Annotated in this window: 53 protein-coding genes; 23 read left to right on the forward strand and 30 right to left on the reverse strand. The window is 71.6% G+C overall.

The window, feature by feature from the left end:
- Positions 1-96 precede the first annotated feature (96 nt).
- Positions 97-378 (reverse strand): hypothetical protein, encoded by a 282-nt coding sequence (locus tag IG86_RS0134890; protein ID WP_030902277.1) that lies wholly within the window; start codon positions 376-378, stop codon positions 97-99.
- Between the two features lie 122 nt (positions 379-500).
- On the reverse strand, positions 501-1343 hold the full coding sequence (locus tag IG86_RS44850) for a phosphotransferase family protein (protein WP_030902278.1): 843 nt from the start codon (positions 1341-1343) through the stop codon (positions 501-503).
- Positions 1344-1494: 151 nt separating this feature from the next.
- Between IG86_RS44850 and IG86_RS0134900 the strand changes: the two genes are divergently transcribed.
- The gene (locus tag IG86_RS0134900) at positions 1495-1965 is read left to right on the forward strand and encodes a lamin tail domain-containing protein (protein WP_030902280.1); all 471 of its coding nucleotides are present in this window, start codon (positions 1495-1497) and stop codon (positions 1963-1965) included.
- A gap of 230 nt (positions 1966-2195) precedes the next feature.
- Here the strand turns inward: IG86_RS0134900 and IG86_RS0134905 are convergent, their stop codons facing one another.
- From IG86_RS0134905 to IG86_RS40670, 3 genes are all read right to left on the reverse strand, one after another.
- On the reverse strand, positions 2196-2801 hold the full coding sequence (locus tag IG86_RS0134905) for a hypothetical protein (RefSeq protein WP_030902287.1): 606 nt from the start codon (positions 2799-2801) through the stop codon (positions 2196-2198).
- 71 nt (positions 2802-2872) lie between these two features.
- On the reverse strand, positions 2873-3004 hold the full coding sequence (locus IG86_RS45215) for a hypothetical protein (RefSeq protein ID WP_276329205.1): 132 nt from the start codon (positions 3002-3004) through the stop codon (positions 2873-2875).
- A gap of 133 nt (positions 3005-3137) precedes the next feature.
- The gene (locus IG86_RS40670; RefSeq protein ID WP_244306237.1) at positions 3138-3992 is read right to left on the reverse strand and encodes a S8 family serine peptidase; all 855 of its coding nucleotides are present in this window, start codon (positions 3990-3992) and stop codon (positions 3138-3140) included.
- 39 nt (positions 3993-4031) lie between these two features.
- Between IG86_RS40670 and IG86_RS44855 the strand changes: the two genes are divergently transcribed.
- Positions 4032-4379 (forward strand): hypothetical protein, encoded by a 348-nt coding sequence (locus IG86_RS44855; RefSeq protein WP_037943564.1) that lies wholly within the window; start codon positions 4032-4034, stop codon positions 4377-4379.
- 62 nt (positions 4380-4441) lie between these two features.
- Positions 4442-7441: an nSTAND1 domain-containing NTPase gene (locus IG86_RS39410; RefSeq protein WP_244306239.1), complete on the forward strand. Its 3000-nt coding sequence runs from the start codon at positions 4442-4444 to the stop codon at positions 7439-7441.
- Positions 7442-8529: 1088 nt separating this feature from the next.
- On the opposite strand, the gene IG86_RS0134920 is transcribed toward IG86_RS39410, so the two are convergent.
- From IG86_RS0134920 to IG86_RS0134935, 4 genes are read right to left on the reverse strand one after another with little or no spacing between them, the layout of a single operon-like run.
- Complete coding sequence (locus IG86_RS0134920) at positions 8530-8940, reverse strand: hypothetical protein (RefSeq protein WP_157854968.1); 411 nt, start codon at positions 8938-8940, stop codon at positions 8530-8532.
- Positions 8937-13673, reverse strand: coding sequence for a putative T7SS-secreted protein (locus IG86_RS0134925; protein WP_051785581.1), 4737 nt, complete (start codon positions 13671-13673; stop codon positions 8937-8939). The genes IG86_RS0134920 and IG86_RS0134925 overlap by 4 nt, the downstream gene beginning before the upstream one ends.
- Positions 13673-14230 carry a hypothetical protein gene (locus tag IG86_RS0134930; protein ID WP_030902293.1) on the reverse strand — a complete coding sequence of 186 codons (558 nt, stop codon included), beginning with the start codon at positions 14228-14230 and terminating at the stop codon, positions 13673-13675. The genes IG86_RS0134925 and IG86_RS0134930 overlap by 1 nt, the downstream gene beginning before the upstream one ends.
- Entirely contained in the window at positions 14230-14637 is a 408-nt protein-coding gene (locus IG86_RS0134935) for a hypothetical protein (RefSeq protein ID WP_030902294.1), read from the reverse strand. The genes IG86_RS0134930 and IG86_RS0134935 overlap by 1 nt, the downstream gene beginning before the upstream one ends.
- A gap of 503 nt (positions 14638-15140) precedes the next feature.
- Here IG86_RS0134935 and IG86_RS0134945 point away from each other — a divergent pair.
- Positions 15141-15434: a hypothetical protein gene (locus IG86_RS0134945; protein WP_030902295.1), complete on the forward strand. Its 294-nt coding sequence runs from the start codon at positions 15141-15143 to the stop codon at positions 15432-15434.
- Between the two features lie 309 nt (positions 15435-15743).
- Here the strand turns inward: IG86_RS0134945 and IG86_RS0134950 are convergent, their stop codons facing one another.
- Both IG86_RS0134950 and IG86_RS0134955 read right to left on the reverse strand, forming a co-directional pair.
- Entirely contained in the window at positions 15744-16001 is a 258-nt protein-coding gene (locus IG86_RS0134950; protein WP_030902296.1) for a hypothetical protein, read from the reverse strand.
- An 88-nt stretch (positions 16002-16089) separates the two neighbouring features.
- Positions 16090-16854, reverse strand: a complete 765-nt coding sequence (locus tag IG86_RS0134955) for a hypothetical protein (protein WP_030902298.1) — start codon at positions 16852-16854, stop codon at positions 16090-16092.
- A gap of 253 nt (positions 16855-17107) precedes the next feature.
- Here IG86_RS0134955 and IG86_RS43335 point away from each other — a divergent pair, with 253 nt between their 5' ends.
- The 6 genes from IG86_RS43335 to IG86_RS43340 all read left to right on the forward strand — a co-directional run bounded on the left by IG86_RS43335 (position 17108) and on the right by IG86_RS43340 (position 22491).
- Entirely contained in the window at positions 17108-17287 is a 180-nt protein-coding gene (locus IG86_RS43335) for a hypothetical protein (protein WP_157854969.1), read from the forward strand.
- A gap of 481 nt (positions 17288-17768) precedes the next feature.
- The gene (locus IG86_RS0134965) at positions 17769-18098 is read left to right on the forward strand and encodes a hypothetical protein (protein WP_030902300.1); all 330 of its coding nucleotides are present in this window, start codon (positions 17769-17771) and stop codon (positions 18096-18098) included.
- A 327-nt stretch (positions 18099-18425) separates the two neighbouring features.
- Positions 18426-19625, forward strand: coding sequence for an SMI1/KNR4 family protein (locus IG86_RS0134970; RefSeq protein ID WP_030902302.1), 1200 nt, complete (start codon positions 18426-18428; stop codon positions 19623-19625).
- A gap of 1031 nt (positions 19626-20656) precedes the next feature.
- Positions 20657-21124: a hypothetical protein gene (locus IG86_RS0134985; RefSeq protein ID WP_157854970.1), complete on the forward strand. Its 468-nt coding sequence runs from the start codon at positions 20657-20659 to the stop codon at positions 21122-21124.
- Positions 21121-22089 (forward strand): hypothetical protein, encoded by a 969-nt coding sequence (locus IG86_RS44860; RefSeq protein ID WP_030902306.1) that lies wholly within the window; start codon positions 21121-21123, stop codon positions 22087-22089. The genes IG86_RS0134985 and IG86_RS44860 overlap by 4 nt, the downstream gene beginning before the upstream one ends.
- Positions 22090-22179: 90 nt before the next feature.
- Entirely contained in the window at positions 22180-22491 is a 312-nt protein-coding gene (locus IG86_RS43340; protein ID WP_051785582.1) for a hypothetical protein, read from the forward strand.
- A 146-nt stretch (positions 22492-22637) separates the two neighbouring features.
- Here the strand turns inward: IG86_RS43340 and IG86_RS0135000 are convergent, their stop codons facing one another.
- On the reverse strand, positions 22638-22940 hold the full coding sequence (locus IG86_RS0135000) for a hypothetical protein (protein WP_037943577.1): 303 nt from the start codon (positions 22938-22940) through the stop codon (positions 22638-22640).
- Between the two features lie 224 nt (positions 22941-23164).
- On the opposite strand from IG86_RS0135000, the gene IG86_RS40365 reads away from it, so the two are divergent.
- Entirely contained in the window at positions 23165-24850 is a 1686-nt protein-coding gene (locus tag IG86_RS40365; protein ID WP_157854971.1) for a hypothetical protein, read from the forward strand.
- 605 nt (positions 24851-25455) lie between these two features.
- Here IG86_RS40365 and IG86_RS0135010 read toward each other — a convergent pair.
- Positions 25456-27297 (reverse strand): SMI1/KNR4 family protein, encoded by a 1842-nt coding sequence (locus IG86_RS0135010; protein WP_030902310.1) that lies wholly within the window; start codon positions 27295-27297, stop codon positions 25456-25458.
- 992 nt (positions 27298-28289) lie between these two features.
- On the opposite strand from IG86_RS0135010, the gene IG86_RS0135015 reads away from it, so the two are divergent.
- From IG86_RS0135015 to IG86_RS0135040, 6 genes are all read left to right on the forward strand, one after another.
- Complete coding sequence (locus tag IG86_RS0135015; RefSeq protein WP_030902311.1) at positions 28290-29681, forward strand: MFS transporter; 1392 nt, start codon at positions 28290-28292, stop codon at positions 29679-29681.
- A gap of 55 nt (positions 29682-29736) precedes the next feature.
- Positions 29737-31689 carry a helix-turn-helix domain-containing protein gene (locus tag IG86_RS0135020; protein WP_030902312.1) on the forward strand — a complete coding sequence of 651 codons (1953 nt, stop codon included), beginning with the start codon at positions 29737-29739 and terminating at the stop codon, positions 31687-31689.
- A 64-nt stretch (positions 31690-31753) separates the two neighbouring features.
- Complete coding sequence (locus IG86_RS0135025; RefSeq protein WP_030833180.1) at positions 31754-32506, forward strand: SOS response-associated peptidase; 753 nt, start codon at positions 31754-31756, stop codon at positions 32504-32506.
- Positions 32507-32580: 74 nt separating this feature from the next.
- Positions 32581-33009 (forward strand): hypothetical protein, encoded by a 429-nt coding sequence (locus tag IG86_RS0135030; protein ID WP_030833183.1) that lies wholly within the window; start codon positions 32581-32583, stop codon positions 33007-33009.
- On the forward strand, positions 33003-33242 hold the full coding sequence (locus IG86_RS0135035; RefSeq protein ID WP_030833185.1) for a helix-turn-helix transcriptional regulator: 240 nt from the start codon (positions 33003-33005) through the stop codon (positions 33240-33242). The genes IG86_RS0135030 and IG86_RS0135035 overlap by 7 nt, the downstream gene beginning before the upstream one ends.
- Positions 33239-34210, forward strand: coding sequence for an NAD(P)-dependent alcohol dehydrogenase (locus IG86_RS0135040; RefSeq protein WP_030902314.1), 972 nt, complete (start codon positions 33239-33241; stop codon positions 34208-34210). Before IG86_RS0135035 ends, IG86_RS0135040 begins: the two co-directional genes overlap by 4 nt.
- Here the strand turns inward: IG86_RS0135040 and IG86_RS0135045 are convergent.
- Complete coding sequence (locus IG86_RS0135045; protein WP_107056316.1) at positions 34205-35245, reverse strand: endonuclease/exonuclease/phosphatase family protein; 1041 nt, start codon at positions 35243-35245, stop codon at positions 34205-34207. The genes IG86_RS0135040 and IG86_RS0135045 overlap by 6 nt on opposite strands.
- 141 nt (positions 35246-35386) lie before the next feature.
- Between IG86_RS0135045 and IG86_RS0135050 the strand changes: the two genes are divergently transcribed.
- Entirely contained in the window at positions 35387-36271 is an 885-nt protein-coding gene (locus tag IG86_RS0135050; RefSeq protein WP_030902317.1) for an ATP-grasp domain-containing protein, read from the forward strand.
- Between the two features lie 24 nt (positions 36272-36295).
- Here the strand turns inward: IG86_RS0135050 and IG86_RS0135055 are convergent, their stop codons facing one another.
- The 8 genes from IG86_RS0135055 to fusA form a co-directional block, all read right to left on the reverse strand.
- Complete coding sequence (locus tag IG86_RS0135055) at positions 36296-36955, reverse strand: hypothetical protein (protein WP_030833198.1); 660 nt, start codon at positions 36953-36955, stop codon at positions 36296-36298.
- 145 nt (positions 36956-37100) lie between these two features.
- Entirely contained in the window at positions 37101-39104 is a 2004-nt protein-coding gene (locus tag IG86_RS39420; RefSeq protein WP_037943566.1) for an RICIN domain-containing protein, read from the reverse strand.
- 475 nt (positions 39105-39579) lie between these two features.
- Positions 39580-40464: a sigma-70 family RNA polymerase sigma factor gene (locus IG86_RS0135065; protein WP_078906141.1), complete on the reverse strand. Its 885-nt coding sequence runs from the start codon at positions 40462-40464 to the stop codon at positions 39580-39582.
- Positions 40465-40611: 147 nt separating this feature from the next.
- Positions 40612-41160 carry a GNAT family N-acetyltransferase gene (locus tag IG86_RS0135070; RefSeq protein WP_030833204.1) on the reverse strand — a complete coding sequence of 183 codons (549 nt, stop codon included), beginning with the start codon at positions 41158-41160 and terminating at the stop codon, positions 40612-40614.
- Positions 41161-41232: 72 nt separating this feature from the next.
- Positions 41233-41691, reverse strand: coding sequence for a DUF6069 family protein (locus IG86_RS0135075; RefSeq protein WP_051785584.1), 459 nt, complete (start codon positions 41689-41691; stop codon positions 41233-41235).
- 142 nt (positions 41692-41833) lie between these two features.
- Entirely contained in the window at positions 41834-42580 is a 747-nt protein-coding gene (locus IG86_RS0135080; RefSeq protein ID WP_030833209.1) for a polysaccharide deacetylase family protein, read from the reverse strand.
- 109 nt (positions 42581-42689) lie between these two features.
- The gene (locus IG86_RS0135085) at positions 42690-43232 is read right to left on the reverse strand and encodes a nitrobindin family protein (RefSeq protein WP_030833211.1); all 543 of its coding nucleotides are present in this window, start codon (positions 43230-43232) and stop codon (positions 42690-42692) included.
- A 114-nt stretch (positions 43233-43346) separates the two neighbouring features.
- Positions 43347-45419, reverse strand: coding sequence for an elongation factor G (fusA, locus tag IG86_RS0135090; RefSeq protein WP_030902319.1), 2073 nt, complete (start codon positions 45417-45419; stop codon positions 43347-43349).
- A 454-nt stretch (positions 45420-45873) separates the two neighbouring features.
- On the opposite strand from fusA, the gene IG86_RS0135095 reads away from it, so the two are divergent.
- Entirely contained in the window at positions 45874-46773 is a 900-nt protein-coding gene (locus IG86_RS0135095) for a hypothetical protein (RefSeq protein ID WP_030833217.1), read from the forward strand.
- Positions 46774-46784: 11 nt separating this feature from the next.
- Positions 46785-47069 carry a hypothetical protein gene (locus tag IG86_RS0135100; RefSeq protein ID WP_030833220.1) on the forward strand — a complete coding sequence of 95 codons (285 nt, stop codon included), beginning with the start codon at positions 46785-46787 and terminating at the stop codon, positions 47067-47069.
- Here the strand turns inward: IG86_RS0135100 and IG86_RS0135105 are convergent.
- From IG86_RS0135105 to IG86_RS0135125, 4 genes are all read right to left on the reverse strand, one after another.
- Positions 47013-47708 (reverse strand): GNAT family N-acetyltransferase, encoded by a 696-nt coding sequence (locus IG86_RS0135105; protein WP_078906142.1) that lies wholly within the window; start codon positions 47706-47708, stop codon positions 47013-47015. The two genes, IG86_RS0135100 and IG86_RS0135105, sit on opposite strands and share 57 nt — an antisense overlap.
- Before the next feature lie 286 nt (positions 47709-47994).
- Entirely contained in the window at positions 47995-48222 is a 228-nt protein-coding gene (locus tag IG86_RS0135115) for a hypothetical protein (protein ID WP_030833226.1), read from the reverse strand.
- A 16-nt stretch (positions 48223-48238) separates the two neighbouring features.
- Positions 48239-49651, reverse strand: a complete 1413-nt coding sequence (locus IG86_RS0135120) for a sensor histidine kinase (protein ID WP_045937482.1) — start codon at positions 49649-49651, stop codon at positions 48239-48241.
- A 76-nt stretch (positions 49652-49727) separates the two neighbouring features.
- Positions 49728-50405 carry a response regulator transcription factor gene (locus IG86_RS0135125; RefSeq protein WP_030655173.1) on the reverse strand — a complete coding sequence of 226 codons (678 nt, stop codon included), beginning with the start codon at positions 50403-50405 and terminating at the stop codon, positions 49728-49730.
- A gap of 135 nt (positions 50406-50540) precedes the next feature.
- Between IG86_RS0135125 and IG86_RS0135130 the strand changes: the two genes are divergently transcribed.
- The gene (locus IG86_RS0135130) at positions 50541-51179 is read left to right on the forward strand and encodes a hypothetical protein (protein WP_030833233.1); all 639 of its coding nucleotides are present in this window, start codon (positions 50541-50543) and stop codon (positions 51177-51179) included.
- A gap of 87 nt (positions 51180-51266) precedes the next feature.
- Here the strand turns inward: IG86_RS0135130 and IG86_RS0135135 are convergent, their stop codons facing one another.
- Positions 51267-52502 (reverse strand): FAD-dependent monooxygenase, encoded by a 1236-nt coding sequence (locus IG86_RS0135135; RefSeq protein ID WP_030833236.1) that lies wholly within the window; start codon positions 52500-52502, stop codon positions 51267-51269.
- 536 nt (positions 52503-53038) lie between these two features.
- Between IG86_RS0135135 and IG86_RS0135140 the strand changes: the two genes are divergently transcribed.
- Positions 53039-53617, forward strand: a complete 579-nt coding sequence (locus IG86_RS0135140; protein ID WP_234308832.1) for an RNA polymerase sigma factor — start codon at positions 53039-53041, stop codon at positions 53615-53617.
- 869 nt (positions 53618-54486) lie between these two features.
- Complete coding sequence (locus IG86_RS43345; protein ID WP_045937481.1) at positions 54487-55317, forward strand: IclR family transcriptional regulator domain-containing protein; 831 nt, start codon at positions 54487-54489, stop codon at positions 55315-55317.
- A gap of 68 nt (positions 55318-55385) precedes the next feature.
- Here IG86_RS43345 and IG86_RS0135150 read toward each other — a convergent pair whose 3' ends face one another.
- From IG86_RS0135150 to IG86_RS0135160, 3 genes are all read right to left on the reverse strand, one after another.
- Positions 55386-55883, reverse strand: coding sequence for a DUF1877 family protein (locus IG86_RS0135150; protein WP_030833242.1), 498 nt, complete (start codon positions 55881-55883; stop codon positions 55386-55388).
- Positions 55884-55929: 46 nt separating this feature from the next.
- Positions 55930-56760: an ammonia-dependent NAD(+) synthetase gene (gene nadE, locus IG86_RS0135155; protein WP_030833245.1), complete on the reverse strand. Its 831-nt coding sequence runs from the start codon at positions 56758-56760 to the stop codon at positions 55930-55932.
- A 160-nt stretch (positions 56761-56920) separates the two neighbouring features.
- Positions 56921-57571: an HAD family hydrolase gene (locus IG86_RS0135160; protein WP_030833248.1), complete on the reverse strand. Its 651-nt coding sequence runs from the start codon at positions 57569-57571 to the stop codon at positions 56921-56923.
- Between the last annotated feature and the right edge of the window lie 100 nt (positions 57572-57671).

Genomic DNA, 57671 nt, shown 5'->3' on the forward strand with positions numbered 1-57671 from the left:
GCCGGATACGGCCGAGCCAAACTCGACCTCCTGCGAACCCGGATCCTCCTCAGAACCTGACCACCAGCCGATCACAAGATCAGCGACAGAGTCCGTTCATCCGTACCTTGCTGAGCACCTCAATGAGTACGCGGACACGAGCGCAAGTTCAGAGAAGCCTGCATCCGCTGCCCGGTCCTCCAGATGGACCCCCGGCAGAAGCCCCGCCTCATCGAGATCATCCAAAATCTTCGCGAACGCATCAGCGATGCCCGCGCCAACGGCTGGCTCGGCGAGGTTGAGGGACTCCAGGTCAGCTTCGACGCCGCGATGGCCAAGCTCAAGTGCCTCAAGGACATCCCCATCGACGGCCGGCCCCAACTGGTCGACCTTCGGCATGCCCGTCTTCACCAACGACGCAGCACCGCCTCAACCGGATGCAGGAGAGCCCGGACCACAAGGCTGATCACCTGCATCACCGCAGCAACCGATTGGCCCCGCGCCACGCGGGGCCAATCTGATCAGCCCTGGACAGCCCGCAGATCCCGATCGAGAAGCCTGGACAGCCGGACGGCTTGCCGCTCAGCCGTCCCAGGCGGGTTGCGCGGACGCTGAGGGTCGTCGAACGACAGGAGGAACAACCACACGAGGGCCAGTAGCCGACGACACGCCAGCAGTCGCGCTCGTTCCGCGGCGCTCAGATCGAACTGATCCAGAAACGTCTCGACATCTAGCGGCTGCTCAACCCAGCTGGCTACGTGTTCCGTGATCTCTGCCAGTTCGAAAGGCCGGTCGCTGACACCGGACTCCTCGAAATCAACGATCCGCACGCGAAAGCCGTCCCACAGATAGTTGGCGAGGTTCCCGTCACCTGGCCCAAAGACCCGTGGGACGTCCGGCGAAGCGACTTGGTCGAAGCCTGAGCGAGCCAACCAGTCCAGGCCGCAATCCATGGCTTTCCCCACCTCAGTGCTGACGCGGGGGCGAGCCCGTGGTGTCCAAGCTCGGATCTTGGCAATGAGTTCATGCTGCTGGCCGGGCCGGTCCGGGACCTTCGCCAGTGCCTCTGCCGGCACCGCCGCATATATCTCGCTTGTTGCCGCTGCCAACGCCTTGAGCTGCTGCTCGCTGAGCACCTGACCGCGAAGCGGTTTACCTGGGAGCCGTGACATCACCACGACCGGCTCCTCGGCCGCAAGGTCTGCACTCTGCGGAGCAGGAGCCAAGCCCGGTGCATACGCGGAGAGCAGGGTCAGCGCTCGCCACTCCCGTTCGCACTCCTCGCGGCTCCCACGTCTAAACCTCTTGATCACACTGTGGGGCTTGAGCTCGATGCAGTGAGTACTCCAGGTGGCGGAAGTCATGAAACATGATCCTCCCAGCAGCTCCACAGGCACCAAAGTCTTAGTCCGGAAAGGTCGAGAGTGTGGCCCTCGGCTCATCCGGGCCGAATCCGCAAAGGCCTTCACCACCCTGTTTCGGCTGGTGGGGTGCTGTTCTTGAGGGGCGCCACGCATGTCTTCTGCTTCTTCCTCCGTACGCCGTATCGCCGCCACCGTCCTGGCGGCCGGTGCGATCGTCTCCGCTGCGGCGCTGCCGGCGGCTGCGCACGACGGGGATCGTCACGAGCAGCGGCACCCGCGGGTGGAGATCAGCCGGGTCCAGGCCGACAGCCCTGGACGCGACAACCGCTCCAACCGCTCCCTGAACGCCGAGTGGGTGGAGATCACCAACACCACCCGCGACGCCATCAACCTGCGGGGCTGGACCCTGCGTGACAACGACGGCAACCGCTACCGCTTCGACAACGTCCGCGTCGCCGGCCGCGCGACGATCCGTATCCACACCGGGAACGGCCGTGACACCCGTACCGACCTCTTCCAGGACCGCCGCGACTACGTCTGGGACAACCGCTCCGACACCGCCACCCTGCGCGACGACCGCGGCCGCACCGTCGACACCGAGACCTGGGGCCGCCGCCGCTAACCCCCTTCCTGCGCAGGCCCTGCACGATCCCGGGGTCCTGCGTGACGGAACCGTTCGGGCCGTCGCCTCACCAGGCGACGGCCCGTACGGCTGCGCGCAAAGGTGGATGACCGTGAGCCGTGAGCCGTGAGCCGTCAGCCGAGCAGCCGGTGGTTGTCGGGGCGTAGGAGGTCGATGACGTGGGCGAGCTCCGCTGAGCTGGCTCCCTGCGCGTGGGCCGCGCCGTGTGGTCAGTGGACCATGAGGCCGGTGGTGGTGATGTGAACGGTTTCGTTGTAGCCGATTGGTTCCTTGCCCTGTGAGACCTTCTCGCACTTGTAGTCGGTTTTGCCGAAGGGGACGAGCACGGCCTTGGGGATGTCGTTGCACAGGGCGTGGTCGAGGGTGGAGTTGTTGCCGAACATGAGGCGTGCGACGCCGTCGCGGGTCACCAGGCCCTGGCGGGGGAAGGCCGTGTACTCCACGACGTTCTGGGACCAGCCCTTCTCGCCGATGGTCACGTTCCAGGCGACCTGTACGCCTTCGTAGGTGATGGTGCAGGTGACCGTCGTGCCGGGCTTGGACTCCATGTCCTTCGGGCACTCGCCGCTCATTGTGCCGGGGGCGTTGGCCATCGTGAGGGTCTTGCGCTGCAGTTCGTAGATCACGTTCTCGGCGAAGGTGGCGTCGGCGGCCGGCGAGGCCGTCGGTTCGAGGCTCCCCATCTCCGGCTTGGTCAGTTTCTGCGGCAGTAGCGGACCTATCGGTTCCTGCTTCGCGGCGGTGCCGGTACCGCCGCCGCATCCGGTGGCCAGCAGGCACAGGGCACCGAGCGCCGTGATGATCTTTATTCTCAAGGTCGTCCTCTTAACAGCTTTCGCGATCGAGCAGTGCGTACGTCGCCGACTGGGTGGCGGGCCCGGAGAGGTCAGCGGCGACGGCGTTTGAGGGTCACCGTGATGCCGAGGCCGAGTGTCACGGCCAGGGCGGCGCCGAGCGCCGGCCACTTCCAGGAGAGGCTGGCTTCGGTGGCCGCGGCTTCCGCTTGGGGTGGCACCACAGCTGCCGGGTCGGCGCTCGGGGGGTGGGGCTGGGGGGTGGGGCTGGCTAGGGGGTCGATGTCGGGTGCCCCTGGGTCTCCCTGGCGGTCGAGGATCACCTTGCTGGGGCGGATGGCTCCGTTGCCGACCCAGTCATTGCGCTTGTCGCCGGAATGGGGGGGTGCCGACGGTCTGGAGGAGGACGCGGGTCACCTGGTTCGCGGTCCAGTCGGGGTGGGCCGACCAGACGAGCGCGGCGGAGGCGGAGGCGATACTTGTGGCGTACGAGGTCCCTCCGTCCTGCATGCACCAGGCGGTGTTCTTCTTGCAGCGGATCGGGACTTTGCCACCGAAGGCGGCGAAGTCTGTTGCCGGTCCGTCGGAGGACGAAGGCAGGGGCTCGCCGTCGATGTCGACGGCTCCCACGCCGAAGGCTCCCGGCAGGGCGGCGATGGGGTTGCTCATCTTGCTGCCGTCGTTTCCCATGCCGACGAAGACCAGTACGCCCTTGCTCTGGGCGTACTCGATAGCCGGTCCGATCCTGTCCAGCGACCACCACCCGCCGATGGACAGGTTGATGATCTTGGCGCCGTTGTCGGCCGCGTACCGAACTCCCTTGCCGGCTTCACCGATCGCGCCGAAAGCCATGGGCGAGCCGATACTGGTGCGGATGGGCATCACCTTGGCGCCGGGAGCGAGACCGTGCGGGCCGCCCCCCGAGCCGTCGCCGACGATCGCCGCGATCATGCTGGTCCCGTGCCCCTCGAAATCATCGTGGACCGGGTACTTCTCCTCCGGGCGGCTGACCGGCGGCTCCATGAACGAGACGCCGGGAAGGACTCTCCCTTCCAGCTCCGGGAGGTCCTTGACTCCACTGTCGATGACGGCCACTGTGATGCCGGTGCCGTCCGCGACCTTCCACATCTGCGGAGCTCGCATCTTCGTGAGGTACTCCGGCAGATCGGTGTCGGCAGCTGCCGGCATCGCCGTGCCCGCGCTGACCGTCACAACCGCGACGAGACAGCGGCCGCACCTGCCGAAAGCCCGGTGGACCCGGAACTCGTCCTGGACGTGGTACTGCTCAAAGTGTGCGACCGCGTTGACGAACGCCCGTCGCTCGCCTTGCTGCTCACGGCGGTCGAACGGAGCTGGCAGGACGCCCTTGCCGAGCGGCTGGACCACGACGCGTTCGTCGCAGCGCGGACGCTCGTCGAACTGGCGGGACGGGGGCTGCTGCCCGGGCCGCAGCCCGGGGCGCTCCCCCTGCCCGCGGTGGCCGAGATCGATGCCCGGGCGGCCTCCCGACGCGCGGAGCTGCGTGAAAGGCACCGGGACCGGTCGCCGAACTACACCGCGCCCAGGCCGACGGCGCCGTCACCGATGACCAGGACCTGAGACTGCAGGAGCTCCTCGCCGACGCCGTCCGGCGGCTCGACGACTCCGACACGTACGACCTCGTGGACGTACGGCGCGCCCTCGACACCGTACGGGACTCCCTTCCCGAATTTCGGAAGCAGGCCGCCGACCGGATCCGCGCTCGCCTCGACGCCCTGGGCCCCGGCGAGGAGCTGCGCGCACAGGTCCTCAGGCACCTGGACACCGGGGGCCTGGCCACGGCAGCGGACCTCGTCTACTTCCTGGAGATCGGCGAGGAAGTCCCGGAGATCGACGCTGGCGAGTCCCACCTGACCGACTTCTTCCCGACCGTGCCCGACGGTCTACCTAAGGGCATCGACCAGGCTCTCGTCGACCTCGTCCGGTCCGGCGGTATGCACCCGGAGATTTCCGTCCTGGACTACAGCGCTCTCTCCACCGACGAGGCGGCCTTGGCGGCAGATGCCCTTCAGGAGTGGCGGGCGCTGGGCGTCACCGAGCCGAAGGACCGGCTGGAGGTATCCGCCCGGAGGCAGCTGCTCCCGGCCCTGAAGCTCCTCGGCTACGACGCCAAGAGTGCCAAGCCGCTGGACGAGAGGTCTCACCGCCGGCGTGAGTACCGTCTGTTCGAAGCGACGGAGGTCGAGATCAACGGCAGGGCGAAGGCGCCCGCGTTCGGCTCGCAGATCCGCGAACAGGGGGGCACCCTCCGCGTGCTGCTGGTCTGGGGCCGCCCGCCCGCCAAGGTCGTCATGAGCCTGGCCGAAAGCGACACGAGCGGTACGAGCCTCCTCGTCGCCTACTTCGGCACGCTGAGCCGCGGGGCGCGCATCGAACTCGCCGCCGGCTCCAGCCGGCTGCAGCCGATGCTGGTCGTGGACGACGCCGCCCTGGCCTACCTCGCGGCGCGCGGCAACCGCCAGGTCAGCACCGCCACGCAGACCCTGCTGCCGTTCTCCGGCGTCAACCCCTACATCAGGGAGAAATGCGGCCGCATCGGCGGCGAGATGTTCTACGGCCGCGACGCCGAACGCAAGAGCGTTCTGGACCCGCTTGGCACGCAGGTCATCTTCGGCGGCCGCGGGCTCGGCAAGTCCGCCCTCCTCAGCGATGCGGGGGAGCGGTTCGAAGGGCAGCGCCCCGGCTACCAGCTGGCGGTGTACGTGAACGTGGACCAGGAGAACATCGGCAAGGGCAGCTCCCTGGGGCTTGAAGCGCTGTGGAGTGTCCTCGACCGGGAGCTCAGGAAGGCCGAGGTCCTGGTCGGGCAGCAGGGCCGCAAGTCCGTCAAGGACATCTCCGAACGGGTGCGCGCCGGCATCGGCGCCTGGCTCGACGGGGACTCCCGTCGCCGTCTGCTGATCCTGCTCGACGAGTGCGACCAGTTCTTCGAAGCCGACGCCCCCCGCTTCGACCAGACCAAGAAGCTCAAGGGCCTCGGAACCGACACCAAGGACCGCGCCAAGGTCGTTTTCGCCGGCCTGCACTCCGTGCAGCGCTTCACGAAGCTCGCCAGCAACGGGCCGTTCAGCCATCTCGCACAGACCCCGAAGGTGATCGGCCCGCTCGCGCCCCAATCCGCCGCCGAACTGCTCGTCGACCCGATGCGGGCGCTCGGCTTCGAGTTCCAGGACATGGACCTCGTCAACCGCGTGCTCGGCTACTGCTCCTACCAGCCGTTCCTGCTCCAGATGTTCGGCCACCGGCTGGTGGAGCTTATGCACCGCAAGCGGATGCGACGCGGGACCGAAGGACCCCCGTACGCGGTGGAGATCGGCGACATCGAGGTCGTGGAGTCAGACACCGGGCTGCGGGACAGCATCTCGGCCGCCTTCAAGGACACCCTGAGCCTCGACCACCGCTACGACGTGATCGCCAACGTCCTGGCCTACCACGCCCGCCAGAGGGGCCTGGAGGTACGGCTGAGCGATGCCGAGCTGCGCGATGAGTGTGAGACGTTCTGGCCCAAGGGCTTCGATCAGCTCGACACCGAGGGTTTCCGCGCCTACCTCTCCGAAATGGTGGGCCTCGGCGTCCTCGCGCCCAACCACGACGGCCAGGGCTGGCACCTGCGCGGCCCGAACGCCCTGCGCATGATCGGCACCTCCCACGAGGTGGAGGCCCGCCTACTCAGGGCTGCTCAGGACTGCCAGCTCCAGGAAAGTATCGTCCAGGAGAGCCGTCCGGACCTGCCCGACGGCCGGTCGGGGCCGCTCACCATCACCCAGCTGGACTACCTCCTGGGCGGGAGGTCGAACCAGACGAGAGTGGTCCTCGGCACCACCGCGACCGGTGTCAGGGACGTTGGCGACACCCTCCGTACGTTCGCCGGGCGTATCCCCGACTGGACCCTGCCGCCCGTCGGCAAGCCCAGTGCCTACAGGCAGGAGCTGACGGGCGGCCGCCCCCGGGAGCGGCGGGTCGTCATCAGCGACTTCGCCCGCTACCCGGACGCCCGCCCCGAGGCTCCTCGGCAGGCGGTCGACCAGGCCGAGACAATGCTGCCCACCACATCCGGCGTGACACGCGCCGTGGTTGTCGTGACCGACCCCAACCAGCTCGGACTGTGGCGCCCCCTGCTGACGGGCACCGAACCCACCTCGGCCGCTCCCGTCGTTTTGCGCCGGCACGACCGCGGCAGCCTGCGCGGCTGGGCCCAGCGCGTCGAAGAGTTCCACACGGAGGACCGCCTGGACCGACTCCACGAGCTCACCGGAGGCTGGCCGGTCCTGGTCGATAGGGCGCACCGTCTCCACGGCGAACTCAGCGACCCGGACGCGGCCCTGCACAGCCTGGCCGGCCTGCGTCGGGACCGGGTCGCCGCCAGGTCCTTCGTCGAGGCGACCGGGGTGTTCGCGGACCCTGTGCTCGCGACCGGCTACCGGGCCCTCGATGAAGAGTTCAAAGAGACCCTGTTCGACCTGGAGAGCGCGGTGGCCGCCGTAGCCTTCCGGATCGAGGACGAGGACGAGGCCCGCTGGGTCGTCACCTGCCTCGACGCCCTCCAGGTCCTTGGTCGGGAGCAGAATCACCTGCTGCGCTTGGAACCCCTGCTCCGGGAGTGTGTGGCGCTGCTCGACTGACACCGGTGCACGGCCTCGCCCCCCGGCCGCTCGGGGGGTGAGGTCCGGCCTCGGGATTGGTGGGCTCGCCGTTGAAGCGTCGCGTATCCGCTCGCACGACACCGGCGCGTGAGGATCACCGTGGCTACGGAAGGCCTATTTCCGGTGACCGACTGCCAGCGCAGCTCGCACAAGCCGAGTCGGGGCCTGTTCGGCCGATCGAAATTCCGTTTCCGCTGTCGGTCTCCTCTGGGATTTTTGTGACATGGTGAGAAGCGCTGACGCACGGGGCACGGCCTCAGACTGTGGACGATCGCGTATACGCGATCGTCCACACCGTCCGCCACATCGACGCCGACCCCCGCGCCGACCCCGTCGGCTCCCTGTACCAAACGCCACGGCTCACGCAGCTCACCGCCGAAACGCCGGATGGGCGCGGGCCGGCCGCAGCCGACCCGCCGTCGCCCACGCATCCTTGCGCGGGCGACGCCCCTGCGAGCGCCGGCACTCTGTTGCCGGCCGGGGTGACTCCGGTGCGTGGGCGGGCGTTGTTGGCTGCATGGACGAGATGTTGGACGTGCTGCTCGACAGCCTGGCGCCCCAACCCTGCCGAGGCTAGCCCCGCGCCTCTCGGGCTCGCCTGATCAGGTCAACGCGGGCCTGGCTGTCGGTAGCGGGGGCTCTAGCGCGGTGTTCCCGGGCCTGCCGGTCCGTGTTCCTGACAGGCGCGGTGGACGGGCCCGGTCCTGCTTCGGCCCTGTACCGCCCGGGCCCGATGGGCATGAACTCGCACACCAACTACGCCCTGCGCAAGAACAAGCAGCGGCCACCCCATCAGCATCTGCCAGCGCTTCGAAGGCGTCACCAAGGGCGAACCGAAGCCCATCGGCAGCGGCCCGGACACCTCACACTGCCTCTACACCCCGGCCGACATCACACACCGTTCGTGACCTGGTGAGCCCGCGCCCAGGCGCCGCTTTGCCTGCCGCGTCCGCTGCCCCTGCGCACGACCACGTCCAGATGCCGGCGACGACTCCGGTCCTCGGACAGGCAGCACTCGGGTGGGGACCGGCACCGGCTCGGGGGACGCAAGGGTATGGATCAGGTACTCAGCGCCAGGCGTTGGTGTCTACGATCTCGCCGGTCTCCACGTCGATGCGGCCCTGGAAGTCACCTGCGTTGCGCGTGACCATGATCACGAGCGGTCGGCCGTCCTGTGGGAAAGCGGTGTAGAAGCCGTGGACGTCGTTCGGGTCCCTCAGTAGGTCGTGTGGGGGCTGCAGCCTGAACAGTTCCGAGCCGTCGGCTCGGTAGACCACCGCGTTGTCCGACGGGGTGAACGGTGCGCTGTTGATGGCTTCCACCACCAGCACCAGCGTCTCATCGTACTCCCGCCACACCATGACGTCCTGGGGCGGAAGCTCGTACGACTTCTCGACGTTCCCGGCGGGGCCGCTCCACCGGATTGTGGTGTCGCCCTGGGCCCAGGTGAGCACGACGCCGGGGTTTTCTTCTGTCACTTGGGGATCTCCGTGGGTGGGCCGACTGGGATCAGCCGGGCTCGGTCTCCGAATTCCATGATCTCTATTTGAGTTCCGCCCCCGGGTAGATGGCCTAGCTTCGGGTCCATCTGGGGTCCAATGATGCTCTCCTGCACGAGGATCGGATCACCGTCCGAAATGCGGTAGCGCTGCAGGAGCGAGACATCCTCCTTCCAGTCGGTGCGGACGGCTAGCTGATCTCGAACATACTGCTGGTTGGGGACGTCGTCGAAAGTGCCGAACCCTCCGGGGCGGGTCTGGCCTTGCGAGATCACCATGTTGAATTCCTCCCCAGGTTTGGCGAATCGCGCGAGGATCGGCGACCCCTCCAGGTGCGGCGGTTCACGCCTGGCCGGGGGAAGAGCCTTCTGCTCTTTCCCCTTCTCCGGGCAAGCGCTGAGACCCAGTGGGTCCGCCCACACGAGCGGGTTGGTGACGTAGGCGACCGGGTTCGGGGACGGCGCGAGCCCAAGCGGGTCGCCCGTCAAGTAGCGGGCCGTCTCGGGGTCGTAAGTGCGGAAGTAGTTGTGGTGGAGGCCGGTCTCGGGGTCGTGATATTGGCCCGGGAAGCGCAGTGGGGTGTAGGCGGAGGCGTCCCGGTTCCAGCTCGTCGTGCCCCAGATCGTGGAACGGGTGTGCCAGGCGACCTCTCCCTGCTCGTCGATCAGCTCAGTAGGTGCGCCGACCAGGTCGGTGACGATGGCGAAGAACCGGCTGTCGATCTCCTCCTGTGAGGCCGGCCACGCCTGGCGGATGGACTCCACCTGGGTGAGCGGTTGCAGGCCGGAGTGTGTCCAGCTGAGCGTGACCTCGTGCGGGTTGTCGGCAGAGCGCGTCGTCTGCTCGATGAGGGTCGGGCCGTCCCACGTGAAGAGCGTCTCTTCCGTGACCGGGCTGATCCCATCCGGCTGCGGCGATCCTTCACATGCAGCATCGATCGACGCGAGCCGCTGTTTCGCGCTACGGCGGCCCAGAGCGTCGTAGCGGTAGCGCCAACGCGTCCCGTCGGGGGTGGTCACCTCCGTGAGCCGGTCATCCGCGTCCCACGTGTAGCGCCAGGTGTCCGGCTTCCGGGAGAGCCGCGTCTTCTGCCGCAGGATCACGCGGCCTTGGGCGTCATGCTCGTAGCGGACACGGCCCGCGCGGGTGATCCGCGTCCCGGTGTAGGCGCGTTCGCCGACGGCATCCGAACCCAGCTGCTCGGGCCAGGCGGCCGAGGTCTGGTTGCCCGCCTCGTCGTAGGCGTAGCGCTCCGACCAAGAGGCGGCGTCCACGGCGGTGACTCGGGAGGCCGAGTCCAGGGTGAAGGTCCGCTGCCCCGTGGCCTCGTCGTCGATGGCGAGTAGGTTGCCGTCGGCACGGTAGCTGTAGCCGCGGCGAAGCAGGATCCGCTGGTCCGATCCGGTGATGTGCCGGCTGGTGAGTCGGCCCACCGCGTCGAAGGTCTGGTGCAGCGCTGTGCTGTCGCCGATACGCCGAGTCAGTTCACGTCCGGCTGCATCACGCTCGAAGCTCAGCGTCCGGCCCGAGGCGGTGATCTCCCTGCAGTGGCCGCCCTCGTCATAGGTCCAGCGGGTCAGCGCCCCCGTGGGGGTTGTCAGGCTGGCCAGTCGGCTCAGCTCGTCGTACGTGTAGCGGACGGTACGGCCGTCGACCTGCTCCTCGACGAGCCGACCGTGCCGGTCGCGGATGCGGAACAGCTTGGTGCCGTCGGAGGAGACCGCCGCTGCAAGCAGGTCGAAGACATCGAACTCGAACGTCGCGATACCGGCGGGGGAGGTCTTGCGGACAATCCGGCCGAGCACGTCCCGCTCGTAAGCGATCTCCTCGCCCAGCCCGTTCACACGTGAGCGCAGACGCCCGGTCGGGTCGTAGGAGTAGGTCAGCGTCAGGCCGTCGAAGTCGGTCTCCGAGATCAGCCGCCCCGCCGCGTCGTACGCGTACTCCCAGACCTGGCCCTGGGGGTTGCGTACGCCCTTGAGTCGCAACAATGCGTCATAGGTGTACTCGTGGCGTACGCCGTCAGGCCCGGTCCGAGCGGCGAGGAGGTCGAAGTGGGTGTACTCGAAGCGGGTCACCCCGCCTGCCGGGTCGGTGTAGGCGGTGCAGTTTCCCTCGCCGTCGTACGTCCACGCCGACTCGGCGCCGTCCGGGTCCACCCGGCGGGCAGGACGTCCCTCCGGGGTCCACTCCAAGGTCGTCACCCCGCCGAGCGGGTCGGTCACGCGCACGGGGCGACCGAAGGCGTCCCGCTCGAACCGTGAGGTGGCGCCGAGAGGGTCCGTGATCGTGACCGGCAGGCCAGCCGCGTCGGTGGTGAAGCGGGTGACGGCGCCCAGGGGGTTGGTCACCGTAACGACGTGACCGCGATCGTCATAGGCGAAGGTGGTGACGGCACCTGCCGAAGTGGTGAGCGACCTGCGGTTGCCGCGCTCATCGAAGGTCTGGCGGATGACCGTGCCGTCCGCGTTGGTCACCCTTGCGGGCAGGCCCAGTTCGTCGTACTCGGTGCCCGCTGTGCGGCCGTCGGGCCGGATTGAGCGGGTGATCCTTCCCGCCTCGTCGTATTCCTGGAGCGAGGTGGAGCCCAGCGCGTCGGTACGGCTGATCACGCGTCCGGCGCTGTCGTACTGGTAGCGGGTGACAGCGCCGAGAGGGTCGATCTCGGCGACGACCCGGCACCGCTCGTCGATCAGGTAGCGGCGGGTGTGCCCGTCGGCGGTGGTGACCGCCGTGACGCGCTGGCCCGTCGCCGGGTCGCGCTCGTCGTACGAGAGCGTGAGGGCGAGGTGTCCCTCGGAGCCGCCTTCCGCGATGCAGCGGTCCTGGTCGTCGTAGGTGTATTCGTAGCAGCTGCCGTTGGTGTCGGTCCAGGACGTGATCCGGCCGCGGTCGTCGTACACCAGCCGCAGGGGCCGACCGGAGGAGTTGGTGACCTCCGTCAGGTTCCCGTCGGTGTAGCCATACGCGAGAACGCGCGGACCGCCGGTCAGCCGGAGAGCGGTGATGCGGCCCCCGGCGCTTTCGAAGCGCAGGTGGTAGCCACCGGAGTGGGCCATCCCCAGCGGGGTGCCGGCGTGGTCGTACTCGAAGGTAATGATGTTGCCGTTGCGGTCCTCCAGCTGAGCGATCGCCGCCAGACCGTCCCCCTCGCCGTCCCAGCCCGCCGCCGGCGAGAACCGGCGTATTCGGCCGGTCGCCGGATCGGTCAGGGTCCAGTCGCCGTCCGGTGTGCGTTCCAGCGGATGGCGCGGCCCGGTTGCTGGAAGGACCGGGAGACCGGGTGCCGGATGCGGGTAGGCGACGAGAAGCCCATCATCGCTGACCAACACGACGCCCTCGGCATCGATCTCCAGGTGCTGGTCGACGGTGGAGGCCCAGGACGGGCCGAACCAGCGGCCGGCCGTGTATCCGGACTCAGCACGGCGTGTGAACGTCATGGGGAGGGTGCCGGGGAGGACCAGGTCGGTCTGCGGCAGATACATCCTTCCGGTGGCGAGGTCCACCGGGTCGGTGTCGCCCTTGCACTTGTCCCCGTCCGGTGTCTTGTGCACGTCCGGGCCGTCGCTGTCCAAGCCTTGGCGTGCGGGACCCTTTGGTACGTCGTCGGCGAGTCCGGCGACGGATGAAGCCCGCTTCCCGGCACCGAAGCCCTTAGTACCTGCGAGTTCCAGAAGGAACTTGCCCGCGCCTTCGCTGGGGTCCCTCATGAAGTCGTCGAGCATCTTCTTACCCGCGCCCACGGGGTCGTTGACCGCCACGATCAGGCCGGCGGCCGTCGAATTGAGGTTGGTCCGGTATTCGGCGGGGTGGGTCAGGTTGTACGGGTCGAAGGGCGTGACCGCGCGGACGAAGTTGGCGAGACCCGCCGTCCCCTTGAGGACGCCGCCGGCCAGGTGGGTTTCCGCGAGATCCAGGTAGTCCATGCCGTCGTCGAGCTGCTCGGAGTACGAGGGCTTGGGTGGGGCCGCGTCGCGGGCCGAGCAGACCGCCGTACGGACCGTCTCTGCGACCTCATTGCGCTGGGCGCGCGCAGTCTGCAGTCTGTCCTCTGCCGCCTGGAAAAGGGGATCGGCAGGATCGGCGAAGTCGTCGGCCGGCCGCGGCGGTAGTGTGTCCTTCTTCGCGTCGACCGCAGCCTTGTATTCGGCGATCGACTTGTCGTAAGCGGTGCGTGCGTCCCGCGAGACCTTCTTTGCGGCGTTGTACTCCTCCAGGGCCTCCTTGGCCTGGCTCTGTGCCCACTCGACGGTATCCGCGAAGCGGCCCATGGCGTCGGCCGCCTTGCCGAAGGCCTCGGCCGCCCTGAACCAGCGTGGAGGTTCTTTGGCTATCGCCTTCCGCAACGCGTCCGCCGAAGCGCCCTTCAGCCCGTCGCCCTCCAGGCCCTTCAGCCCGTTTCCGACGGTCGTGAAGGAGGACTTGAAGTCGTTCAGGTGCGAGACCTGAGCACGGATCTTCGACACGCTGCCGTAGATCAGCTTGTTCGGATCCTCGGTTTGTCCCAGTTCCAGCTCCGAGACCTCAGCGCCGAGCTGGTTGGCAGCCGACCGGCTCTTGTCGCGGATCCAGTCGCCCGCCTCGTCCAAGCCCACTTTGTCGGCCGCGCCGGCGACCTTGTCGCCGCCCCACTCGAGCAGGTCCCCGGCATCCCCGGCCCGATCCTCGACCCAGTCCTCCGCCGAGTCCGGTACGAAATCCCTCCAGCCCATCAGTTGCCGCCCCCGTCGGCCTGGTCCAGCAGATCCTTCAGCGAGCCGATCCTCCCGCTGGAGGTCAGTGTTTCGCCCGTGTCCGACCAGGTCTGCTTGATGTCCGCGTCGCTCTTGTCGAAGGACTCATCGCTGTAGTCCGGCCTGTAGACATCCGCACGCCAGATGTCGTCCCAGCTCTTCCTCTCGATCTCGCCCTCACTCGCATGCGGATTCCCATACGCGGCATTCGCGACGACCTTGAAAGCACCCTCGATGTATTGGTCTTCCTCCCACACCGTGCCCGCGGCGATGCCGAGGTTGCCGGCGAGAGCACTGGCGTTCTGCACGAGGCTGCGCACGCCCCACTCCCAGCGCTCGCAGAAGTCTTCGAAGTCGGTGGCCAGGCCCGCGTGTCCGGCCTCCATCCCGGTCATCGACAGATCGCTGAAACCGGCGCCCATAGAGGCACCGGCCGCATCCCCGGACTCGCGCAACTCGGCAATGGCCTTGCGCAGACCGTCCTGGATGTTCTTGACCGCAGTCGGCGAAACCTCAAGATCCGCATCGCCCGCCATCAGGCGACATCCGCACGGTCGGGCTCGGCATCCACGGCATACGCGTCCGGAACGATGCCCACGACAGGCGGGAACAGCATCGAACCGTCCTCATCCGCAACATCGACCGCCACGCCGGTCGGACCGTCAACCGTGGGAATCACAGCGTCAACGAGACGGGCACCCAGGATCGAGAGGTACTCCCACTCACGCGCACCAGCACCACGCGCCACCGCGAAACGAGCCAGCGCCTCCTCGTCCGTGAACGCGTAAATCCAGCGCACACCGCCCAGCCCCCCCGACATCAAACCACCGCCATCACCTTCCGACAGCGGCACGAGCAGTGCGGTGCGACGAAATTCCCCCAGCAAGCGGCCCGCATGCCCCGATCCGCTGCGCACGGCGGATATCTCCTCGGCCAGTCCCATGAAGTGCCCCGTTCTCCGAGGGTGCCCGACGCGACAGCCCCCAATTCGCACACGCTACCCAATCGGCGAGCTCGGGTGGGCATCGGCCTTGCCGATCCCGGCACCCGCATTCCTGTGGGACTTCGCCACCGCCCAGGGCGCCGAACACCCGCCGCGGCTCGTCCCGCAACTCCTCACCGGTGCTCGTGTCCGCGCGAAGGACTCACGTGAGGGGCGAAGACGTCCCGATCGCGTCCGCGGGCCGCCTGTCCATCATCTACTTCGTCAACCGGCAACTGCGGCGCCTCTCCGTCCTGGACAGGTTCTGGCTTGGCTGAGCACCCCAGCCCACCAGGCTCCATCGGTCGGCGAGGGTCGGGCGGCAGTGCGGAACGGGCCCTGCACCAGGCTGGTCCGTCTGCTGGCTCTCCAGCAGTTCGACCACGCACAAACCCCACCGTGCCCAGTAGGAAGCTGCCGCTGCCCTAAGGCCCCGCAGCCGAACCACGGCTCGACGTCCAGCAGTGGCTGCGCTCCCGCGGGTCGCCGCCCACAGCCTGCCCGAAAGCGACCCCGCACACCCGGCCGATGGCCACGAGGGCATCGACCGCCGTGCCGCCTATTTCGGCGCCCTGGCCGCCGGGCGATTGCCCGGCCGGCCAGCGCGGGCCGCGGGCAGTGAGGCGTGGGCCTGGTACGCCGAGCCGGCCGACCGGGGCCTGATGGGGGAGAGGGAACACTGGCAGGCGGCGATCGCCAATTCGCCCGAGACGACCGCCAACACCGGGTGCGAGGACATCGACGCACTGGCGGGCTGACCGGCCGCCCGGCGACGCTGCGCAGACGGCCGCGGGGGCCTCGGCCATTCGGAGAGGGTCGCCCCGGTCGGCCGGGGGAGAGCACTCTGTCCGGGTGGGGCTCACCCCTCGCCCCGCGCGGCAACGCCCGGCCGCACGCAGGCGAGGGGTGCAATGGAGACTGCTGTGGAGCCGCCCTTCGGGCGGCCTGCTCCCGGCCCCCTGTGGCGCTGTCGGCTGCGGGCAGGCCCGGCTGCCGTCACACGTCGCCGGTACCGCCCCGGTCGGCGGCATCCACCCTGCCTCCTGGCGGACTCGGCTCGGCCCCCGTCAGAGGGATTCGAGGAGGCCGCCCAGGGTGAGGACGGTCCCACACAGGGCAATCACTGTGCCCAGGAACCGGTAGAAGCCGGCGGAGGCTACTCGCCTGGCCGGACCCAGATCTCCCCGGGCGTGCATGGCGAGCTCGGCGTTGGCCGCCGCCCTGCGCTCCAGCGAGGCGGCGGCGCCGCGGATGTTGAGCGCGACCCAGCTGCCCGCGGTGAAGAGAGTGAGTCCGACTGTCAGCAGGACGAGGGCCGTGCTCAAGGTGCCTCCGAGCGTCGTAGCGAATGCTCGGAGGCTAGCAAGCGCTAAAACCTGGGGTAGTGGAGGGTCTGACTGACCGCTCCAGGCTTCAGCTGCTGGCTGCGTCGCGCAGTGCGAGGGTGGTGCGTGCGGCGGCGGCGAGGTCGGTTTCGTAGACGTGGCGTACAAGAACGAGGTTGGCGGCGTCGCTCCACGCGCACAGGGTCTGGTCGCCGTCGGATCCGGTGACGTGGCCGCAGCCGAGGCCGCCCCCGTGTCGGCCGGGGGCGAAGCGGGTCACGTCGCGGGCCTTGGCTGCGGCGAAGACGTTGCGGAACTCCTGGGAGATGGACTTGGTGGCCTTGGACTCGGCGACCTTGGGGTCCCAGTCTGCGCTGGTGACCAGGACGAAGAGGTCGTAGGCGCCGTCGGCGTCCTGGTCGTAGTAGCCGGTCCGCAGGCTGTGCGGCAGTTGCCGGCCGGCCAGGGCCTCGGTTTCGGCGCGCGTGGCGTCCTCGCCCTTCAGCAGGCGGAAGCGGTCGAAGAGCTCCGGGAGAATGATGACGGGGTACTCTGCGGTCCCGTCCGCGGCGACCGTCTCGAAGGCCCGGGGTTCGGGGTTGTACTCGGCGAAGGCCTTCCCGCCGGCGACGGCGGCGATGAACACGCTCACGCCCGCGATGAACCAAGTCCGCTTCCTCTTCCCCCGCGCCGCTTGTGCCGGATCGCTGCCGGGCGGGGTGGACTGCGCGCGCCAGGCGCGGGTCAGCCGCCACAGCATGCCGATGCCTATGGCGGCGGGGAGCAGGTAGCCGACGATCTCGCCGAAGGCCCAGGCCTGCGAGGTGGGGTCGAGGGAAGAAGCAACGATCACGCCCGGGATCGTACAGGCGACCGAAAACCTGCTGAACTGCAATTACGTTACGGACTAGGCTCCATCGCGGCCCGTACCGGTATGGAGTGCGCGGGATAGGCCCCGGTCCCCACCTATGGGACGCGGTACGGCCGGGGCCGCCCCCGCCTCCCCGTGGCTGCCGCGCCCCGTCGGCGGCGCAGGCGCCCGGGAGGGCGACCGCTCATCCCCTGTTCGACGCCGTGAGGACGAACTACTGGAAGGGATGTAGCCCGTGGAGACGATTCCCGGCCACCCGCACGGGAGACACTTCCGGTACTGCTACGCCTACGAGGGCGGCTTCTGCTCCTGCGGCGGCCAGTACCGCGGGGAGGCCGCCGGCCCCTGCCTGGAGTGGCCCCCTGCGCCCTTCAACCTCCTCGCACCCCACCGGGCACTGGCAGAGGGGTGCTGAGACAGACGATGTCGTCCTCGATAAGCCCGTTCAGTATGGGAGAGATCGTGAAGCGTTCACCGAGTGGTGATCAAGCGGGTGAGGGAGTCTTGACCTGCGGTGCGGAGATCACTCCCGGCGATGTAGAGCGATTGGGTGCCTTTCTACGGGCCCGCACGGAGCAGGCTGACCGTGGGACCGATGAGCGTCGAACGGCACGAGCGGTACGGAACGCACTCCAGCATCACGTTGTCACGCTCGAGCATTGCTTCTCTTTTGCTGGGGAGGATTCGGGGCCCCAGGAGCTGGTCCGTTGGAAGGTGATGTTCTCGTGGAACTCGCTCTGTTCGCTGGCTTCTCCTTGGCGAGGGTATGAGGAGTTCGATCAGGAGCGGTGGTTCTCTGTGAGGATCTGGGAACCGCGTTAGGGTCTGTCCGACGGATCTAGCGGAGCCGCCTCCTTGAGCAGCGCCGATGCACCCATGTTCAGGGGTGTGCTGAGATGGGGCCCTTCGACCAGGGAGGGAAGACGGACAGCGGCGCGCACGAAGGCTGTGGCCCGGTGCAGCATCTCTCCCCGGATGATCACGTGTTCGTGTCCAAGCGGGTGTTCCGTGGGCAGCCGGTCATGCGGGTGCATTTTGATGAGGACGGAGACTGGCAGGCGTTCTCGGGTGCCGAACCACGCTGGTTCGGGCGCCCGCGGCTGCTTCACGCAGCCCACCTGCTGGAGCGCGATCCGTTGTTGTACAGCCTGCCGGCCCTGCCATTGGGCCACCTCGCGACCCGCGATGAGGCTTCCGGGACAACCTGGCAGATCTTCCAGGGGTGACGAACCGTGACGATTACGGCTGGATGAGGTTTGGCACCTGCTGTTGGACCACCCGATGGAACTCATCGAGGCCGAACTGCTCACGGATCCGGGCAGCGACGCGGTGGTACGGCTGCCCTCACCGCCGCTCATCTGTTGCCGAAATCGAGGAAGCCTGTCGCCTTCGACGCGCCTACCGGACGGGCGGCATGAGTGTGTGCCTGCCGCGGCGTGGATCCAGGCGCGCCGGTGGAGCCGCGCAGCGTGCCTGCTGCCGCTCGATTTCCTCCTGGTTCGCGGAGACAGCAGACTCGGCCGAGTACATGGCGCACGTTGGAAGGACGTCAGTTGACATCGGACATAGGCACATTTGCCACTCCTTCTGCCAGGCGCTCGCCTGTCTCTGTACCCGTCGACTGGGCGGCCGTCGAGGACTGGCTCGGGCTGCGACTGCCGGCTGACTACAAGCGGCTTGCCGACCGGTACGGGCCGCTGGACTTCGGTGAGTACGTGTGGATCCACGTGCCGTGCGTACAGCGCGAGCGCTTCGACTACGGCCAGTGGCTGCATGCGACTCACCGGGAGGCCCGGATCGGGGCGCGGGGGCTACCCGAAGCCGAGCGGCCGGTGTTCCACCCTGAGCCCGGCGGACTGTTGGCCTGGGGCTGCACGCGGGACAGCGACGTCCTGTTCTGGGACACCTCGGCCTCCGCCGACCCCGACCAGTGGACCGTGGTGGTGCAGCACTGTGGCGCGGTGCCGGGCAGTGGCCTGCTGCGGTGGCACGGGTACGACCTGACGCTCACCGACTATCTGCGGCACACCGTCCGTGACGCCTGGGAGCTCCCTTCTCCTCCCGGCCCGCTGCTGGGCCCGCTGCCGGGCACCTTCGCGCGGACCGCCTTTCTTCCCGAGGCCGAGGCGTGGATTCCGCCCGCGCCGGTCCCGCCCCGGCTCACCGGCGCGGAGCGTCGTATCGCGCTGGAGACCGGAACCGGGCTTGACGGGCTACGGGTGCTGTCGCCGCCGCCCGAGCGGCCGTACCTCGGCGACGGCTCCTGGGAGGCGCTGTTCGCCGAGCTGGGTACCCGGCTGCCCGGGGAATACGTGCGGCTCATGGACGGGTATGGCGCCGGCATCTGGAGCGGGTGGCTGCGTTTCCACACCCCGCTGCGGACCGGCGAGCGGCGTTTCCTCACGCATGTCGAGGACACCGTGGACGCCTACCGGCAGCTCAAGGACGGCCACCCGCGCTGGTACCCGCTGGCTATTTGGCCCGAGCCCGGCGGCTTCCTCCCCTTCGCCAACTCCATCGACGGCGACTACTTCGGCTGGCTCACCGAGGGCGGGGATCCCGACACCTGGCCGCTGATCGTCTGGCCCCGCCACGTGGACCAGGGACCGCCACTCGACGGCGGCCTGATCGACATCCTCCTCGACTGGCAGCGCGGCACGCTCGTCACCCGTGGGTTCGCCGCCCTGGACGAGGACGATGACCCTGTCGAGTTCGCGGGCTTCGAGCCCTGGGACGACAGCGCCCACTGGTGAGTCCCCTGGCGGGCGGTCGCTCACGAGGCACAATCGACCGGTGGCCCGCGCACTACTGCAGCGGCGGGTTCGCCGCACTGGTCTCCGGGCCGGGGCCAGCATAGAAGCGGCCGCCGTATGACCGTGGCGGGCGGGCGGCGCTCCGGCCCGTGGGGCGGGCGCCGACCATGCCCCAGGGCCGGCGCGCCGATCCGGCGCCGTGGAACTGCCTGACGGAACGATTCAGCTTCCCAAGGGCACCCCGACGCCCGAGGGGGCCATGAAGGTCTCCGACGACATCATCAAGCTCCCCGAGGGCACTGCCTCCCTGCCCCCGGGCACGGTCAAGTGGCCCTTCGACGGCCCCGCGAAGTACGCCAACGCGGCGGGCAATCTCTACAAGGAAGACGGCAGCCTCTACCAGAAGGTCGGCGAAGCCACGCCTGAGCTGTCCCCGAAGATCGACACCGGCGCGAAGACCCCAGGACGGAGGTCCCGGTCCGCCGGGAGACCCCGGTCCTGGCGGGAGTCGGCGGCCGCAGCGACGACGTCGTCCGCGTCGGCAGCGACATCTCCGACCCGGTCCGCACGGTGGACAACGGCGCCCACGGCCTCGACAACACCCCCACGGTCCGCGCGGGCGACCACACCCCGGGCGGCCACAACCCGGACGGCATGCCGCGCAACAGCGCGGACCACCACTCCCCGGGTACGGGAGGCCACCCGGAGCCCCGTCCACGGCGGGCCACACGGACGGCCCGGGCGGCGGCCACGGCGACGGTAACCACGAGCCTCCGCCCACAGGCGGTGGCCATGGTGACACCCTTTCGGGCGGCGGCCTCGGCGACGGTCCGGGCACCGGTGGGCTCGCTGGTCCTGACGGACCGAACGGTCCTGCCGCTTGGGAGCGGCTCGCGAACGGAACCGGCCCGCTCCCCCGGGGCAGCGAACTGGAACAGCAGGTTCGGGACCAGATACGCGCCGTCAAGGTCAAGCATCCGGACATCGAACCGGTCCTGAAGACCTTGTCGGAGTCCCCCTTCGGCAGGGAGATGGCCGACACCATCGCCTCGGGCCGCTTCACGGACGCCGATGGCTTCAAGACCGTGGTGTCCAACCTCGTCCGGCCCTCTGAGATCCCGGGCAGCCTCGAGGCGATGCGTCTGGGTAACCGACTGCATGACAGTGGTGTCACCGATGTCTCCTTCGAGGTCAAGCAGGGCGGGAACGAGATCAGGCCCGGTGTCTTCACGGGCGAAAAGACCGATCTCAATGTGATGGCCAGGGACGCGGCTGGCAGGGTTCACGGCTGGCAGTTCAAGGACATGACAGGACCGGAGTCGTCGCCCATCGCGGGGAAGTCGGTCCAGCGCATGATCCCGAGGGGCGAGATGGAGACGCAACTCGCCCGTCTTCAGGAGAAGTACGACACCAAGGGTGTGCAGTTCGTCATCCGCACGCCGGACGGAGTCATATTCGTCCCCCGGGACGGTAAGTTCATGCCGGAGGTGGCACCGTGATCGCCAGTACGCCGGTCGCCCGATGGACGTGGGGCGACTTCATCGAGGATGTGGACCCGCTGGTCCGGTGCCTCGGAGACCTGATGGCGGCTCGGTCCGTGCTGGCCTCCCACCGGCTCGCACTCGGCGAGCCGACCTTCCGTCTCTCCATCCCCGAGGCCGGCACACCGGCCGGCATGCTGTTCCGGAGCGAACTCACCGCTACCGGATCCGCCGAGGAACTGGCCGGCGCGATCAGGTCTGCCATGCGCCCCGGTCGCATCGGATCGGTGGATGCCCGGTGCACCGTGACCGGCTCGCTGTCCACCGGTGCGGAGGAGATCCGGACGGAAGGAGTGTTCGACCTGACCGCCTTCGTGGACCCCAGCTTCGCCACAGTGGATCTGGTCACATACTCCGATGCCTGGATGCCGTACGACCTCCGAGGCCGTTCCCAGTCCGCCGTCTACGAGGCGAACGCGCCTCGCTTGGCGTCCGTGCTCGCGGAGCTCACCGAAGTGCTGGGATCCGACCTGGACCCCGAGGACCCCACCTACTTCGGCACGCCGACGGAGACGGGCGTCGTTCCCCATGCCGACCAGGACGGAACTCCGTCCGACTCCTGGGACCGGTACGAAGTTGCCCGGCGGTACGACGTCTTCACCCACGCCCCCGGATTCGGGCACATTGGATACCGGCGCTCGGTGCCGGGCGAGGTCCGGTACGTGCCGGTGACCGACGACCGCGGGGTGCTCGGATATCTCTGGGCCTCTGAGACCGAGCCTGCGGCGAGCTTCGAGCCCCTCGATCTCGACGACGACGAGAGGTACCGGACCGCGCTCACGTGGCTGGACCGCCTGCGCTCCGCCTCCGATCGGGGACTGTCACCGTGCCAGGCCCTCACGGAGCTGACGGGACGAGCGCTGGGCGACACCGCGGGGCCCGTGGGCCTGGCGGAGCTGCGTGCACGGGCGGAAGACGTCTGACCGTTTCCGTCCCCCACACCGCTGTGGACCATCAAAGCGGTGCGTCTGTCCCCGCGGCCAAGGACGTCGCGGCCGGGGAGGACCGTTCCCGTGTCGTGGTCTTCCTCGCCCGCGTCGTGGGCGGGTCGTCAGGTGATGGCGGTTGCGCAGCACGTGCTGGTGCCGGTTTCCCGGGATGCCGGTGATGTGTTGCGGGAGCTGGTCGCGGCCCGGGTGTATCTGCGGGAGACCGTCACCGCGCTCCGCGCCCTGGCCGCCGCTGGCCCGCCCGCTGCTGGCGGTCCGGCCGCGGCCGCCCTGCCGGAGCCGGCCGCCGAGGTGGTGGCGCGGGCCCTGGCGGCGGTGGCGCGGGTGGATGCGGCGACGGTGGCGGTGATGCGGGAGAGGCGCTCGCGGTCGTGATGCCGAAGAAGGCGCCGGGCGGGTTGGAGACGGTCGAGCTCCTGGAGTACCTCTTCAGTCCCGGCGAGCGCGGTGAGGATTTTCGCCGCGCGCCCGTTTCGACCAGGACCGGGAGGCGGACACCTCACGTTGCTCTGCCGTCAAGTTCAGGGGATGAGTCCTCCGTTCACGGCGCGGCCGTAGAGGCGCTGGTGCCATTCGTTGGAGTCCGGCCCGGGGTCGGTGACCAGTACGGGGTTCGACCCCGTCTCGATGAGGTGGAGGAGCGTCCAGGCAACGCCGTAGCAGTCGTCCGGGCCGAAGCAGGCCACGAGCGCACGGGCTTCCTCTCCTGTGACCGGCTTCTGAATCGCTTCGAGCTGCTCCACGCGCCTTTCGATCTCTTCTTCGCTCGCGTCCCAGTCGGGGAGCGGGCCGTCGGTGACGAACGTCTGCACTTCGGGTCTCATGCGCGAATGATCGGCCGCCTTCGCCATCACGAGCAAGGCGTCTTCGCTGGTCAGGCTGCCGCCGTCTCGAGGAGCAACGACTCAGGACTGCGGAGTCCGCGTCGAAGAACTCATGCTGGACTCCTTACCGGAGGCGCGGGTGATGGCGCAGGCCTTCAGGCCGCGGGCGTTGGCGATCCCGGACCGCCGGTCTGGGCCTGCTCCTGGACGCTCCCGTCGAAGCTTTGCGGGGCCCGCGCCCGGCCGAGCACGTGTGGCATGTCTCGGTCCGCAACCACGCCGGCGACCGCACCCTGTCGGACGCCGAATGGGCGGAGGTCGCCGCCGCCATGGTGCACGCCGCGGGCATCGCCCCGGCCGGTGATGAGCAGGCCTGCCGGTGGGTCGCGGTACGCCACGCGGACGACCACATCCACATCACGGCGACCCTCGCCCGTCAGGACGGCCGGCACCCCCGCGTGCGCGGGGACATCCCCGCGATGCACTCCGCCGCCCGCCTCTTCGAAGCCCGCTGGGGCCTCACGCCGATGTCCCCGCTCGACCAGACCGCGCGCCGCCGCCCCGCCACCGGCGAGGCCGAGAAGGCCGCCCGCCGCGGCCTGGCCGAGACCGCGCGGGAGCCCCTGCAGCGCACCGTGCGTGCCGCGGCCGCGCTCGCGCACGACGACGCCGATTTCCTCGACCGGCTCCGCGACGCCGGCCTACGGGTGCGGGAGCGCCACGGTGACGACGGCGCCCTGGTCGGCTACGCGGTGGCGCTGCCAGGCGACCGTGCCGATCGCGGCAGCCGGCCGGTGTGGTTCTCCGGGTCGACGCTCGCCTACGACCTGTCCCTGCCCCGCGTCCGCGAACGCTTCACCCCTCACGTCGCGCCCGCGGACTGGGCGCTGGCCGAACACCGGATCCGGGGGGCCTCCGCGCTTCTGGGCCGCGCCGGACGAGCTGACGGTGCCGGTGATGTCGCCGCGCTCGGTGACCTCCTGGCCGTCGCCGCCGAGCATGCCCCGGCCTTGGTCCGTGACCGCGTCCGCGCGGCGGCCGACGCGTTCGAGCAGGCCGCCCGCAGCCTGGAGGGCCGGGCCCGTGCCGGATGGCGGGCCTCCACCCGCGCGTTGGAGCATGCCCCGCGTGCCGGCCGCGGGGGAGGCGCCGCGGTCGTCCTCACCCTGCTGATCGCCTTGGTGGAGGCGGTGGAGGCCGCCGCCACCTGGCACCGCGCGCAGGAGCACCGGGCGCAGGCGAAAGCCGCCGCCGGCGCCGCCGTCCTGCTGCGCGAGGCAGCCGGCCTGACCGGCACCCCGCCCCCGGACGACGAAGCCGCGCACCGGTCGAGTGGTGCGTACGCCGGGCCGTGGCCTGCCCGCCCCGCGCCCTGGCCAGCCGCCGCCGGAGCGGCCGGGTCCGCCGACCCGTGCCCGCTGACCCCGCCCGACCGTTCGCCTGGTCCAGGTCGTCGCGGCCGTGGCGCGATGTACGGGACAGCCTCAGTCGGCGGCGTTCATCTGCTCGATGAGTTCGGCGTTGTCGATGCCGGGCCTGAGCGAGATGTGAAAGTTGTATCCCTCGTCGCAGAGGACCAGCTCGATGTCCGGGGGGACGAAGCGGCGGAAGAGACAGGCAAGGCGCGCGGCGTCTGCCAGGGATGTGTCCAGGTACAGACACGTCCCGTCCTCATGCAGGTATGCCTCGACGGGACCTTCTTCCGTCTCGACAGTCCATCGGAAAGCACACGCCTCGCTACGGTGGGACGCATCGACCTCGACATCGGTCCAGACGGCGCGGATCGCCGATGTCAGTGCTACGGGATCGGCCCTCCATGGGGTTGTCGCGCCGTCGAACAGGGCCATGAACGTCGCCATCCCAAAGGTCTATCACTCTGTGCGATCCAGGCTCTGACGAGCATCTGCTGATCGCCTTTCCGATGCTGCTCTCGTACGCGGACAGGCTGCTGCCGACGCGGCCGTGCTGTTGCGCGAGGCAGCCGGCCTGACCGGCACCCCGCCTCCGACGACAAAGCCGCGCACCGGTCGAGTGGTGCGCACGCCGGGCCGTGGCCTGCCGCCCGCGGGTCCCGTTACCGGTGTGCCGGCCCGCCCGCGCCCCGCCCCCGCCGGAGCGGCCGGGCCCGTCCGCTCTTACCCGCTGACCTGCCCGACTGAGGGAGTCGTTGCTGATGACGTCCGGATACCCGCCGCTGCCCGAGCCGTTTGTCGAAGCCCTCGGGGAGGCCGCGCACACGGCGGCGATGGCCTACCGCCTGGTGCTGGCCATCTCCGACGCGGTCCGCCGCGCCGCCCAGAAACGCCTGACCGGACGGGAGGAGGAACGTGGTGAGGACGCGGAGAAGATGGCGTCGGGCTGGTTGGCCGGCCGGCTGCGCGGCCACCTCGGCGACGACGTCCTGGCCGTGCTGATGCAGGACACGGACTGGCCGCAGATGGCCCGCCAACTCGTCGGCCTGCAGCAGGCCGGCGTCGGCACGGGACTTTGTGTCAGGGCGCCGCGCTCCCGCGCTTCAGGTCCGGGTCCAGTAGGCCCACCCTTCCCCGGGAGCCGGCTCGCGGAGCCAGCTGCGGGTCTCGACGCCGTCCAGGCGGCCGTGGCATACGGCCTCCTGGGAGACTGTGACCCCGAAGTACGAGGCGATCGAGTCGAGCGCTCCACGAAGGCCTTCGGTAACGGTGCGCCCCGTGAAGAGGGCTACGGGTGCGAGTGCTGCTGGTATCACCCCGGTCGTCTTCCACGAGTCACCCCGGCATGTCACACCGAAGCGCGGCTCTCCCTTCTCGGCGTAGGAGAGGTGGAAGGTGGCGGTGTCTGCGGTGTCTCCTTGCGGTTCGTACGTCACCGTCACGGCCCGTGTCTCGCGAGAGGCCTGTGCGGCAGGCGACTCGAAGCGTTCCTGAGCGGCGTCCGGGCCCCGGCCGCAATGGGCGAAGACCCAGCCCTCACCTGCCGCACCGAACCGGACTACCGTCCGGGCCTCCCAGGGCTCTCCACCCGGCTCGGCCTGCCAGGCCTCGCCCACGGTCAGAGCCGGCTGGACAGCGATCGCGTCGTGGGCACCCAGAAGCTGGGGGACCTCAGACGGTTCCACATCGGCGATCAGCACGATCCTGAAACCGTGACGGGACTCGTCCGCGAGCCAGCCCAGACCGTCCGCGGGAGCAGCCCCCACGGGATGCGGGGCAGGCCCGGTGGCGCCCGGGCCGCGGGGGGTGGACAGCAGGAGACGGCCGCGCTCCGGGGTGAGGACCGGCCCCAGGTATGGGTCCGCGAGCAGGCCGACGGGGGCGATGTGGTCGGCGGAGCGAGGGGTCCACGCGTGCACCGAAGCCGCCAGTGTCCGCCAGGCGGCCTCCGGTTCCGCACGCCGGGCCAGCGCGCGCGCCGTCTTCACAGCCTCTCCGAAAACGCCATCCGCCCAGTACTGGAACGTCCCCTCCTCAATCGCCCGCAGGGTCTCGGCCACCGCGGGCCGGTCCGCCTCGGGGTACGGCCGCGTCAGCGACTCCTCCCGGTGCATGCCGTACGGCGGCTCCGCCCGGCAGGACAATGGCACCGCTTCGTGAGCGATGTACGGGTCGGCGAGCGAGCCTCCCGCCTCGGCTCCCGTGGCCGTGCCGCACAAAGCGTCGATTTGGGCCCGGAGCCGGGACGCCCTCGGCCGACCGAATGCGACGGCGTCGCACAGGGCTTCCCGTGCCGCCTCGTACTCACCGCGCAGGGCAGCAAGCCGCGCCCTCTCGACCCGCTCGTCCAGGGCCCGGGTGGTGTCGTTCGAGAAGCCGGGCCGGTCCGAGGCCATGGCGTGGAACTGCCGGTACATGTCCTCCATGAAGTGTCGGAAGGACGGGTGACGTTCCGGGGGGCTCGCCCGCCAGGGAGCCCAGGTGTAGACGGCCCACTCTCCCCGTGCGTCCACGTCCCCGGGATCGAGGAGAACGTCCACCATGTCGGACTCGGTGGCCAGTTGAAGGGAGCGCGACCATGTGCCTGCCATACGGACAAGGTCCTCGTGGGCGTCGTCTCCGGTACCGTCCAGCCAGATTTCCCGCATGCCGTGCGGATCGCCGCACCAGTCGAGGTCTGCGCAGCCGGCGAGCCGCCAGACGAAAGTGCCTGCGTTGTGCCAGCCGTCGGTGACGGCGAGGAAGGAACGCAGGGAGGGGGGAAGCGCGACGCCGAGGCGGCTCTCGGCTGCGGCGATCCCGGCCGTGTTCGCCGCCTGACGGCCCAGCCATCGGGCCGCAGCGCACTCCTCTCCGCCCCGATGTCCGTCGCGTTCCGGGTCGTAGGCGTCCGCCCACTCCACGCTCCACCGCTCGAGGAAAGGACGCCAATCGAATCGCATCATGGCCGTGATGCTGGCAGCACCTACTGACAAAGCTCCAAGCTCACTCCCGGGCGCTCCGCCCGCTGGGACCGTCCTGTTCCGGGGCGCCGGGCACCTGAACCGCCTGACCGCCGACACCCCGTGGCAGCAGCCACCGGCACGGCACGGTCCCTGGCCGGCCGCCTCGTCGACGTGAGGCTCACCTCCGGCCGCCGCCCCACCCCGGGTCCCTCCGCCAGCGGCCGGGTTCCGCTCGCCCACCACCGGGCACGGCCGGGACCAGCTGACCGGCCCCGCCCATTTCTGTAGTCACCATTCCGGTTCCCATAGCCTGGGTCGGCCGTCGCATCGCCGCCGTCCTGTGGGTGACTTCCTTCGAGCGGGCTGGTTGGGCTGCCGCCTGCCAGGCCTGCCAGGGCTCTGAAACCGCCCCGCTGTTGAACGGAAATGACCTGGTCCCGGCCCTCGCTGGGCCGCCCACGCTGAGGGAGGCCATCGCGGCAGTGGACGGCCCCCCAGCACACGGCGGCATTTTGCCGCCGAACACGGGAAGGGGGCACGGAACGTGCCTGGTGCCAGCTGCCTACGTTGTCAGCCCCACCTTGCCTGCTGGGTCTGCTGAGTGAGCCTTACTGGGCGAAGGGGAAGCTGGGGGCGAAACTGCGGGGAAACCTGAGGGGGCAGCTGGGGGCGAAGCGTCCCGCGACACCTGGGACCGAGAGCAGAGGGAGGGATTGGTGGTGCTGGGCGAGCCACTTGCCGGCGGAGCCTGTCCGGCTGCCCGCCACGGCGCTTGCGCACCGGGCACGGCACCGCGCCAGCACGAGAGTCAGCACAGTGGCTTCCAAACCGGGTGAAGGTCGTGCCTTCGGCGGCTGTCGAGGCCGGGGGTGTGGTGCCCACTCACACAGGGCGGTACCTGAATGTGATGTCCCGCCACATACGCCGCCGACCTGCGGGCTTCTACGGTGTGGCCACACCAATCGTCCCCGCAGACACCGGAAGTGGTGCACATGACCTCCCCCGCAACAGCCGCACCATCAGCAACCGGAATCCGGAGAATCGTCGCAGCGAGCCTGATCGGCACCACCATCGAGTGGTACGACTTCTTCCTCTACGGCTCGGCGGCCGCGTTGGTCTTCAACGAGCTGTTCTTCCCCGACAGCGAACCGCTGGTCGGCACCCTCCTCGCTTTCCTCACCTACGCGATCGGCTTCGCGGCCCGCCCCCTCGGCGGCCTCGTCTTCGGCCACTACGGCGACAAGATCGGCCGCAAGCGGCTCCTCGTCCTCAGCCTGCTCCTCATGGGCGGCGCCACCTTCGCCATGGGCCTGCTGCCCACCCACGCGAGCATCGGCGTCGGCGCGCCCGTCCTCCTCACCCTCCTGCGCCTGATCCAGGGCTTCGCGCTCGGCGGCGAGTGGGGCGGCGCGGTCCTGCTCGTCTCCGAGCACGGTGACGACGAGCACCGCGGATTCTGGGCGTCCTGGCCCCAGGCGGGCGCGCCCGGCGGCAACCTGCTGGCCACCGGCGTACTCGCCCTCCTCGCCGCCCTGCAGTCCGACGAGGCCTTCCTCGCCTGGGGCTGGCGCATCCCCTTCCTGCTCTCCGGCGTGCTCGTCATGATCGGCCTGTGGATCCGGATATCCGTCTCCGAGTCCCCGGTCTTCCTGGAGGCTCAGGCCAGGGCCGCGCGGCAGGCCGCCGCCGGTGTCGAGGCGAAGCCGCCCGTGGCGGAGGTGTTCCGTACGAACTGGCGCGGCGTCCTGACCGCGATCGGCACGCGCCTCGGCGAGAACATCTCCTACTACGTCATCACCGCCTTCCTCCTCGTCTACGTCACCAGCCACCTCGGCCTGCCCAAGAGCGACGGCCTGAACGCCGTCCTGATCGGCTCCGCCGTCCACTTCGCCGCCATCCCGGCGTGGGGGGCGCTCTCGGACCGCATCGGCCGCCGCCCCGTCACCCTCATCGGCTCGGTCGGCATGATCGGCTGGGCGTTCGCCTTCTTCGCGATGCTGGACTCCAAGTCCTTCCCCGTGATCGTCGCCGCCGTGACCGTCGGGCTGCTCCTGCACGGCGCGATGTACGGACCGCAGGCCGCCTTCATCTCCGAGATGTTCGCCACCGAGGTCCGCTACTCCGGTGCCTCGATGGGCTCCCAGCTCGCCTCCATCGTCGGCGGCGCGCTGGCCCCGATCGTCGCCGTGGCCCTGCTCAAGGACTACGGCTCCTCCGTACCCGTCTCGGTCTACCTGGGCGCGGCGGCGGCGGTCACCACCCTGACCGTCCTGGTCGCCAAGGAGACCCGCGGGCGTAGCCTGGCCCGCGAACACGCCCCGGCAGGCGGCTCGGTGCCGGCCCCGCGCACGACCGGGCACGAACCGGTACCGGCCGACAACTGAACCGCACCGGGCGCGCCGGTCCGTGCGAGTCCACCACCACGACGGAGAGCGGCCGATGCCCACCACCGCACACACCGCGAGCACCGGCGCCGGCCCCGGAACCGCTCAGGCCCGGAGCGCACTGCTGCACCTGCGCCACCTGCTGGACCTGCTCGACCAGGGCGCGCCGGCCGAGCAGTTCGCCCCGCCGGCCGCCCCGGCGCACGGCCCGCACCTCGACGAAGCCGACGCGGCGGTGGTCGCGGAGGCCACCCGGGTCGCACTGCGCATCCGCCGCACGCTCGGCCAGCACCGCCGCCGCGAGGCCGAACTCGCCGCCCTGTTCGACACCGCCGGAGACCTGGCCCGGCTCAGGGACCCGGACGCCGTGCTCAAGGCCATCGTCCACCGCGCCAAGCTGCTCCTCGGCACGGACGTCACGTACCTGTCCCTCAACGACGACGAGGCGGGCGACACCTACATGCGGGTGACCGACGGCTCGGTCTCCGCCGCGTTCCAGCAGGTCCGCCTGGGCATGGGGGAGGGCCTCGGCGGTCTGGTCGCCGAGACGGCCCGCCCCTACTCCACCGGGGACTACCGCGACGACCAGCGCTTCCGGCACACCGCCACGATCGACGGCGCCGTCGCGGAGGAGGGGCTACGGGCCATCCTGGGCGTACCGCTGCGCCTGGGCACCCGGGTGATCGGCGTCCTGTACGCGGCCGACCGTACCGCCCGCGCCTTCACGCCCGACGAGGTCGCCCTGCTGTCCTCCCTCGCAGACCACGCCGCCATCGCCATCGACAGCGCCCGCCTGCTCGACGAGACCCGCAGCGCACTCGTCGACCTGGGCGAAGCGTCGCGGACCATCGAGGCGCACAGCGACGCCATGCGGCGAGCCGAGGACGCCCACGACCGGCTGACCGATCTGGTGCTGCGCGGCGCCGGCATCACCGAGGTCGCCACCGCCATCGGCACCGTCCTGCAGGGCGGCACCCTGATCCACGACGCCGACGGCACCGAACTCGCCCGGGCCGGCACCGATTCCGGCCGGCCGTCGGCCCGGGCCGTCGCCTCGTCCCGGGCCGGCGGCCGCGCCGTGCCCGCCGACGGCACCTGGGTGTGCGCGGTCCTCGCCGGGCCCGAGCTGCTCGGCAGCATCGCCCTGACCGGCCGCCCCGACCTCGGCGACGCCGACCGCCGCCTCTTCGAGCGCGCCGGAGTCGTCACGGCCCTCCTGCTGCTGCAGCGCCGCTCGGTCGCCGAGACCGAGGACCGGGTACGCGGCGAACTCCTCGGGGACCTCCTCACCGGGGCAGCCGACCCGGCGAGCCTGCCCGCACGCGCCCGCCGGGTCGGCGTGGACCTCGACCACCCGCACGCGGTGTTCGTCCTGCACTCCGCCGCCGCGCCCAGGCAGCGGCTGCTGGCCGCCGCCGCCCGCATCGCGCACGTCCGCAAGGGCCTGGCGGGCCTGCACCACGACGACGTGATCCTGGTCTTCCCCGCCGAGCACCCCGGTCCCGCCGCCGCCAGCCTCGCCGGCGAGCTGGGCCTGGCCCTCGCCGGACCCGTCACGGTCGGCGCCGCCGGCCCGGTCGGCGGGCCGGGGGCGTTCCCCGACGCCCACGCCGAAGCCCTCCGCTGCCGGACCGCCCTGCGCGCGCTGGGCCGGGAGGGCTCCGGCGCCGCAGCGGACGACCTGGGCTTCCTCGGCGTACTGCTCGGCGACCAGACGGACCTCGGCGGCTACGTGCGCCGGACCCTGGGCCCGCTGCTCGACTACGACGCGAAACGCGGCACCGAACTCGTCCACACCCTCCGGACCTACTTCGACGAGGGCACGAGCCCGTCCAGGGCCGCCGAGGCCCTCCACGTGCACGTGAACACCGTGGTGCAGCGGCTGGAGCGGACCGGCCGGCTGCTCGGCCGCGACTGGACGCGTCCGGAACGGGCCCTGGAGCTCCAACTCGCCCTGCGGGTCCTGCGCGTGCAGCGGCCGGACGATTCCGGCCCGCCCGCCCCTTGACCCCGCCTGACGCGGTTCGCGGCGCAGCCGCCGGAAGGCGGCGACAGGTGGCAGGGTGGAAGGCATGTGCGGCCGTTACGTCTCCACCCGTGGTCCCGAGGACCTCTCCGGCCTCTTCCAGGCGGCGCCCCCGGATCCGGGGCACGCGCTGGAACCCAGCTGGAACGTCGCCCCCACCGACGCGGTCTGGGCGGTGCTGGAGCGCGCCGACCGGGAGAGCGGGCTGCTGACGCGCAGGCTGCGGCCGCTGCGGTGGGGGCTGGTGCCGTCCTGGTCGAAGAGCGCGACCGGTGGCGCGAAGATGATCAACGCGCGCGTGGAGACGGTGCACGAGAAGCCCGCCTACCGGCGCGCCTTCGCCAAGCGCCGCTGTCTGCTGCCGGCGGACGGGTTCTACGAGTGGCAGGCCGTCCCCGCCTCCGCCGGAAGGAAGGCGTACAAGCAGCCGTACTTCATCCGCCCCGAGGACGGCGCCGTGATGGCCATGGCCGGGCTCTACGAGTTCTGGCGCGACCCGGGCGTCGCCGACGACGACGATCCGGCGGCGTGGTGGGCGACCTGCACGATCATCACCACCGAGGCGACCGACGCGGCCGGCCGCGTCCACCCCCGTATGCCGCTCGCGCTCGCCCCGGCCGACTACGAGGCCTGGCTCGACCCCTCCCACCAGGACGCGGACGCGTTGCGCGCTCTGCTCGCCGCCCCCGGAGACGGCCGGCTGGATGTCCGCCCCGTGTCGACGGCGGTCAACAACGTGCGCAACAACGGGCCCGAGCTGCTTGACGACCCCGCGGATCCCGCTCCGGCCGCGAAGTAAAGAATCATTGACACGGTGTACGGCATGCTTGACACTTCGAGTGTCAGGTTTTCTTTACATGGGGAGTGGTGGCCGTGGCCGTCGAAGAGAAACGCGCCTGGATCATGATCGTGGTCACGGTGGTGTCCTACACGGCCTACCTGGCCGTCGTCCTCGGCCGCTCCGGGGCCGGCCCGATCACCCGGGAGCCCTACGTCGCCGCGCTGCTGTGGACCGTCGGCTCGGCCATCGCCGCCTCCATCGCCCTGCACGTCACAGTGGCCCTCCTGTCGCCCGAGGAAGGCAGGACCAAGGACCAGCGCGACCGCGAGATCCACCACTTCGGCGACCACATCGGCCAGTCGTTCGTCGTCGTGGGCGGTGTGGCGGCGCTCGTCCTGGCGATGGCCGAGGCGGACCGGTTCTGGATCGCCAACGCCGTCTACCTGGCCTTCGTCCTGTCGGCGCTGCTCGGATCCACGGCGAAGATCGTTGCCTACCGGACGGGCTTCCAGCCGTGGTGAGGCCCACGCGGGTCACCAACAGGATCCGGGCCCTGCGCTTCGCCACCGGCGAGATGACGCAGGCCGAACTCGCCCGCCGGATCGGCGTCACCCGGCAGACCGTCATCGCGATCGAACAGGGCCGCTACTCGCCCTCGCTGGAGAAGGCCTTCGAGATCGCCCGCGTCTTCGCCGTACCGCTCGACTCGGTGTTCCAGTACACCGCCACCGCCACCGAGGGAGACGATGCATGAAGGCGATCGTGCAGGACAGGTACGGCCCCGTGGACGTGCTGCGGCTCGACGAGGTGGACCGGCCGGTTCCGGGGCGCGGCGAAGTGCTCGTACGGGTCCACGCCGCCGCGGTCGACCAGGGCGTCTGGCACCTCGTGACGGGCCTGCCGTACGCCCTGCGCCCCGTGTTCGGCCTCCGGGCACCTCGTGTGCGGACACCCGGCATGGACCTTGCCGGCCGGGTGGAGGCCGTCGGGCCGGACGTCACCCGCGTCCGGCCGGGCGACGAGGTGTACGGCAGCTGCCAGGGATCGTTCGCCGAGTACGCGTGCGCCAAGGAGGACGCCCTCGCCCCGAAGCCGGAGGGCCTCGGCTTCGAGGCGGCGGCCACCGTGCCCGTGTCCGGGGTCACCGCCCTCAAGGCCCTGCGAGACGTCGGCCGGGTCCGCGCCGGGCAGCGCGTCCTCGTACTGGGCGCCTCGGGCGGCGTCGGTACGTACGCCGTGCAGCTGGCCAAGGCCTTCGGGGCCCACGTCACCGGGGTCTGCAGCGCCTCCAAGACGGACCTGGTCCGCTCCATCGGGGCCGACGAGGCCGTCGACTACAGGCAGGAGGACCCCGTCGACGGCAGCCGCCGCTACGACCTCATCCTCGACATCGCGGGCAACCGGCCGCTGTCCCGGCTCCGCAACGCCCTCACCGCCCGCGGGACCCTCGTCATCGTCGGCGGGGAAGGCGGGGGCCGATGGCTCGGCGGCAACGAACGCCAGCTGGGCGCCCTTCTGCTCTCGCCCTTCGTCGGCCAGCGCCTGCGCTCGCTCGCCGTCATGGAGCAGCACCACAGCGACCTGAGGGCCCTCACGGAACTCATCGAGGACGGCTCCGTCACCCCGGTCGTCGACCGCAGCTACCCGCTGGCCGAGGTGCCCGACGCCATCCGCCACCTGAGAGGAGGCCGGGTACGCGGCAAGATCGCGATCCGGCTATGAGCCGTCCCAGGTGACGCGGGCGACGACCGGCAGGTGGTCGCTTCCGGTGGCGGGCAGGGTGCGGATGCCGGCGACGGTCGCCGAGCGCGCGAGGACCTGGTCGATCCGGGAGACCGGGAAGGACGCGGGCCAGCTGAGGGCGAACCCGCGCCGGGGCGCCTGCATCCGCGAGGTCACCGGAGCGAGCCCGCGGTCGTCCACGGTGGCGTTGAGGTCGCCGAGCAGCACCACCCGGTCCACCGGCTCGGCGGCGACGGCCGCGCCCAACAGCCGCGCGCTCTCGTCCCGCAGCTGCGAGGCGAAGCCGGACGGCCGGATGCGGACCGACGGCAGGTGCGCGACGTACACGGCGATCTCGCCCCGCGGCGTGGTCACGCCGGCCCGCAGGCCGCGGCTCCACCCCTCCCCGATCCCCGCCGGCTTGATGTCCGGGCGCCGTACGCCCGTCAGCGGGTACTTCGACCACAGGCCGACCGTACCCTCGACGGCGTGGTGCGGATACCGCGGCGCCAGGGCCTGCTCGTAGGCCGGCAGGGCGGAGGCGGTCAGCTCCTCCAGGGCGATGAGGTCCGGCGCGGCTCCGGCCAGCGCGGCCGCGGTGCCCGCCGGGTCCGGGTTCTCGTCGCTGACGTTGTGCTGGACCACCGTGAGGCCGTGGCCGCCGTGCTCCGCAGGGAGGAGCAGCCCGCCGAACTGGCCCAGCCAGGCCAGCGCGGGCAGCAGCAGGGCCACCAGAGCGACGGCCGAGCGGCGTACGAGCGCCGCCACGAGCAGCAGCGGCACCGCCAGGCCGAGCCACGGCAGGAACGCCTCCAGCAGGCTGCCGAGGCGGCCCACCACATTGGGCACGGCGGAGTGGAAGGTCAGCACGGCGGCGGTCAGCAGGGCCGCCGGGGCGAGGACCCGTCCGCGCCCGGCCGTGGCCCCCTGCCGGCGGCCGCCGCGGCGCGCGCCGCCGGGCGCACCGCCGACCCCGCTGTCGGCCCCCCTGTCGGTGGCCCGCTCACCCACCCGCTTCGCCAATGCCCCGCCCATCCGTCCCGGACCGCTCCCGTCCCGCAGAATGAGCACGACGTCGCCCGCTACGACGCGTGATCCGCCGCCGGGGTTCCCGCGGGCCGCACCGCAGGCCGCACCGCAGGGGCCGCCGACGGGGTGAGAGGACGGGAGGGCCGTATGGGTGCAGCGAGGGTGGCGGTCGTGACGAGCGCCACCGGACTCGACGAGGACACCGATCTGCCGCTGCTGCTGGAGGCGCTGCGCTCGGCGGGCCTGTCCGCGGAGCCGGCGGCCTGGGACACGGACCCGCGGCGGGGGTGGGCCGGATACGACCTGGCCGTCATCCGCTCGACGTGGGACTACGTGGGACGGATCGACGAGTTCCTGGCCTGGGCCGATGCCGCGGCCCGCGTGACCCGGCTGTGGAATCCCGCACCGCTCGTGCGCTGGAACAGCGACAAGGGCTATCTGCTCGACCTCGCCGGACGAGGCGTTCCCGTGGTGCCGACGCGCTGCATCGCACCGGGGGACACCTACGTCGAGGAGGACTTCGAGGGGACGCACGGGGTGGTCGTCAAGCCGTCGGTGTCCGCGGGCGCGCGGGACACCGCACGCTACGAACCGGGACGCGGGGCGGACGCCGAACGGCACGCCCGCATGCTGCTCGGGCAGGGCCGCACCGCGCTGGTCCAGCCGTACCTGCCGCTGGTGGAGGAGGGGGAGCGTGCCCTGGTCTTCTTCGCCGGGACCTTCAGCCACGCGATCCGCAAGCAGGCCCTGCTGACCGAGCCCGGGGAGATGGACAACGACCGCGCGGCGCACCCCGGGGCCGCGCTCCACATGCCCACCGAGGCGGAGCTCCGGACGGCGCGGGCGGCGCTGGCGGCGGTTCCCGCCCCGGGCGAACCGCTGTTCGCCCGGGTGGACCTCGTACTGGACGGGTCCAGGGAACCGGTGCTCATGGAACTGGAGCTCATCGAGCCGAACCTGTTCCTCGGGCTCGACCCGCGGGGACCGGAGCGGCTCGCCCTGGCGGTGGCGGCGGCAGCCCGGGAGGCGTAGGGCCGCCGTCCGGCTACCGGCCCGCTACGACGTCCTGCACGCGCCGCGCATCCGGCGCCGGCGCAGCAGCAGGCCCACGCCCGCTCCCGCGAGGGCGGTCGCGGCGACACCCGCCGTGGTCCACCAGACGGCGGCGCCCTCGCCACCGGACGTCGCCTGCGTCCCGGAGGGCGCCGGAGCGGCGTCGGAGCCGGAGCCGGAGGCGGAAGCGGAGGCGGGGGTCGGGGCCGACACGGCCGGAGTGCCGCCGGTCGCGGAGTCCGTCGTGCCCGTGGCGGTGGTTCCCGCGCCGGTGGTCGGAGCCGGGTCCACCACGGGTACGCCGACTTCGAGTTCACCCTTGCCGAGTGCGGGGAACCCCACCTCGACGCTGACCTTCCACGTACCGGGCGGCAGCGCCTCGGCCGTGGTCCAGCCGGCGGGCGCCGCCGCCGGGTCGCGGACCAGGCGCCAGGGGCCCATCGTGCGGGAGCCGTCGACGCTGACCGCGTTCACGGTGGCGGCGACCGTCTCGTCGACGGCGTCCCCGTCGTTCTCCCAGGTGACGTCGGCGGTGACGTGGCCGGTGCGTTGTCCGGTCACCACCACCTTCAGGGTGTCTCCGTGGGCGTGGGCCGCAGCGGGGATCAGGAACATGAGACCGAGTGCGGCCAGGGTGGCCGAGAGAGCGATTCGTATGCGCATCGTCGGGGTGCTCCGGTCGAGATGAGGGGAACCGGCGGACGGCCGCACGGGGGCGGCCGTCCGCCGGGGCGGGATCACGGCGTCACGGGGTGGTCCCGGTGCCGGGGCGTGGGGTACGCCCCGGCACCGGGCGTGGCGGCAGTGCTCAGCCGGACTTCTGGAGGGTCCAGGCCTGCGCCGCGCGGCCGTCCGCACGCTGGAGGTCGAGCAGCCAGTTCCCGTAGTAGGGGCGGTTGCTGACGGTGAGGGCGAAGCCGCCGCTCGGGTCCGTCACGGTGACCGCGCCACCGCGGGACGTCAGCTTCCAGGCCTGCGCGCCGTTGTTCTTGTCGCAGGGCTGCTGGGAGACCCACATGCCCGCGGCGGGCGTGCCGCCCGGCTGGAGGCACTTGCCGGAGGCCGCGGACCGGATGCGGACCTGGCCGCTGCCCGCGTCGTCGAAGTACCACTGCTGCTGGGCGTAGCCGTTGGCGCGGCCGCCGACGAGCACGGTGCCGTCGGCGGTGCGGCCGCCCCACACCTCTGCCGCCATGCCGGTGCTGCCGTTGCCGAGCGTGTAGCGGCTGCCCGGGGTGGTCGCCCCGCCGCCGGCCCCGGTCGTACGGAACGTCGCGGCCTTGCCGGGACCGCTGTCGCGGCCGGAGCCGTCACGGGCGGACACGGTCACCGTGTACGAGGTGTTGGGTTGGAGGTTGTAGATGCGCAGCACCTGCGACTGGACCCAGGCCAGGTGCTTGCCGTTCAGCATCACCTGGTACCAGGCGGTGCCCTCGACCTTCGGCCAGCTCACCACGACGGAGTTGGACTGGATCTGGGCGGCCGTCGCCGTCGGTCCGCCGGTGGGCTTCTTGGTCGGCGTCGGCGAGGGCTTCTTCGTCGGCGTCGGGTTCGGGTTGGGACCGGGGTCCGTGCCGCCGCCACCGCCCTTGGTCTTCATCAGGAACTGGTTGTCCGCGATGTTCCAGTGCGTGGCCAGGTAACTGCCGGCCTTGGGACTGGTGTGGAAGTAGTCGTCGTGGTTGCAGTCCAGGATGTTCTCGGACGCCTGGTTGGTGCAGATGTTGCGCATCTGCGGGTAGTACGGGGTGTCCGAGTAGCACATCACGTCGTACTCGTCGGTGCAGTGCGCGCCGCGGCTGGTGTTCGGGGCGCTGTTGTTGACGGCGCCCAGGTTGTGGCCGAGTTCGTGCGCGGCGGTGTGACCGCCCCAGCAGCCGGAGTCGGTGCGGCCGTAGGACGGGCCGAAGTTGCTCTGGTTGGCCTGGCCGGGACGCTCGTCGCCCGCGAAGGTGCCGATGCCGCAGTAGACCTGGCTGTCGGCGAAGATCATGTACTTGCGGTCGCGGCGGTCGAGGCCCTTGGCGGCGAGCGCGTTGTTGGTCGCGCTGAACTCGGCGAGGGCGTTGGCCGGGAGCTCGATGTTGAGCACGGTGGGAGTGCAGTCCGCGGCGGTCACGTAGCGGATGTGCCGGACGCCGCCGGTCTCCTTGGCGCTCGCCGAGTAGATGAGGTCGGCGTCGGCCGCCCACTTGCGGAACGAGGCGACGTACTCGGAGTAGCGGTCCTTGCCCGGGGCGTGGACGTACACGACCTGAACGCGGTTGCCGGTGCTGCCGTCGCCGTCGCACTGGACGGTCTGGCCGGCGGGGCCCGCGGCGACGGCCTGGCCGCCTTCGGCGGCGGCGGGCGCGGGCGCGGTGGCCTTGGTGGCCGCGGCGTCGGCCGCGGGCGCGTCCTGAGGACGCCCGCCGCCTTCCTTGCTGGCCGGGTCGTCGGTGGAGGGCTTGGCCGGATCGGCCGCCGGGGCCGTCTCCTTGACGGCCGGCGCGATCTCCTTCGTGATGTCGACGCCCTTCGGCGGGGCGTCGGGGCCGTGCGTGCACAGCCCGTCCCCGGTGCGGTAGACGCCGACGCAGCGGTCGCCCTTGGGCGCCGGCTGCAGGCCGTCGTAGACCATGCCGCGCGTGTTCTCGTTGGCGGGCGCCGCGGAGAGGGGTTCCGGCTCCTGGTCCCGGGCGGGGGCGGCGGCCGGAGCGGAGGCGGCTGCCTCGACGGATCCGGCGGCCTGGGCACCGTCGCCGAGCCCGGAGTAGGCGATGCCCGCGGCGATCACCGCCCCCGCTGCCACGGCGGCGGTGGCGAGTATCAAGCGCCGGGGTTTGCGGCGGTGATCGGTTGCAGTGCGTCTGCGACGTCCTGTCATGGGCACCTCAAATCGTTGTCGGACTAGTGGGGTGCGCGGAAGCCTGCCAGACGAATGCGGCGGAGAATTCGGACAAACGGGGGCGCGGTCCGGGAAATCATTCCGTTACCTGTCGGCATGATTTGACGAACACTCAACTTGCAGGAAATAAAGGCGAGTTACGCGCGTCGCACGCGAAAGGTCCAGTCCTTTCGGGGCGGGTTGTTATCAAATCGAGATACGATGCGGAAGCTTGTTGACGGGAATTCAGTCAGGAATTCACCTAATTACTACCTGCCGAATTCTCTCCGTCACGAGCGGTGAGGGTCGACGCCCGGCCTCGGGCCCGGAGGGCCACCTGCTCCCGTACGCGGCCCGCCAGTTGCCGAAACCCACCGGTCGGCCCGTCTCCGAGTGGGCCGGGCGCGCCGTGCCGGTGGTGTCAGTCGTCGTCGAAGGCGGCGCTCAGGTCGATGCGTCCGAGGCGCTCGGGGTCGGTGAGGATGTCGAGCGCGATGATCCGGCCGTCCCGGACGGTGAACGCCATGACCGACATCGCCCGGCCCTCCGCCAGTGCGACCACACCGGGAAGTCCGTTGACCAGCACCGGACGTGCGGCCTCGGCGAAACGGGCGAAGGTGATCGCCTGCGAGGCGACCTCGGCCGCGCCCCGGCGCACCGGCGAGGGCAACTGCGCACCGCCGTCGGAGCGGGCCACGACCTCGGGGTCGAGGACGTCGACCAGGGCGGCGAAGTCCCCGCCGCGCGAGGCGGCGAGGAAGGCGTCGACGACCGCACGCAGGCGGGCCGGGTCCGGATCCGGAGCGGGTACGACGCCCCGCACCCGGCGGCGCCCGCGACTGGCGAGCTGCCGCGTCGCGGCCGCGCTGCGCCCGAGGACCGGGGCGATCTCGTCGAAGGGCACGGCGAACAGGTCGTGCAGGACGAAGGCCAGGCGTTCGGCGGGAGGGAGCGTCTCCAGGACCACCATCAGGGCGATGCCGACCGAGTCGGCCAGGAGGGCCTCCTGTTCCGGGTCGAGGCCGTCCGCCCGGCTGACGATCGGGTCGGGCAGCCGGATCCGGCCTTCCTCGTCGTGCAGTGGGTCCTCGCGCCGTGTCGTACGCGAGCGCAGCATGTCCAGGCACACCCGCCCGACCACGGTGGTCAGCCAGCCGCCCAGGTTCTCGACCGCGCCGGCGTCGGAACGGTTCAGCCTGAGCCACGCCTCCTGCACGGCGTCCTCCGCCTCGCTGAGCGACCCCAGCATCCGGTAGGCCACCGCCCGCAGGTGGGGCCGGTGCTCCTCGAACCGCCGCGCCGGCATCTCTTTGCCGCTCACCCGTCACATCCCCCGTGTCAGAAGGCCGGTCCGGGTCCGGACGATAGTCCACCGGCCAACGGGCCGCGCGAGCAGTTGAGTTGGCGAGGGGAGTGGCGATCGGGGGCGGGGCGGCTGGCTGGCCCTACCGGGTCACGCCCCGTTCGCCCACTCCTCGCGGAGCATCCCGAACAGCACGCGATCGTAGCGTTCCCCCTCCACCATCACGGCCGACCGGCGGCGGCCCTCTTCCCGGAAGCCGAACCCGGTGAAAGCACGCACTGCGCGTTCATTGCCGCTCCAGGTGTCCAGCTCCAGCCGGCTCAAGGGGTAGGCGCCGAACAGGTGGTCCACGAGCAGCCGCAGCGCGTCCCTGCCGTGCCCGCGGCCCCAGAACTCCCGCTCGCCGATGGTGACCCCCAGCGTCGCCACCCCGGCGTAGGGGTCCATGTCCCGGTAGTCGGCCATGCCGATGACCCGTCCGTCCTCCAGGTTCTCAACCGTGAACACGGCCGACTCCCTCGGGACGAGCCTCAGCATGGTGTCGAAGCCGAGCCCGACCGCCTCGGCCGTGACGGGGCCGAAGCACGGGTCGCCGGCGGCGGCCCAGCGCACCACCTGGGGGTCGTTGCGCCACCGGAGATGATGCTCCGCGTCGTCGGACCGCAGCGTGCGCAGCCTGACCAATTTTCCTTCGATCATTGCGGAATCGTAAGTGATCATGAGATCCGCTCACGTCCACGGACATGGCCCGGGCTGCGCCGGGCCGCGTGTTCAGCGGTGGCGGCGGTGCAGCCGCAGCGTGGTGAAGACCGCCACGCCGAGGGTGATGTGCATCAGGGAGAGGGCCGCGACGGTACCGCCGTCGGTGTCGGCCGACAGCGGGCCGGCGACCGACAGCAGTGCCAGACCGCTGCCGACGTACTGCGCGATCCGCAGGAACACCGGCTTCCACAGGGCCAACAGCAGTGCGGCGCCCGCCCCGACGAGCAGCGGGACGACGGACGAACCGATGACGCCCCCGACGGTGACCGCGTGTTCCTCGCCGGCGTCCGGGACGACGAGCGAGGCACCGGCCAGCTTGGCGACGGCGAAGACGACCAGATTGACCACCGCTGCGCCGACCGCGCCGGTGACCAGCACCTGCCACCAGCCGAAGCCGGAGCGGCGGGCCGAGGGCGCGGCGGTCGCGGGCACGGAGGGACCGGAATTCGCAACGGTTCTGCTGGACATGAGACTTCCTCCACGTATGAGTGGCCGCGCCCGCCGTCCGGCGGGGGGCTACGCAGAAGCCTCCGACCTGAACCTCACTTGAGGTCAAGCCCTGTTGTCCCACCCGGGGACGCCACTTCGCCCCCGTCACCGTCAGGCCCGGTCACGGGACGAGGAATGCGCGGAGGTCGGTGATCGTGTAACCGTCGGCCTCGGCGGCGTCGATGATCAGGGGGAGGGCCTCGGCGTCGAGGACGACGCCGTCGCCGTTGCTGCCGACGTGCATCTGGATGATCGCTCCGGGGGCCAGGGCGTCGATGGCGCGCTCGGCGGCGGCCTCCACGCTCATACCGCCCTGCGGGCCGAGGTAGCCGTTGGTGTCGGCGGTGAACTCGATCGCCGCGTACCCCAGGTCGTTGACGTCGGCGACGGAGTCCCGCGTCGTGGCGCTGTAGGGGAAGCGGAAGAACGGCAGCGGCTCCGCGCCGGAGGCCGTCCGGATCGCCGCGTCGGCGCGGCGTACCTCCTGCACTCGCTGCGCCGTGCTGAGGTCCTCGAAGTAGGGATGGCTGTACGAGTGGTTGCCCAGGCCGTGTGCCGCGCCCATCGCGCGCACCGCCCCCGGGTGCGCGTCGGCGAAGGCACCGGTCGGGAAGAAGGTGGCGGGCAGCCCGCGCCGCCGCAGCTCCGCCAGGACGGTGTCGATCCCGGCCTCGTCCCAGGCGGCGTTGAAGGTGAGCGCCACGACCTTGCGGGACGTGGGCAGCCGGCGGATCTCACTGCCGAGCAGCGAGGTTGGCGGGTGCGGACCGGAGAGGACCGTCGTGCCGTTCGCGGCCCGGGCGCCCGTGCACGGTACGAGGCCTGCGGCGAGCAGCGCCGCCAGCACGGCGCGTCGTCCGGTGTCCACCACGGTCGCTCCCTCCGGCACGGCGCGCGTCGGCACGGGCCTGCCACGAGTCTGCGGCGGCACACGCCGGAGCCGCCGCAGCCCCGGCCGCGCAGCCGGGTGAACCGCCTCAGGCCCGCCGGCGCAGGTGCGTCGTCAGGTGGTGCTGGAGCGGCAGGCCCACCGCGGCCATGTCGTGAACGACCGTCAGCCCACCGTCCTCCCGGACGGTGTACCGGCGCCGCGTGCCCGTGACCTCCTTGGCCAGCGGCGTCAGCGACACGTCCTTGGTCTCGATCTCGAACTCCGTACCGGAGGCCCGCCCCACATAGGTCTCGACGATGCCGGTGGGGTGGGCGAGCACCACCTCCAGGGAGGCGTCGGGCGTCACCCGCCACCACCCCGCCTCGCGTCCCGCCGGCCGTACCGGAGCCCCGGCGTCGTCGATCAGCCACGCCCGTGCCTCGTAGCGCAGGAAGGGGCGGCCGTCGTGGCTGAAGGTGACCTCCTGCGCGTAGCGGAAGTCCTTCTCCAGCGTCGGGTATTCGCCCTGGCCCCGGCCGTGCCAGCGCCCGAGCAGCGGCAGCACGGGCTCCAGCAGCGGATGCGGGTCCGGACCCTCGCCGAGGACGTGGCTGTCGGGGTACGGATTCTCCTGCACCGACTCGAACATGTTCACCCTGCCTGTCTGCCGCTGTGCCCCACCGGAAGCGGAATCCGCAGCAGCATAGGGGGTGTGCCCCCGCCCCGCCCCCGAAGCAGGGGCGGGGCGGGGGCACGGCGCGGGTCACCGGCCCGGCAGGGCCCCCGCGACCGAGGCCGGTACCGGTGCCAGACCGGCCGGCCGGGTGGTGAAGACGCCCCGGCCCTGGGTCCGGCCCCGCAGCCGGGACGCGTACCCGAACAGCTCGGCCAGCGGCACGGCCGCCGTGATCACCGCCGTGCCGGCTTCGGCGGCCTGGCCCGAGACCCGGCCGCGGCGGGCCGCGAGGTCACCGAGCACGCTGCCGACGGCGTCCTCCGGGACGTTCACCGTGACCTCCGCGATCGGCTCGAGCAGCTCCATCGTGCTGAGCCGCAGCGCTTCGCGCAGCCCGAACCGGCCCGCCGCCCGGAACGCCATCTCCGAGGAGTCCTTGGAGTGCGTCGCCCCGTCGGTGAGCGTGACGCGCAGCCCCGTCACCGGATACCCGCCGAGCGGGCCCGCGGCGAGCGCGTCCCGGCAACCGGCCTCCACGGCGCGCGCGTACTCCTGCGGCACCCGGCCGCCGACGACCGTCGAGCGGAACTCGAAGGCCGGCTCCTCCAGCGGCTCGACGTCCAGCACGACGTGCGCGAACTGGCCCGCGCCACCGTCCTGTTTGACGTGCCGGTGCACCAGGCCGGTCACCCCGCGCGCGACGGTCTCCCGGTACGAGACCTGCGGGCGGCCCGCCACGACCTCCACCCCGTGGCCGCGGCGGATCTTCTCCACCGCCACCTCCAGATGCAGCTCGCCCAGCCCCGACAGCACGGTCTGCCCCGTTTCCGGGTCGGACCGGACCACCAGCGAGGGGTCCTCCTCCGCGAGCCGCGCCAGTGCCGACGCCAGGCGGCCGGTGTCGGCGTTCTGCCCGGCCTCGACGGCCACCGACACCACCGGCTCGGCCACCGTCGGCGGTTCGAGCACCACAGGTGCGCCCGGCGCGCACAGCGTCGTGCCCGCCCGGGCCGACTTGAGCCCGATCACGGCGACGATGTCACCGGCCACCGCTTCCTCCCTGTCCTCGTGCCGGTCGGCCTGGACCCGCAGGATCCGGCCCACCCGCTCCGTACGGCCCGTGGCCGCGTCCAGTACCGTCCCGCCCTTGCGCAACGTGCCGGCGTAGACGCGCAGGTAGGTGAGCCGCCCCGTCGGCGTCGCGGTCACCTTGAAGGCGAGCGCCGCGAACGGCTCCGCCGGGTCGGGGGCGCGCTCCTGCTCCGACCCGTCCGCCATGCCGCGTACGGGCGGCATGTCGGCGGGCGCCGGCAGGTATGCGACCACCGCGTCCAGCAGCGGCTCGATCCCGCGGTTGCGGTACGCCGAGCCGCACAGCACCACGACGCCGTCCCCGCGAAGCGTCAGCTCCCGCAGGGCACGGGTCAGCGTCCCGTCGCTCAGCGCGGAATCCGCGCAGAACTCCTCCAGCGCCCCGGCGTGCAGCTCGGCCACCGTCTCCTCCAGCAGCCCGCGCCGCCGGCCGGCCTCCTCCCGCAGCGGTTCGGGGACCGGACCCGACTCGAAGTCGGCGGAGCCGGCCGTCCAGCGCAGCGAGCGCATGGTCACCAGGTCGACGACCCCGGTGAAGGCGTCCTCCTGACCGATGGGCAGCTGGACCACCAGGGGGACGACACCCAGGCGACGGCGGATCGAGGCGACGGCCGTGTCGAGGTCGGCGCCCGCCCGGTCCAGCTTGTTGACGAACGCGATCCGCGGCACACCGTGCCGGTCGGCCTGACGCCACACCGTCTCGCTCTGCGGCTCCACCCCGGCGACGGCGTCGAACACGGCGACGGCGCCGTCGAGCACCCGCAGGCTGCGTTCCACCTCGTCGGAGAAGTCGACGTGCCCGGGGGTGTCGATCAGGTTGACGTGGTGACCGCCCCAGGTGCAGCTCACGGCCGCGGCGAAGATGGTGATGCCGCGGTCGCGTTCCTGCGGGTCGTAGTCGGTGACGGTCGTGCCGTGGTGCACCTCGCCCCGCTTGTGGATGGCACCGGTCGCGAACAGGATGCGTTCGGTGATCGTGGTCTTGCCGGCGTCCACATGGGCGAGGATGCCCAGATTGCGGACCGCGGTGGGGGAAGTGGTGGTGAGGGGGCGTCCGTTGGCGCGCATGGCCCGGGGCCTTTCGAGTGAAGAGGGGGAAGAGGGCGGCGCGAATCCCCTGACGACGGCCCGTCACCCGCGACCGGCAGCCGTGGACGGCCGTCCCCTCCGGAGCGGGTCCGGGCGGGCGGCGGCGTACGGAAGACGGGGGAGGGGGACGGGACCTAAAGGTGCGTCACGGGCATGCGGTGACGGCCGCGCAGCCGGCACCGGGCGTCACGAGACACCGGGATCACGTCGTACCGGGACGGGGGAGCGAAGGCGGCGGTGCGGTACGTGCACATGGCGCTGCTCCCCTTCTCTTCGGACTCGGCATGAGGCGCGCAAGGCCCTGTCGGCAGCGCGTACGGCGAGTCTAGGGACCGGCCGGGGCCGGGGCACCGCATTTTTTCGGGAACTGCATGTACCGTGAGTGACGTTGAACTACGGAAAGTGACAGTCTGCGCGTCTCCGGGGAGTCATCATGTCCATGCTGCTGATCAGAGGGTCGTTCCGGGTGGACGGCGGTGCCGAACCGGACGGCGACACCCTCCCCTTCATCCCGGACGACGTGGCGGACTGGAAGCTCGTCGGCGGCCGCGCCAGGGTCGTGCCCAAGGCGGACGGCCGAGCCGCCGTGCGCCTGGAGGGCGTGGACGCGCTGGAGACGCACTACAGGAAACCGGGCTACGGTCCCGAGCGCCACCAGCCGCGGAAGTTCGGGCGCCAGGCCGCCGACGCGCTGCTGAGGTACCTCGGATTCACCGGCATCGACCGTCACGAGAACGAAACCGTCACCACCGATCCGGTGCAGGTCCCGGGATTCATCCTCACCAGCGGTGCCGACGCCTACGGCCGCTGCATCGCGCTGGCCTTCGACGGCAGCGTCCGCCCGCCCGTGTACAGCGGCTACGAGGTCGCGGTCGACGAGGACCTGCTCAAGAGGAGCGCCAACTACCGCCTGGTCGAAGACGGTCTGGCGTACCCGATGTTCTATCCGGGCCTGCCCGGATATCTGCGCGACGTCCTCAGGGACGCCGCCCGGGCGGCCCGCGCCGCAGTGCCGCCCAAGGGGCTGTGGGGCGCGGACAAGACCGTCGAAGGGGCGCTGATCGCCGACATCGGATCGATCACGGACGACGACACGGGCGTGGTGATCCTGCCCAAGCTGTTCCGCCGGCTGAAGGACTACCTGGACTCCGGCTCGGACATCACCTCGCTCGCGGGCTTCTCCGCCTACCTCGCCGGAGCGGCCGACGAGTACCGCTTCCTGCCGGAGGGCAAGACGCAGACCGGACTGCACAGACTGATCAAGATCAGCGAGGACGGGAAGACCCTGAGGATGCCCCGTCCCTCCGACGAGATCCTCTTTCTCGACAAGTGAGGAGGCCGGCCGTGTATGCGGTGATCAGGCGTTACGAAGGGGTGACCGACCCCGCCGAGGCGGGACGCCTGGTGGACGAGGGCTTCGTGCCCATCCTCCGCCGGGTCCCGGGATTCGTGGCCTACTACTGGGTCGACGCCGGGGACGGGGTGATGGTGTCCACCAGCGTCTTCGAGGACCGGGCCGGGGCCGACGAATCGGTAGTCAAAGCGGCCGACTTCGTCCGGGAGAACCTCGCGTCACTGCTCCCCAGACCTCCCCAGGTCACGGCGGGCGAGGTGGTGGCCGCCGGATAACACCGACGCCCGCCGACGCCCGCCGACGCCCGCCGACGCCCGCCGTGACCGGCGGGGGCGGACGGCCCGCTTCTCGGGCAGGTACACCTCCGGCAGGTCGATCTCGGGCAGGGTGATCTCCCCCTGCCGGGCGAAGCCGAGCCGGTCCATCAGGGCGACGGCCTTGTCGTTGGCGGCGTCGGGCTCGGCCACCGCGCGCCGGACGGCCGGGTCGCGGAAGGTGAACCGGATGAGCGACCCGATCAGGGTCCTGCTGAACCCGGGCCGGGGCCGGCCGGTCACCGGCGCCAGCATCAGGTGGACGCCGATGTCGCCCTCCCGCACCGGGTAGCACTCGCTGATCCGGTCCTCGGACGGCTCGTACGTCTGGAAGAGCGCCACCGGCTCGTCGTCCAGCCGGACCATGTACGCGTGGTGGGTGTCGCGGCGGTCCACGTCCTCGTAGATCTCCTGGACCAGTTCCCGGCTGGCGCCGTTCATGCCCCAGAACTGTGCGCGCTCCTCGACGACCCAGGAATGCAGCACGGCGGAGTCCGTGGCGGGGTCGACCGGGGTGAAGCGGACCGTGCCGAAACCTTCGACGGTCTCGGTCAGCACGTCGGCGCGCGGAGAGGTGAGGGCGGTGGACTCGGGTCTCATACAGGTTCCGGTTTCTGCTCGGCAGGGCTCGGGCGCATGCGGGAACTCGCGCGGGAACCCCGGTTAGGGTGACCTAACTATAGACCCCCTGAAGGGCGGCCCGGGAAGGCCCCGCAACGCCGGACGGGTGGCCGGCCGTGTCGGCCGCAGCAGGTTGGGCACAAGCGCCCCATGACACTTCTTCTGCTCTTCCTGCTGCCGCTCGGACTGGCTCTCGTCCTGCTGACGACCGACCACCACCCGCACAAGCACGGCCGGCACCGCCATACCCGCTGAACCCCAGGGCTCAGTCGGTGGGCTCCTGAGGTTCGGGCTTCTCGGCGTCCGCCGGGTGATCCGGGTCGGCCCGCGGTGCGTCCCCGGCATCCTCGGACTCTCCGGCGGTCCACAGGTCGGGCGCCGGAGGGTCCAGCGGGGGAAGGTCCGGCGTGACGGCGTCCCCGTTCTCCGGAACCCTGGCGGGCAGTTCCGGTTCGGCGGTCCCGGGCGCGTGGGTCTCTCGTTCGTTGGTCATACGCCCCACCTGCCCTTCATCCCGCCGTGAATGCCTGCTCGCCGGCGGGACCACGGCCGGCCCGCGGCGTCAGCGGCAGCCTGAGCACCAGCCGGGCGCCGCCGCCCGCACCGTCCTGCGCCGTCAGCGTTCCCCCGTGGTGCGTGCTCAGATCACGTGCGATGGCGAGGCCCAGGCCGGCTCCGCCGTGGTCACGGCTGCGCGAGTCGTCGAGCCGCGTGAACCGTTCGAAGACCCGCTCCCGGTCGGGCCCGGGGATCCCCGGGCCGTCGTCGACGACCTCCAGCACGGCGGTACGCGGCTCCGCGCCGCCGCCCGCGGTGCGCAGCGTCACGTCCACGCCCAGCTCGGCGTACCGCTGCGCGTTGTCGACCAGATTGGTGATGACACGGCCGAGCCACAGGGCCCCCGCCGTGACCACCACATCTGCTGCGAGGTCCACCCGTACGGGCACCCGGTCGCCGAGGCGGGCCTCCACCACCTCCCGCACCAGGGCGCCCAGGTCCAGCGGGGCGGCCGTCACCGGCTGGGCCGCGTCGATCCGCGCGAGCAGCAGCAGGTCCGCCGCGAGGCGCTGGAGCCGTTCGATGTCCTCCAGGGCGCCGCCGATCAGCTCGGGCCACAGCTCCGCGTCCCGGACGGCCAGCGCCACCTCCAGCTGCGTGCGCAGGACGGTGATGGGACTGCGCAGTTCGTGGGAGGCGTCGGCGATGAACTGCCGCTGGCGGATGCCGGACGCCTCCAGCCGGTCCAAGGTGGCGTTCATGGTCTCGGCCAGCCGGGCCACCTCGTCGTGGGTGGCGGGGACCGGTACCCGGCGGTGCAGGTCCCGGTCGGAGATCCCGGCCACCTCCGCGCGGATCGCCTCCACCGGCCGCAGCGCGTGCCCGGTGACCCGCCAGGTCACGAGGACGACGGTGGCCAGCAGCAGCGGCATGCCGATGACGAGCGCGGCGGTGGTGACGTCGTCGGCGGCGTCCGCGTCCCGCAGCGAGGCACCGGCGTAGACGGTGGCCGGGCCGTCCGGCGTCTGGGTGACGACCTGCACGACCCGCTGACGGTGATCGCCGTCGACCGGTCGGACCCGCCAGGTGTGCAGCCGGGTCCCCGGCGTCTCGGGCGGGGCCGGCGGGAACGCGGGCACCCCCATGAGGTTCGGGCTGGAGAACAGCACCCTTCCGTCGGCGCTCACCACCTGGACGAACTCCACCGCGCGGCCCGCCGGACGGGCCCGGCCGAGCTTGCCGGTGGCGGCGAGCTGCGCCACCGTCTCGGCCTGCCGCCGCGCGTCGTTCTCCGCGTTGCGCAGCAGATTGGCCTCCAGCAGCCCCAGCAGGGAGAACGAGGCGAGCGCCAGGGCCGCGCCCACCACCAGGCCGGCGCCCGCCGTGGCCCGGGCCCGGACCGTGGTGGGCCACAGCCGGCGCAGGACCGGCCACCGGCCCTGGGCGGCGTGGGGGAGCGAGCGCAGGACGCCGCCCAGGCGTCCGCGGAGGCGGGAGGGTTCAGCCACCGTCGGCCGCCAGCCGGTATCCGGCTCCCCGTACGGTCTCCAGCGCGGCCCGGCCGAACGGGGCGTCGACCTTGCGGCGGACCGCGCTGACGTGCACCTCGACGACATTGGGGTCACCGTCGAAGGCGGCGTCCCACACCTGCTCCAGGATGTCCCGCTTGGACACCACCTCGCCGGACCGGCGGCCCAGGTACTCAAGGATCGCGAACTCCCTCGCGGTCAGCCGGATCTCCGTCGCGCCACGGGAGCAGGTGCGCCGGGCCGGATCGATCAGCAGGTCGCCGAACCGCAGCACCTGCGGGCGCCGGCCACCCGTACGCCGGCCGAGCGCGCGCAGCCGGGCGACCAGCACGAGGTAGGAGAACGGCTTGGACAGGAAGTCGTCGGCGCCGGTGTCCAGCGCCTCCGCCTCGTCGTACTCGCCGTCCTTGGCGGTGAGCATCAGGATCCCCGACTCGTTTCCGGCCGCGCGCAGCTTCGCGCAGATCCGGTAGCCGTTCAGCCCGGGGAGCATGATGTCGAGGACGATCAGGTCGTAGTCGTGCTCGGTCGCCATCCACAGGCCCTGGGGCCCGTCGTGGGCCACGTCCACCGAGAACCCCTCCGACTGCAGACCCCGTTGCAGGGCCACGGCGAGCCGCCGCTCGTCCTCCACCACCAGTACGCGCATGCCGAACAGGATCGCAGGCCCCCGCGGCGCCCGGCTGAAGAGGTCTTCAGGTGGCTTCAGCTGGGCTTCAGCAACCTCTCAGCATGCTCTGGGGCGAGCCGGGCACCGCGTCCGGTCGTCAGAAGGAGCAACCGTATGTCTGAATCCGTTCCGCCGCCGCCCGAGCAGAAGCCCGGGAACGCACCGGAGGCCGGCGCGCGGCGGCGCGTGGTGCTGTCCCGGCTGGTGCCCCGAGGCCGGCGTGCCCGCTGGGTCGCGGCGGGCGCGGTCGTGGTGGTCGTGGGCGGCGGGGTCACGGCGGTCGCCGTGGCCGAGCACCACCACCACGAGCGGGCCGACCGGGCACCGCACATGCTCCGCTTCGATTCCGGCCACGGGGGCGGGCCCAAGCGGGGGCCGCAGGGCGGGGCGCCCGACGACGAGCGCGCGCGCAAGGCGCCCGGCGGCGAGGACGGGCCCAAGGCGCGCGAGCGCTTCGGCCACCCCGACGCCCCCGGTCTCCCCGGCGCTCCCGGCCGCTTCGAGGGCCGCGCAGGCTCCGGCAAGGGCGCCCAGGCGCCCGCGCCGCTGCCGTCCCTGTCCATCGGCGACGCGGCCGCCAAGGCCGCGACGGCCGTGTCGGGCGGCAAGGTGGAGAGCCTGCGCGCGGTCGCCCAGGAGGGCGGTGGAAGCGCATGGCTGGCCGTGGTCCTCGGCCCCGACGGCGTCCGCCACGCGGTCACCGTGTCCGGCACGGACGGCACGATCACCGGCAACACCGCCCTCGGCGGCTAGACACTCCGCGGGGCGCCCCGGCAGAGTCCCGTCTGCCCCGCGCCGCCCGCCCTCCGGGCGGGCGGGCGGCGCCACTTCGCGAACGCTTCAGGGCGACATGGCCCGGCCCCCGATGCCGGGGGCCCCGTCGAGCTGGCCCTGCCACCAGGCCGCCATGCCGTCGCCGTCCATGGCCGCCCAGGCCGGGGTCCGTTCCACCTGGGCCCGGCCCAGGCGGCGGGCCAGCGCGACCAGTTCCCGGCCGGCGGCCCCGCGCGCCCGCTGGTAGCCGTCCAGCAGCTCCTCGAAGGACTCCGAGCGGCGCCAGCCGTCCGCGAGGGCGGTCGCGTCCTGGAGGGCCTTGGCGGCACCGCTCGTGTTGTGCGGGCGTACGACGCTGGCGGCGTCCCCGGCGAGCAGCAGGCGGCCGCCTGCGGTGCGGGCCGCCTCCAGGTCGTAGATGGGCTGGACGAAGGTGTCCGCCGGGTCCGTCAGCGCGAGCGCCCTCCGCCAGTACGGCGGGAACTCCCGCTCGAGCAACGCGTCGAGGTGCTCCGCCAGTCCGGGGGTCGGCGCACCCGGCGGGAAGCTCGTGGGGTCGTCGAGACGCAGCTGCCCGTCCTGCGGGGGAGCCGCGTAGAGCACCCAGTTGACCCGGGGGCCGCCGGGCCCGGGGATCCGGTACACGACGCAGGTCCCGCCGGGGAAGCAGACCGTGGTCACCGCCTCGGGCACCGGATCCGCGAGAGCGCCGAGTTCGCGCAGGCGGGCCGCGTCGAAGTTCCCGCGCCAGCACACGTACCCGGCGTAGTGCGGCCGGGAGTCCGCGCAGAGCGCCGCGCGCACCACCGACCGGTAGCCGTCCGCGCCGACGACCAGGTCGTACCCCTCCACCGAACCGCCCGCGAGCCGCACCCGCGCCCCGTCACGCCCGTCGGCTCCGCTCCCGGCGGCCTCGACGGCCGTCACCGTCTCGCCCTGCCGGTAGACCACCGTGTCCGGCACGGACTCGCGCAGTGCGCGCCAGAGCAGCCCCCAGTGGTAGGAGTGGAAGGGGAACGGCTGCTGCCACAGCAGCCGCCCGCCGGCGCCCTCGGCGTCGTCCCGGACCACCCAGCGGCGCCGCCGCAGCCGGTGCGCCTCGATCCCGGCGGGCAGGGCGCCGCTCGCGCGGAGTTCGACGGCCCGCTCGTCGTGCACGCACAACCCCACGCCCCGGTCCGCCAGCCGGCCGCGCGTACGCTCCAGGACCACCACGTGCCCGGCACCCGCCCGCGCCACCGCCGTGGCGACCGCGCAGCCCGCGATGCTCCCGCCGACCACCGCAATCGTTCCGCCCCGCACAACCGCCTCCTGACAGCCCGCTGTTGGACGACACCGCCCGTGGACCCGCGCCGGGTCGTCTCCGGGCCGACCACGTTACTGAAACTCCGCGCCGCCCCGTCCGGTGCGATGAGCGGCCCGCCGGGGCGTGCGCGGGGGGTCAGGGGCGCGCGGAGAAGCGAATGCGCTTCGTTCCCGGGATTTCCGAGGACCGGCTTGCACGATCGGGCTCGTTTTCCGATGGGGTGGTGAGTGGGAGCGCCCGGCGCTCCGCGGCTGCTGGTGCGGGGGCAGGCAGCCGTTCACGCACACTCCACTGGGAAGGTTCGCTCCGAAGTGAATGTCGCCGAGACGGTCGCCCGCGCGCTGTCGGTCACCACCATGGTCAGCGTTGACGCAGCCGATGTGTTCCGGGCGCGCATGCGCCTGCCGGGCCGCGGGGCCGGGAGAGGAGCCGACGGGCCGTCCTCCGAACGTCTCCCGGCCGTTCCCGCGGCCCGCCGCCGTCAAGTCCCCGCCACCCCGACGGGTGGCCGTGAACAGCTGTGGGGGAGCGTATGAACGAAGGGGAATTCGACCCATCGGGAGACCGCGCCGTCTCCAGCGAACTGGCCGGAGTGCTGCCGGTGGAGTTCACCGCTTTCCATTCCCAGCAGCACCGCGCCTATTTGCGCTACGCCCACCTGCAGTTGGGAAATCCCAAGGACGCCGAGGAAGTCGTCGACGACGTCTTCACCTTCCTGCTGAAGGTGTGGCGCCAGGCGCTGAAGGAGGCGAGCCTGCACGGCTTCGCCTGGGCGGTGCTGCGCGAGCACGTCGAGCGGCGGCTGGCCGTCCTGGGCCGGCAGGTGGCCCTGGTGGAGACGGCCTGGTTCGCCGCCCTGCGCCGCTCCTCCCGGGAACGGCTGGAGCTGCTGGAGTCGAAGCTCGGGCTGTACGCGGCGATCGCGGGCCTGTCCGAGCGGCAGTACGACGTGGTGCTGCTGGCCTTCCTGCTGGGCAACGACTGCGACACGGTCGCCCGGATGATGGGGATCTCCCCCGCCACCGTCCGATCGCACATCCGCGGCGCACGCCGAACCCTGTCCCGCAAACTCGGGGTGGACTGGATCCCCGGAGAGGAGAAGGACCAGTGAGCGACATGCCCCGCCACCGCGACATGCCGCTGTGTGAACTGGACGCGGCCCTGGCGGACGCGACGGTGCTCGCGGAGGAGTACGCCGGATACGACGAGGGAGCCGCCCGGCGCCGCATCGCCCGCCGGATCGCCGCCGACCGCGCCCGCTCGGCGACCGCAACCGCCGCCGGCGCGGCCGCGTCCGGACTCGGGCGGACCGCCCCTGCCGAGACCGACGACCTGGTCCTCGACGCCGCCTGCCACGTACGGGCCGCCCGCGGCCTGGACGACCTCACCTGGTGCCTCGTGGAGAGCCGGGACTTCGCCGAACTCGCCCTGGCCGCCGACTCCTGGCCCCACGGCATGGACTCGGCGCTGCTGTTCGGCTGCCTGCTCCACCTCGCCGACCGCACGGAGGGCGCGCAGTTCTGGTTCCAGTACGCGGCCGGGGCGGGCTCGCAGACCGCCGCCCGCTGCCTCTACCTCCACCACCTGTCGCGCGCCGAGGTCGCGACCGCCCGGTACTGGAAGCGCCAGGCCCATGCCCTGCCGCCCGACGACCACCTGCCGCCCCTGCCCCAGCTCCCGCCCGACCTCGAAGAGGCCCTCGGAGCCTCCGTCATCTGGACGTCCCCGCCCATCACCACCCAGGACCTCACCTCCCTGGCCGGCGGGCCGGGACGGGCCTGCAGGCCGCCGCTGCGGCTCCCGGCGCGACTGCGGCAGGCCCTCACGGGACGCCCCCGCAAGGAGCACCCAGACCTTGGGGAGGTCTACACCCCCGGCCCGCAGGTCGCCGTGGCCGTCGCCCAGAACGCCCGGCTCAATCCGCTGCACCTCACGGAGCAGGCGAGCGGGTGGTCACTCGAAGCGCTGAAACAGCCGCAGTTGACCCATGCGGCCCGTACGTCCCCCGAAGGACGCCCGGCCCCGGCGGCGCTGGAATCCGTACACCAGGCCCTGCGCGTCCTGGAGGTCGTCAACCGCCACTCGGGCGGGGTGAACCTGACCCAGATCGCCCGGGAGACGAAGCTGCCGCAGCTGGTCCTCGCGCGGGCCGTCGAGCAGCTGATCCGCGCCGACCTGGCCACGCCGATCGGACCGGACGCCTATGTGGCCGGCCACGCCCTGCTGCTGAGCGAGACGGACGGGGGTGAGGGCCGCGGGCACCTGCGCGAGACGCTGGCCTGGGTACGGGACGCGGTCGGCGCCGCCGTCTACGTCGCCCGCTACACCGACGGCGAGGTCGCCATCACCCAGTACGCGGACGGCCCGGCCGCACCCGCGGTCGAGGAGTGGGTCGACTTCCGTGCCGCCGCGCACGCCTCCGCGGTGGGCAAGGCGCTCCTGACCCAACTGGACCACGACGACCGGCGCGACCACCTGTCCCGCCACCCGCTCACGCCCTTCACCACCCACACCCTCACCAGTGAGCGGGTCCTCTTCAGGCAACTCGACGGCCGGCCGCCCGACACGCCGCTCCTCGACCTCCAGGAGTACGCCCTCGGCACGGTGTGCGCGGCGGTGCCCATCACCGCCGGCCGCAACCCGGAGTGCGTGGCCCTGTCCATCCCCGTCCCCGACCCGGGCCGGCTGAAACAGGCCGCGTGGATCCTGCAGAGCGAGGCGGCCGCGGTCTTACTGGCCCTGATCGTCGCCGGCAGCGCCCGGCGCACGGCCCGCAGGCCGCAGGACACCATCCTGTCCACCTCCGCCTGAGCGCCCTTCAGCGGGCGGTGATCCGCTCCCCGACGCGGGCCGGGACTCCGACCGGGTCCTGGCTCCGCTCAGGAGATCCAGATCAGCAGCGCGTCGCCGTCCCGGGCGGCCGCACGCAGATAGGCCGCGAGGGAGGCCCAGTGGGACCCGACCCAGGCGGGATCCTCGCCCCGCTCCCAGACGGTCTGCGGATAGACGTTCGCCGCGGCCAGATCGGCCGGGGCGACGCCGTAGGCCAGACCGTCGGGGGAGTGGGCGTCCAGGGCGTCCGCGGCGGCGCGCACCCGGTCCGCCGTCAGCAGCCGGGGCGGGCCGTAGCCCCAGTCCCGGCCCGCCGGCCAGGGCATGTCGGCCTCCCCGAAGACCACGTCCACCGGGAAGCCGCGCCGGGTCAGCAGGAAGTCGAGGGCGTGCCACGCCTTGTCGGTCTCGTGCACGCGCGCGGCGGCGGCCGCGTCGTCACGGTCGTACAGGCCGTGCGCGTGCTCGGCCGCCCAGTCCGGGTCGCGCGAGGCGCGGTCGAGTTGGGCGGGGGTGAGGCGGAGGTACTTCCCGATCATGCTCATGGACCCCACCGTAGGCGCGGGCACCGACAGGGCCGACCGGAGCGGATCAGGGGGCGATCGGCAGCCGGCGCTTGTGTTCCGTGGCGCGGTAGCGGTTGACGATGATCTCGAGGGCGGCCGCGTCGACCGGCTTGCCCTCCAGGACGTCGTCGATGTCGTCGTAGGTGACGCCGAGCGCCTCCTCGTCGGCCAGACCCGGCTTCAGCGTCTCCAGATCGGCGGTCGGGGTCTTCCAGATCAGCGTGGACGGCGCGCCCAGCGCCTCCGCCGTGGCCCGGACCCGCCGCTTGGTCAGGCCGGTGAGCGGCACCACGTCGGCCGCACCGTCGCCGAACTTGGTGAAGAAGCCGGACACCGCCTCGGCGGCGTGGTCCGTGCCCACCACGAGGCCCGCGTGCGCGCCCGCCACCGCGTACTGGGCGATCATGCGCTGCCGGGCCTTGATGTTGCCGTGCACGAAGTCCTGCTGGTGCTCGTCACGGAAGACCGTGCCGCCGGCCAGCACCGCCTGGAGGGCGGCGTCGCTCGACGCCTTGACGTCGACGGTCAGGACCTGGTCGGGCCGGATGAACTCCAGCGCCAGCTGCGCGTCCGACTCGTCCGCCTGGACGCCGTAGGGCAGCCGCATCGCGAAGAACGTCGCCTCGTGCCCGGCGGCGCGCACCCGCTCGACCGCCAGCTGGCACAGCCGGCCCGCGGTCGTGGAGTCCACGCCACCGCTGATGCCGAGGACCAGCGAGCGCAGCCCGGTGGAGACCAGCCGGTCGGCGAGGAAGGCCACGCGGCGCTCGATCTCCTGCGAGGCGTCGAAGGACGCGCTCACCTGGAGGTCCCGGGCGATCTCCTGCTGCAGCGATATGGACGCCTGGTCGGTCACGATTGCTCCTCGGTCGGGCCCGCGGACAGTTCGGTTCGCGCCGAGGGCGGGCCGCAGGCGCGAAGAGGGGCCGGAAGCACTCTAGAGGAAACGCCGCGAAGCCCTGCTCAGGGGCCGTGGCAGCGCCGGGGGCCGCCTGCCCGTGGGGCGGCCGGCCCGGTCATCCCGCCGCGATGAGGCCGGGCAGGTCCCGCATGTCGTGGAACACACGCGTCCCCGGGCCTTCGAGGCGTTCGGCCGGGGTCATCCCGCCCCCGAAACCGAAGGCCCGCATCCCGGCGGCGCGGGCCGCGTCGACACCGGGACGGCTGTCCTCCACCACCGCGCAGGCCGCCGGGTCGACGCCCATCCGCTGCGCCGCGTACAGGAACAGGTCCGGGGCCGGCTTGCCGCGCGCCACCTCCGTGGCGCTGTAGATGCGGCCCGCGAAGCGGTCGTGGAGACCGGTACGGCCCAGGGTGTGCCGCATCTTCTCGTGGGAGCCGCTGGAGGCGACGCAGGTCGGCAGGGTGATCGCGTCGAGCGCCTCGGGCAGCCCCTCGACCGCGGTCAGACCGGCGTCCACCGCCTCGCGGTGCAGCTGCTCGAACCGCTTCCCCCAGACGTCGGCCGTCTCCTCGCCGAGCCGGGCCGCGACCTGCTCCCGTACCGAGGCGTTGGACCGCCCGATGAACAGGTCGATCACATCGCCCTCGGTGAGCGGCCACCCCAGCTCCGCCCCCAGGGCGACCTGGACGCGCGTCGCGATGCGCTCGGTGTCGACGAGCACGCCGTCGCAGTCGAATATGACGAGTTCAATCGGCCTGATCATCCCCGCAGCATAGGGTCCGGGCCGGCCCGGCGGTGCCGGGGCCTCGCGGACCGAGTGGTTCCGTCCGCATGCATGAGGGGCCGGAGGCGGGGCAGGCGGA

The organism is Streptomyces virginiae (assembly GCF_000720455.1).
GTDB classification, from domain to species: domain Bacteria; phylum Actinomycetota; class Actinomycetes; order Streptomycetales; family Streptomycetaceae; genus Streptomyces; species Streptomyces virginiae.

Excerpts from the sequence above, each read along its gene's own strand:
- IG86_RS0134930 (WP_030902293.1), bottom strand. The coding sequence starts at position 14,230 with ATGGCGGGCGATGCGGATCTTGAGGTTTCGCCGACTGCGGTCAAGAAC.
- IG86_RS0135015 (WP_030902311.1), top strand. The coding sequence starts at position 28,290 with ATGACCTCCCCCGCAACAGCCGCACCATCAGCAACCGGAATCCGGAGA.
- IG86_RS0135070 (WP_030833204.1), bottom strand. The coding sequence starts at position 41,160 with ATGATCGAAGGAAAATTGGTCAGGCTGCGCACGCTGCGGTCCGACGAC.
- IG86_RS44850 (WP_030902278.1), bottom strand. The coding sequence starts at position 1,343 with ATGACTTCCGCCACCTGGAGTACTCACTGCATCGAGCTCAAGCCCCAC.
- IG86_RS0135085 (WP_030833211.1), bottom strand. The coding sequence starts at position 43,232 with ATGTTCGAGTCGGTGCAGGAGAATCCGTACCCCGACAGCCACGTCCTC.
- IG86_RS0135025 (WP_030833180.1), top strand. The coding sequence starts at position 31,754 with ATGTGCGGCCGTTACGTCTCCACCCGTGGTCCCGAGGACCTCTCCGGC.
- IG86_RS0135115 (WP_030833226.1), bottom strand. The coding sequence starts at position 48,222 with ATGACCAACGAACGAGAGACCCACGCGCCCGGGACCGCCGAACCGGAA.
- fusA (WP_030902319.1), bottom strand. The coding sequence starts at position 45,419 with ATGCGCGCCAACGGACGCCCCCTCACCACCACTTCCCCCACCGCGGTC.
- IG86_RS0134935 (WP_030902294.1), bottom strand. The coding sequence starts at position 14,637 with ATGGGACTGGCCGAGGAGATATCCGCCGTGCGCAGCGGATCGGGGCAT.
- IG86_RS0134900 (WP_030902280.1), top strand. The coding sequence starts at position 1,495 with ATGTCTTCTGCTTCTTCCTCCGTACGCCGTATCGCCGCCACCGTCCTG.
- IG86_RS0135160 (WP_030833248.1), bottom strand. The coding sequence starts at position 57,571 with ATGATCAGGCCGATTGAACTCGTCATATTCGACTGCGACGGCGTGCTC.
- IG86_RS0134890 (WP_030902277.1), bottom strand. The coding sequence starts at position 378 with ATGCCGAAGGTCGACCAGTTGGGGCCGGCCGTCGATGGGGATGTCCTT.
- IG86_RS0135150 (WP_030833242.1), bottom strand. The coding sequence starts at position 55,883 with ATGAGCATGATCGGGAAGTACCTCCGCCTCACCCCCGCCCAACTCGAC.
- IG86_RS0135140 (WP_234308832.1), top strand. The coding sequence starts at position 53,039 with ATGAACGAAGGGGAATTCGACCCATCGGGAGACCGCGCCGTCTCCAGC.
- IG86_RS0135040 (WP_030902314.1), top strand. The coding sequence starts at position 33,239 with ATGAAGGCGATCGTGCAGGACAGGTACGGCCCCGTGGACGTGCTGCGG.
- IG86_RS0135055 (WP_030833198.1), bottom strand. The coding sequence starts at position 36,955 with ATGCGCATACGAATCGCTCTCTCGGCCACCCTGGCCGCACTCGGTCTC.
- IG86_RS0135125 (WP_030655173.1), bottom strand. The coding sequence starts at position 50,405 with ATGCGCGTACTGGTGGTGGAGGACGAGCGGCGGCTCGCCGTGGCCCTG.
- IG86_RS0134965 (WP_030902300.1), top strand. The coding sequence starts at position 17,769 with ATGGGGCCCTTCGACCAGGGAGGGAAGACGGACAGCGGCGCGCACGAA.
- IG86_RS0135050 (WP_030902317.1), top strand. The coding sequence starts at position 35,387 with ATGGGTGCAGCGAGGGTGGCGGTCGTGACGAGCGCCACCGGACTCGAC.
- IG86_RS0134985 (WP_157854970.1), top strand. The coding sequence starts at position 20,657 with ATGGCCGACACCATCGCCTCGGGCCGCTTCACGGACGCCGATGGCTTC.
- IG86_RS0135020 (WP_030902312.1), top strand. The coding sequence starts at position 29,737 with ATGCCCACCACCGCACACACCGCGAGCACCGGCGCCGGCCCCGGAACC.
- IG86_RS0135065 (WP_078906141.1), bottom strand. The coding sequence starts at position 40,464 with ATGCCGGCGCGGCGGTTCGAGGAGCACCGGCCCCACCTGCGGGCGGTG.
- IG86_RS0135000 (WP_037943577.1), bottom strand. The coding sequence starts at position 22,940 with ATGAGACCCGAAGTGCAGACGTTCGTCACCGACGGCCCGCTCCCCGAC.
- IG86_RS0135045 (WP_107056316.1), bottom strand. The coding sequence starts at position 35,245 with ATGGGCGGGGCATTGGCGAAGCGGGTGGGTGAGCGGGCCACCGACAGG.
- IG86_RS0135010 (WP_030902310.1), bottom strand. The coding sequence starts at position 27,297 with ATGATGCGATTCGATTGGCGTCCTTTCCTCGAGCGGTGGAGCGTGGAG.
- IG86_RS0135105 (WP_078906142.1), bottom strand. The coding sequence starts at position 47,708 with ATGAGACCCGAGTCCACCGCCCTCACCTCTCCGCGCGCCGACGTGCTG.
- IG86_RS0135075 (WP_051785584.1), bottom strand. The coding sequence starts at position 41,691 with ATGTCCAGCAGAACCGTTGCGAATTCCGGTCCCTCCGTGCCCGCGACC.
- IG86_RS0135095 (WP_030833217.1), top strand. The coding sequence starts at position 45,874 with ATGTCCATGCTGCTGATCAGAGGGTCGTTCCGGGTGGACGGCGGTGCC.
- IG86_RS0134925 (WP_051785581.1), bottom strand. The coding sequence starts at position 13,673 with ATGGGCTGGAGGGATTTCGTACCGGACTCGGCGGAGGACTGGGTCGAG.
- IG86_RS0135130 (WP_030833233.1), top strand. The coding sequence starts at position 50,541 with ATGTCTGAATCCGTTCCGCCGCCGCCCGAGCAGAAGCCCGGGAACGCA.